This is a genomic window from Actinophytocola sp. KF-1 (assembly GCF_054661535.1).
This window is the reverse complement of sequence record NZ_BAAFVK010000001.1, coordinates 958,008-1,012,434: the sequence shown is the minus strand read 5'-3', so window position 1 is coordinate 1,012,434 and position 54,427 is coordinate 958,008. Positions and strand designations below refer to the sequence as shown.

Here is a 54,427-nt window from a genome sequence, read left to right as displayed (position 1 = left end):
GGGGAGCGCCTCGCCGGTGTAGAAGTCGATGCCGCCGCCGAGGGTGCGCCACACGTCCTCGTGGCGCCACATCACGCCCTTCGGGTAGCCGGTGGTGCCGCCGGTGAAGAGGATGTACAGGTCGTCGGGGCTGCGTTCCCCGAAGTCCCGCGCCGCGGACTGCGCGGAGAGCGCGCTCTCGTACCCCACGCTGTCGCTCGGCAGGTCGGTCCCGTCCTCGACGACGATCGTGTGCCGCACCCCCGGGGTGCCGGGCAGGACCGCGGCCACCTTGTCCGAGTAGCGGCGCTCGTGGACGACGGCGACGAGGTCCGCGTTGTCGAAGAGGTACCGCAACTCGTTCTCGACGTAGCGGTAGTTCACGTTGACCGTGACCGCGCGCAGCTTGTACGCGGCGAGCAGCGTCTCGATCGCCTCGATGGAGTTGCGGCTGTAGAGACCGATGTGGTCGCCGCGCCCGATGCCCTGTTCCGCCAGGTGATGGGCCAGTTGGTTGGCACGCCCCTCCAGTTCGGCGAAGGTCGCCGCGCGGTCGCCGCACGCGATCGCGATCCGGTCGGGAAAGGCGTCGACGGCATGCTCGAAGAGGTCCGCGATGTTGAGGGCCACGGAACCAAACTAGAACGTGTTATCGTTCCTGGCAATGCCCCAGCCGGAGGTGAATTCGATGGCGGACTGCCTCGTCGAACAGGACGAGCACGTGCTGGTCGTGACGATGAACCGCCCGGCCGCCCGGAACGCGCTCTCCGGCGAGATGCTGAAGATCATGCGCGAGGCGTGGGACCGCGTCGACGAGGACCCGACCGTGCGCGCCTGCGTACTGACCGGAGCCGGCGGCGCGTTCTGCGCGGGCGCCGACCTGAAGGCGATGACCACCAACCACCCAGGCGAAACCCAGTTCGACGCGGCGGTCATCGAGCCGTTGCTCAAGGGGCGCCGCCTGACCAAGCCGCTGATCGCGGCGGTCGAGGGCCCAGCCATCGCGGGCGGGACGGAGATCCTGCAGGCCACGGACATCCGCGTCGCCGGCGAGAGCGCACGTTTCGGCGTGTCGGAGCCACGCTGGGGCCTCTACCCCCTGGGCGGTTCGGCGGTCCGGCTCCCGAGGCAACTCCCGTACACGGTGGCGGCGGACCTCCTGCTCACGGGCAGGCACATCCGCGCCGAGGAGGCACTGCGCGTGGGGCTCGTGGGCCACGTCGTCCCGGACGGCCAGGCCCTGGCGAAGGCCATGGAGATCGCCCACGCGATCGCCGCCAACGGCCCGCTAGCCGTGCAGGCAATCCTCCGCACGATCCGCGAGACCGAGGGCATGCACGAGAACGACGCGTTCCGGCTGGATGCCGAGATCGGACTCCGGGTGTTCGCGAGCGCGGACGCCAAGGAGGGCCCCAAGGCGTTCGCCGAGAAACGCCCGCCAAGGTTCGAGGGCCGGTAGCCGGCTCCGCGACGCCGGGCGCCCTCCGGCCCCCGGAATCCAGCGTAGTCACGACCACCGACAATCCCGGCGACCACGCCACCGCCCTGTGGACAACTCGCCATCAGGACCAGAGCAACCCGGGTAGCCCGACCGTCGCGGCCCCCGAAACCACCGGCCCGGCCACTGGCAGCCCAACACAACCACCCGCGAAGAACCGTCCCAGGGATGGCCTCCGGCCCCCGGAATCCAGCCTACCCGCGACCACCGACGATCCCGCCCACCGCGGCAACCGCCTGTGGACAACCACCTTCCAGCGCTCACCGCACCGGAACGAGCCGGTGCGCAGTCCCGGCCAACACAGCGATTGCCGCGCACAGCCACCTCCAGTCGGCTACCGGACCCGGAACGCCCCCAATCTCCCAACACCGCAGCAATTCCTCGCGTACCCCCACCTTCATGCGGCGATCAAACCCCGGCACAAGCGGCCACCGCAGCAACCTCCCAACCACCGCAGCGACCGCCTGCGCACCACCACCCCCAACTGGCGACCCCCAGAGCCAATCGATCCACAGCTACCCGCAATCTCCCAACCACCGCAGCATTGCCCGCGCACCACCACCTCCAAGGAGGCGACCGACCCCCAGAGCCAGCCGGTCCACAACCACCCAACTTCCCAGCCATCGCAGCGACTGCGTGCGCACCACGACCCCCAACGGCGACCGACCCCGGAACGAGCCACAACCGCCCGTAACCTCCCAGCCACCGCAGTAACCACACCAGCGCCCCTCAGGCGGCGACCGACCCCGGGAACCACCCGGTTCACAACCACGAAGAATCCCAGCCACCGGCGCAACAGCCCGCCCCAGGACAGCCTCCGGCCCCCGGAATCCAGCGTAGTGGCCCTCACTGACAAGATCGGGCCGCCACGGGCAGCGGAGGCGTGGTTGTCCACAGCCGCACGGGTTGTCCACAGCCCCGCCCACGCACGGCCGTCACTGTCGGTCCCCTGCCGTAGGCTGGTGATCGGGGGCCGGAGGCCGGCCCCTCAGATCGCCCGTTCGCGATTCGCCCAGTACGGGTCTCGCAGCTTTCGCTTGTACAGCTTGCCGTTCGGGTCGCGCGGCAGCTCCTCCGCGTAGTCGACCGACCTCGGCAGCTTGAACTTCGCCAGCCGTTCCGCTGCGAACGTCAGCAGTTCCTCCGTCAGCTCCGGGCCCGGCGTCACCCCGTCGACCGGCTGCACGACCGCCTTGATCTCCTCGCCCCAGTCGTCGTTCGGGACGCCGAAGACCGCCACGTCCGCCACCTTCGGGTGCACGGCCAGCGTGTTCTCGATCTCCGCCGGGTAGATGTTCACGCCGCCGGAGATGATCATGTCGGCCTTGCGGTCGCAGAGGTACAGGTACCCGTCCTCGTCGAGGTAGCCGATGTCCCCCAGCGTGAACAGGTTGCCGACACGCGCGGCGCGGGTCTTGGCCTCGTCCTTGTGGTACTCGAACGTGGAGTCACCCATTCGCATGTACACGAGGCCGGGGGTCCCGGTCGGCACCGGCTCGCCGTCGTCGTCGAGGACCGCCACCACCGAACCCGGCCACGCCTTCCCGACCGACCCCGGCTTCCGCAGCCACTCCTCCGCCGAGATCGCCGTCCCGCCGCCCTCGGTGGCCGCGTAGTACTCGGTCACCACCGGGCCCCACCAGTCGAGCATCCGCCGCTTGACCTCCGGCGGGCACGGCGCAGCGCCGTGGATCATGCAGCGCAGCGAGGAGACGTCGTAGCGTGACCGGACGTCCTCCGGAAGTTCCAGCAATCGGTGGAACTGGGTCGGGACCATGTGGCTGTGCGTGACGCGGTGCTTCTCGATGAGCCGCAGCATCTCCTCCGGCCGCCAGCGGTCCATCAGCACCGCGGTGTGCCCCAGCTGGATCGAGTTGGCGACGAAGTTCAGCACCGCTGTGTGGTACAGCGGCGAACCGCAGATGTGCACGTGCCCGTCGAACGGGCCGAGCCCGAAGATCCCGAAGAACCACGACGCGGCCGGCGGCACGACGTCCGGGTCGGCGCCCGTCAACGGCCGCCGCACGCCCTTGGGCCTGCCGGTCGTACCCGACGTGTACAGCATCGGCGACCCCGCCGTGCGCACGTCGGGCCGCCCCGTCTCACCCGCGCCGAGCGCCGACAGCGGCGCGAATCCCGGCACGTCACCGACCGCGAACCCGATGACCCCGGTGCGGGACAGCGCATCCGCGGCGGTCTCGGCGAACCGCTCGTGCGCGACGAACGCCTTGGCGCCGCTGTCCTCGACGAGGTACGCCACCTCGGCGCCGACCAGGTGCCAGTTCGCCATCACGACGTACAGCCCGGTCTGGAACGCTCCGAAGTAGACAGACACGAGGTCGATCCCGTTGGGCAGCAACAGAACGACGCTGTCACCCGGCGCGAGCCCCATGGCCTGGAAGCCCCTGCCGTAACGGTCGGCCGCGGCCGCCAGCTCGGCGTAGGTGACCTGACGGCCGTCGGGATCGACGACCGCGGTCAGGTCAGGCTGCTCACGGGCGATGTTCCACAGTCCGGTCGAGGCCACCCCGCCAATCTAGAACGTGTTTCAATTCTCGGCAAGAACCCGCGCCACCGAGCGCACGTGCGCGGCGTCCTGGCAGCCCACCATCAGCATCGTCACGCCACGGTCGGCCCACTTCCCGACCTGCGCGCGGACCTGGTCTGCCGTGCCGATGATCGCCGTCTCGGCCACCAGCTCGTCCGGCACCGCGGCAGCGGCCTCGGCCTTGCGGCCCGCGCGGAACAGCGCCGTGACCTCGTCGACCACCTCGCCGTAGCCCATCCGCCGGAAGAGGTCGGCGTGGAAGTTCTTGCTCTCGGCACCCATGCCACCCGCGTAGAGCGCGATCACCGGCCGGTGCCGGTCGTACGCGGCCGCGGGGTCGTCGGTGACCGTGACGACCGCGTTCGCCGCCACCTCGAAGTCGGCCCGCGACCGCCGCGCGCCGGGCCGGGCGAAGCCCTCGTCCAGCCAGGCGTTGTACTGGTCGGCCAGCTTCTCCGAGAAGTACACGGCCAGCCAGCCGTCGGCGATCTCGGCGGCCAGCGCGACGTTCTTCGGCCCTTCCGCGCCGAGCCAGATGGGCAGGTCCCCGCGCAGCGGGTGGGTGATCGGCCGCAGGGGCTTGCCCAGCCCGTCGGCGCCCGGGCCCGTGTACGGGAGCGGGTAGTGCGGCCCGTCGCTGGTCACGGGCGCCTCCCTGGCGAGGACCTTGCGCACGATGTCGACGTACTCGCGCGTGCGGGCGAGCGGCTTCCCGAACGGCGCGCCGTACCAGCCCTCCACGACCTGCGGCCCGGACACCCCGAGCCCGAGGATGGCCCGCCCGCCCGACAGGTGGTCGAGGGTCAGCGCCGCCATCGCCGCCGCGGTCGGGGTGCGCGCCGACAGCTGCGCGACGGCCGTCCCGAGCCGCACGTGCCGCGTCGCCGACCCCCACCAGGCCAGCGGCGTGAACACGTCCGACCCCCACGACTCGGCCGTGAACACGGCGTCGTACCCGGCCTCGTCCGCGGCGACGACCATCTCCGCCGCGTTCGGCGGCATGCCCGCACCCCAGTACCCGAGCTGCAGTCCAAGTTTCATAGCGTGATCGTAGAACGAGTTCTCACCCGATCAATGTCGCCCATAGATCACCCGTTCGATACGAGGATGATTACACGCCCATCGGCTATCGTTGTGGCATGTCAGCGCAACCTGTCGAGCCACCTCGGGCGACGTCCTTCAAGGACGCCTCGCCCCTGGAGATCAGGGCTGCGCTGATTCCCGAGGAACAGCCGGACTTCGATCGCCAGTGGCGCAAGGCCATGATCGAGGCCGCGGACTCCTTAGACCTGGCCGACGTGCATCGAGTCCTGGACAGCTGGCGACGCCGCGCCATGATCACCACGCACCTCGGCCCACATGGCTATCGCCGCATGCTCGCACGAGCCGAAGACATCCTCCGCACCGGTGAACCACCCGCGGACTCGGTCTCATTGGACGAGATCAAGGAACTCATCGCAGAACGGCTGGCCCGATAGCTTGTACCGCATCCGGACCGATCGGCAGGCCCGGGAACAAATAGCGGCACTACCCGACTACGCGCTGGAGCACTACGCGCCAGTACTCAGCGTGCTCGAACTCGTTCCCTGGCATGGCCATCCCCACAACGACGACAACCCGAAAGGCGCTCTCCGGCAGCTCCTGTTCGGCCCTGACAACCAAGGAATCGTGATCTACCTGATTTTGGAGGACCAACGCTATGTCGATGTACTCGAAGTTATGTGGCTGGGCTGATCGTTCGACCCTTGCCTCGGCAAACTAGAACGTGTTTCACTCATGGTGTGACTCAGGCACCGTTGTCCGCACCGCTCGACATCGGGTTTGACTACACCCGGTCACTGGGACCGACGCTCAGCCGCTTCGTCACCGGGCTCGCCCAGCGGCGGATCCTTGGCGCGCGCGGCGACGACGGCCGTGTGCACGTGCCGCCGCCCGAGTACGACCCCGTGACCGGGAGAGCGCTCTCCGATCTGGTCGAGGTGGCGCACACCGGAACCGTCACGTCGTGGTGCCGTCAGCCGGAACCCCTTGCCGGGCAACCGCTCTCCCACCCGTTCACGTGGGCGTTCATCAAGCTCGACGGAGCCGACACGCCGATGCTCCACGCCGTTGACGCCGACGACGTGCGCACCGGGATGCGGGTCCGAGCGCGGTGGGCGGACACGGGCGGCAACGGCGTGCGGGACATCGTGTGCTTCGGGCCGGAGGACAGCGAGCCCGCGGTCGGGCCGCGGGACGCCGACGAGCTGACCATGCTCGCGACGCCGATCCAGCTGAGCTACCAGCATTCGGCGTCGCCGGAGGAGAGTCGGTACCTGCGCGGGTTGGCCGAGGGCAAGCTGCTGGGACAGCGCTGTCCCGTGTGCCGCAAGGTCTACATCCCGCCGCGCGGGGCCTGCCCGACCGACGGTGTGCCGACCGAGGAGGAGATCGAACTTCCTGACCGCGGGATCGTCACCACGTTCTGCATCGTGAACGTGCCGTTCCTCGGGCAGCGGATCAAGCCGCCGTACGTGGCGGCCTACATCCTGCTCGACGGTGCGGACATCGCGTTCCTGCACCTCGTGCTCGGCTGCGCCGCCGACGAGGTGCGCATGGGGATGCGGGTCGAGGCAGCGTGGAAACCGCGCGAGGAGTGGGGCACCACGCTCGAGAACATCGACCACTTCCGACCCACGGGAGAACCCGACGCGCCGTACGACTCCTTCGCGGGACACCTGTGAGCGGAGCCGGCGGAGCGAACCATCAGGCGCCACGGCGCCTCGAAGCCTGCGAGGAGGCGGCATGAAAGACGCGGTCAGCATCGTCTCGTTCGCGCAGGCGCCGCACGTGCGCGAGACGCACGGCACCACCAACGGCGTCGAGATGCTCGTGCCGATCTTCGCCGAGGCGCTCGGCAAGGTCGGCTTGTCCAAGAAGGACATCGGGTTCTGGTGCTCCGGCTCGTCGGACTACCTCGCGGGCAGGGCGTTCTCCTTCATCGCCGCGGTCGACGCCATCGGGGCGTTCCCGCCGATCAACGAGTCGCACGTGGAGGCCGACGCCGCGTGGGCGCTCTACGAGGCGTGGGTGAAGATCCGCACCGGCGAGGTCGACACCGCGCTGGTGTACGGCTTCGGCAAGTCCTCGGCTGGGCAGCTGCGGCGGGTGCTCGCCATGCAGCTCGACCCGTACACCGTCGGTCCACTGTGGCCGGACGCGGTGAGCATCGCCGGGTTGCAGGCCAGGTTCGGCCTCGACGCCGGGTTGTGGACCGAGCGTGACATGGCCGAGGTCGCGGCCCGCTGCCGCGGCGGCACCGCCGACGAGCTGCTCACGCGGCCGTACTTCGCCGACCCGCTCCGCACACACGACTGCGCTCCCGTCACCGACGGCGCCGCGGTCGTGATCCTCGCCCGCGACGACCGGGCCCGCGACCTGACCGACCGGCCCGCGCGCATCGTGAGCATCCAGCACCGCGTCGAGACCCCGCACCTCGGTGCCCGCGACCTCACCACGTCGCCGTCCACGGTGGCCGCCGCCAAGGCCGCGGGCGCGGACGGGGTCACGCTCGCCGAGCTGCACACGCCGTTCAGCCACCAGGAGATCCTGCTGCGCCAGGCGCTCGGGTTCGGTGACGAGGTCGTGGTCAACCCCTCCGGCGGCCCGCTCGCCGGCAACCCCATGTTCGCGGCCGGCCTCGCCAGGATCGGCGAGGCGGCCACGCGAATCCGGCCGGGCGAGCGCGCGCTCGCGCACGCGACCAGCGGACCCGCGCTCCAGCAGAACCTCGTCTGCGTACTGGAGGCCGACTGATGGGCAAGCGACGCGCCGCGGTCCTGGGCGTCGGCCAGACCCACCACCGCAGCAAGCGCCTCGACGTGACCATGGCCGGGTTGTGCCGCGAGGCCATCGACCGCGCGCTCGCCGACGCGGACCTGACGTTCGCCGACATCGACGCGGTCGTGCTCGGCAAGGCGCCGGACCTGTTCGAGGGCGTCATGATGCCCGAGCTGATGCTCGCCGACGCGCTCGGCGCCACCGGGAAACCGTTGCTGCGCGTGCACACCGCCGGGTCCGTCGGCGGGTCGACGGCGAACGTCGCGGCGAGCCTGGTGCAGGGTGGCGAGCACTCGCGCGTGCTGGCGGTGGCGTTCGAGAAGCAGTCCGAGTCCAACGCGATGTGGGCGCTGTCGATCTCGGTGCCGTTCCACATGCCGGTCGGCGCCGGCGCGGGCGGCTACTTCGCCCCGCACGTGCGCTCCTACATCCGCCGGTCCGGCGCGCCACGGCACATCGGCGCGCTCGTCGCGGTGAAGGACCGGCGCAACGGCGCCAAGAACCAGTACGCGCACCTGCGCCAGTCCGACATCACGCTCGAGTCGGTGCAGGAATCCGCGATGCTGTGGGACCCGATCCGCTACGACGAGACGTGCCCATCGTCGGACGGCGCGTGCGCGATCGTGCTCGGCGACGAGTCCGCCGCGCAGGGCCGCACGGCCGCGTGGATCCACGCCACGGCCATGCGGACCGAGCCGACCACGTTCGCCGGGCGTGACCAGGTCAACCCCCGCGCGGGGCGGGACGCGGCGGCGGCGCTGTGGCGGGAGGCGGGCATCGACGACCCCCTGTCCCAGGTGGACGCCGCGGAGATCTACGTGCCGTTCTCGTGGTTCGAGCCGATGTGGCTCGAGAACCTGGGGTTCACCGAGGAAGGCCAGGGCTGGAAGCTCACCGAAGCGGGCGAGACGGAGCTGACCGGGCGGTTGCCGGTCAACCCGTCCGGTGGCGTGCTGTCGTCGAACCCCATCGGCGCGTCGGGCATGTTGCGGTTCGGCGAGGCGGCGATGCAGGTCATGGGCCGCGCGGGCGAACACCAGGTGGACGGCGCGCGGATCGCGCTCGGTCACGCGTACGGCGGAGGGTCGCAGTACTTCTCGATGTGGGTCGTGGGAGCGGAGAAGCCATGAGCGGAGCTTGCGGAGCGAATCATCGTGTACCAGGAGCGCTCGGAGCCTGCGAGGAGCGGCCGTGAAGTTCACTGTGGGTGTGGCCCTCAGCCCGTTGGACCAGCTGCCCGAGCTGGCGAAGACGGCGGAGGAGTGCGGGTACAGCTCGATCGCGTTGCCGGACTCGCTGTTCTTCTCCGAGGAGGTGTCGGCGTCCTACCCGTACACCCCGGACGGCAGCCGGTTCTGGAACGAGGAGACGCCGTGGGTGGACCCGTTCGTGGCGGCCGCCGCGATGGGTGCGGTGACGTCCCGGATCCGGTTCTACACACAGGTGCTGAAGCTCAACCCGCGCAATCCCGTGTTGCTGGCCAGGCAGATCGGCTCGGTCGCGGTGATGACGGGCAACCGGTTCGGGCTCGGGGTGGGGCTGGGCTGGTCGCCGGAGGAGTCGCAGTGGTGCGGCGGGCACTTCGACCACCGCGGCGCCCGCGCCGACGAGGCCATCGACGTGATCAAGCTGATCCTCGGCGGCGGCATGGTGTCCTACGTGGGCAAGTACTACGAGTTCGGCAAGCTGCGCATGTCCCCGGCGCCGAGCGAGCCGGTGCCGGTGTACGTCGGCGGGCACACCGAGGCCGCGTTGCGCCGCGCGGCCCGCGTGGGTGACGGCTGGACCTCGGCGATGATCAAGTTCGACGACCTGCGGGACGTGATCGCCCGGCTGGGCGCGCTGCGTGCCGAGCACGACCGCACGGGACCGTTCGAGATCCAGGCCGTGTGCGTCGACCGGTTCGGGCTCGACGGCTTCCGCCGGCAGGCGGAGATCGGCGTCACCGACGCGATCGTCGTGCCGTGGGTGTTCTACGGCGTCGGCCTCGACGGTCCGCTGCAGGCCAAGAAGGACGGGATGAAACGGTTCGCCGACGAGATCATGGGGCAGCTATGACAGCGGTCACCTGGAGCGGTCCGGAGACCGCGCACCCGGCCCGCACCGCGTCGCGCCGGTCGATGGACGCGGTGTCTCGCGGCGCCAAGGACGACTGGCTGGCGCTGTTCGCCGACGACGCCGTGGTGGAGGACCCGGTCGGCGTGTCGATGTTCGACCCGACCGGCGACGGGCATCGTGGCCGGGCGGCGATCGCCGCGTTCTGGGACCTGGCGATCGGCAACGCGGAACGCATCGAGTTCGAGATCCGCGACTCGTTCGCCGCGGGTGACGAGGTCGCGAACGTCGGCACGATCTCCTCGTACCTGCCGGGCGGCAGCCGGATCGACGCCGAGGGTGTGTTCGTGTACCGGGTGAACGGCGCGGGGCAGATCGTGTCGCTGCGCGCGTTCTGGGAGGTCGAACGCGCGATGGCTACGCTGCGTCAGGTTTGAGCTCGATCCCGTACTCGGCGCAGGCCTTCACCACGTCGTCCTGCGCGAAGTCGGTGCGCACCAGGAAGTCCGCGAGGCCCTCGTCCTCGCTGAACACGGTCATGGCGAAGTAGGCGGAGTCGAAGGCGCGGCGCAGTTCCTCGTTGGGCGCGCCTGCCCTGACCCTGGTCAGTTCGTCCAATGTGGACTTGGCGACGGCGGTGAAGTCGGCCGGCGCGGCGGCGTAGTTCCCGGCCGCGATGTAGAGCTTGCCGACGGCGGCGCCGTAGTCGTCGCAGAAGTGCTGGGCCGGGTTGGCGCCTGCACACGCCGTCAGCAGCCCGCCCAGCAGGACGGTGACGGTGGCGATGCGACGGAACACGTGCCCAGCGTGCCTGCGCGGGTGTGCTGCCCTCTGCCTCGGCCGGACGGCAGAACGGGCCGGGGCGGGTGCCCGAAGGGGCGGCTCAGCGGGCGACGCCCACGACGGTGTCGTAGGCGCGCTCGTCGGTGAGGAGCGCGAGCATGAGGTGGGCGACGTCGGCTCGGGAGACGAACCGGGCACGCGCAAGGTTGCCGCCGATCGCGATCCGGTACTCGCCGCGGGGCCGGTCGGTGAGCCGCGGCGGGCGCACGACCGTCCACGTGAGACCGCTGGCGGCGATGTCGCGCTCCATGACCTCGAGGTCGGCGTAGTTGGCGGCGAAGACCCGGCTGACGATCGGGTGCAGTACGCGCCGGTCGAGGAACCCCTCCCCGGGCGGGCGGGGCCCGACGGGCGCGGCGGACACGGCCTCGAAGCGCGGCACGCCGGCGCCGGTGAGCGCGGCGAGGATGTGCTTCGTGACGCCGGAGGCGACGGCGCCGTCCGCGCGGGTGCGCGGCCCGACGGTGGAGAGCGCCGCGTCGCACCCGGCGACCGCCTCCTGGAGCCGGTCGACGTCGGCGAAGTCGGGCACGACCGCGACCTGCGCGCCCTCCGCCTCGAAGTCCCGCCGCCCGACCGCGGTGACGGAGTGTCCCTGGTCGACCGCCTGACGGACCAGCTGCCGACCGATCCCGCCGGTCGCGCCGAAGACCGCGAGCTTCACCGCGCACCTCCGCTATATTTCAGTACGCACCACGTACGATATGGAACTCATAATATATGTCGAACGTACCACAGGACTCGCGCACGCGCCGCAGGCTCACGAACTCCGTGAAGGACTCCGTGCGCGGCATGCGCAGTGAACTGGCCATGCTCAACCGCCGGATCAGCGCGCGCCTCGACCTGCGGGATGGTGACCTCGACTGCCTCGAGCTGGTGGCACGGCTGGGACCGCTCGGCCCGTCCGCCCTCGCACGAGCGGCGGGCGTCCACCCGGCGACGATGACCGGCGTGCTGGACCGCCTGGAGAAGGGCGGCTGGCTCGCCAGGGAGCGTGATCCGAACGACCGCCGCAGCGTGGTGCTGCGGGTGCGACCGGAGCGGGTCGGTGAGGTGTTCGCGCTGTACAGCGGCATGAACGCGGCCTTGGACGAGATCTGCGCCGGGTACACGGACGAGGAACTGAAGGTCATCGCGGACTTCCTGGACCGGACAGGCACCGCGGGCCACGCGGCGACCCGCGACCTGGACGAGGGCCAGTAGAGCACCTGACCACCGACAGCACGCGCTCACGTCGGTGGTCGCCGGCACCCGAGGCCGGAGGCCGCAACCTGTGGACAACCAACTCCCGAGCGCCCGCCCTTGTCGGTGGTCGCCGGTACGCTGGTGACCGGGGGCCGGAGGCCACGCTCGCGATCGCCGTTCTGCGGTTGCATCGGTTGCGACCGAACGGTTTCGATGTCGCCCGCGTCCACGGATCGAAGGCCGGAGTCCTGTTCGATGGTGCGCCCGGCCGCCGGTGCCGAGCCCGCCGGGCGGCCACAGCCATACGGTCATCGCGCCGGAGGCCCAGCCCTGTGGATGGGCCCCTTGTCGCCGAGCTGTTCTGTCGGTGGTCGCCGGTACGCTGGTGACCGGGGGCCGAAGGCCACGCTCGCGGATCTGCGCGTGCATCGGTTGCGAGCAAACGGTTTTCGACGTCGCCCACGTCCGGCGACCGCAGCCCGGAGCCCTGTTCGATGGTGCGCCGATCGTCGGGTGCAGCGATGCGTGCGGCCACAGCCACAGGGTCATCGACGCCGGCGGCCCAGCCCTGTGGATGAACCGGACAGTTCTGTCGGTGGTCGCCAGTACGCTGGCAACCGGGGGCCGGAGGCCAGGCTCACGATCCCCGCTCTGCGGGTGCATCGGTTGCGAGCAAACGGTTTTCGACGTTGACCACGTCCGGCGACCGCAGCCCTGTTCGATGGTGCGCCGGAGCCGAGCCCTGTGGATGAACCGGACAGTTCTGTCGGTGGTCGCCGGTACGCTGGTGACCGGGGGCCGGAGGCCGTCCCTACGTGTACGTGACCTGCAGCTCCTTGATGCCGTTCAGCCACCCCGACCGCAGTCGCCTCGGGGGGTTGACCTGCCTGATGTTCGGCATGTGGTCGGCGATCGCGTTGAAGATCAGGTCTATTTCCAGCTTCGCGAGGTTCGCGCCGACGCAGTAATGCGCTCCGGTGCCGCCGAAGCCCAGGTGCGGGTTGGGGTCGCGCAGGATGTCGAAGCGTTCCGGGTGGTCGAAGACGTCGGTGTCGAAGTTGGCGGAGCTGTAGAACATGCCCACCCGGTCGCCCTTCCTGATGGGGACGCCGCCCAGTTCGGTGTCGGCCATCGCCGTGCGCTGGAACGACATGACCGGGGTCGAGTAGCGCACGATCTCGTCCGCGGTGGTGGTGGGGCGGTCGGACTTGTACAGCTCCCACTGGTCGGGGTTGTTCAGGAACGCGTGCATGCCGTGGGAGATGGCGTTCCTGGTGGTCTCGTTGCCTGCCACCGCCAGCAGCAGCACGAAGAACCCGAACTCGTCCGACCCCAGCGCCTCGCCGTCGATGTCGGCGTTCACGAGCGTCGTGGCGATGTCGTCCATCGGGCACTTCTTGCGTTCCTCGGACATCGCCCACGCGTAGCCCAGCAGCTCCGCCGACGCGGCCTCCGGGTTGACCGAGTACTCAGGGTCGTCGTAGGCCACCATCTGGTTGGACCAGTCGAACACCTTGTGCCGGTCGTCCTGCGGGATGCCCAGCAGCTCCGCGATCGCCTGCAGCGGCAGCTCGCACGCCACCTGCGTCACGAAGTCACCGCCGCCGCGGGCGCGGGCCTCGGCGACGATCCGCTCGGCCCGCGCGGCGAGGGCGTCCCGCAGCCGGTTCACGGCCTTCGGCGTGAACCCGCGGGACACGATGCCGCGCACCTTCGAGTGCTGCGGCGGGTCGATGTTCAGCATGATCAGCCGCTGGGCTTCGATCTTCTCGCGGGTCATGTCCGGGTTGAAGCGGATGATCGCCGTGTTCTCGGCGGACGAGAAGACCTCGCTGTTCCGCGAGACCTCCTTGACCTCGGCGTACCGGCTCACCACCCAGAACCCGTCGTCACCGAAGCCCGCGAGGTTGTGCGGCTGCGCGTTCCACCACACGGGTGCGGTGCGGCGCAGCTCGGCGAACTCCTGAACCGGGATCCGATGCTCGTACAGGTCGGGGTCGGTGAAGTCGAAGCCGTCCGGGATCACCATGGCCTCCCGCAGATATGGAACACGTTCTAGCTGATTGAAGCACACAGGAAGAAGACAACCAAGCGCCTGCTTGCTTCGATAGGTAACGCGTTCTAGTTTGGGCTCCATGGGAAACCCGGTGATCGTGGCGGCCGTGCGCACCCCCATCGGCAAGCGCGGCGGCGACCTGTCCGGCAGGCACGCCGCCGACCTGCTCGGCGTCGCCCAGCGTGCGGTGGTCGACCGCGCCGGCATCGACCCCGCGCTGGTCGAGCAGGTGTTCGGCGGCTGCGTCACGCAGGCGGGCGAGCAGTCCAACAACGTCACGCGCACCGCGTGGCTCTACGCCGGACTGCCCTTCCAGACCGGCTGCCTGACGCTCGACTCCCAGTGCGGGTCGGCACAGCAGGCCATGCACCTGGTCGCGGCGCAGATCGCGGCCGGCGCCATCGACGTCGGCATCGCCTGCGGCGTCGAGGCCATGAGCCGGGTGCCGCTGCGGTCGAACGTCGGCGTCGACGTGGGCACGCCGCGACCCGCCGACTGGTCGATCGACCTGCCCAACCAGTTCGGCGCCGCCGAGCGCATCGCGGTCCGGAGGGGGCTCTCCCGCGCGGACCTCGACCGTTTCGGGGCGCTCTCCCAGCAGAAGGCACGCAAGGCGTGGGACGCCGGGCACTTCGACCGCGAGGTCGTGCCGGTCGGCGACGTCACGCGCGACCAGGGCCTGCGCGAGACCAGCATGGAGGCGCTCGCCAAGCTCAAGCCGGTGCTCGACGACGGCCTGCACACCGCGGGCTCGTCCTCGCAGATCTCCGACGGCGCGGCCGCCGTGCTGCTGGTGGACGAAGCGAAGGCCCGCGCCCTCGGGCTCACACCGCGGGCGCGGATCGTCACGCAGTGCCTGGTCGGCACCGACCCGTACTACCACCTGGACGGTCCGGTCGACGCCACCGAACGCCTGCTGGCGCGCAGCGGCATGAAGATCGGCGACCTCGACCTGTTCGAGGTGAACGAAGCGTTCGCGTCGGTCGTGCTGTCGTGGCAGTCCGTGCACGAGCCGGACCCCGACCTGGTGAACGTCAACGGCGGTGCGATCGCGCTCGGTCACCCGGTCGGCAGCACCGGCGCCCGGCTGGTCACGACCGCGCTGCACGAGCTGGAACGCCGGGGCGCCGCCACCGCGCTGATCACGATGTGCGCGGGTGGGGCGCTCTCCACGGGCACGATCATCGAGCGGGTCTGACATGGGTGTCACGGTCTCCACCGCCGAGCCGGGTGTCGTCGTCGTGACGATCGACCACCCGCCGGTCAACGCCCTGCCGGTCGCCGGCTGGTTCGCGCTCGCCGACGCGGTGACCGCGGCAGGCCGCGACCCGGCCACCCACGTCGTCGTGCTGCGGGCCGCCGGGCGCGGGTTCTGCGCGGGCGTGGACATCAAGGAGATCCAGCGCGACGGCCACGAGGCGCTGGTCGGCGCGAACCACGGCTGTCACGCCGCGTTCGGCGCGGTGTACGACTGCGCGGTGCCGGTGATCGCGGCCGTGCAGGGGTTCTGCCTCGGCGGCGGCGTCGGGCTGGCCGGCAACGCGGACGTCGTGGTGGCGGCGGACGACGCGACGTTCGGGCTGCCCGAAGTGGACAGAGGAGCGCTCGGCGCGGCCACCCACCTTGCGCGGCTGGTGCCGCAGCACCTGATGCGTGCCATGTACTACACGGCCACCACGGTCACCGCCGAACAGCTGCACCACTTCGGGTCGGTGTACCGGGTGGTGCCGCCCGGCGAACTGGCGGGCGCCGCGCTCGACGTCGCGAAGCAGATCGCGGCGAAGGACCCGCGCGTGATCCGCGCGGCGAAGCGGGCGATCAACGGGATCGACCCGCAGGACGTGCACCGCAGCTACCGGTACGAGCAGGGGTTCACCTTCGAGCTGAACCTGACCGGCGCCGCGGACGAGGTGCGGGATCGGGGGTGGGCAGGTGGACAAGCGGATGACCGCCGATGAGGTGGTGTCCACGCTGTCGGACGGGATGACCATCGGAATCGGCGGCTGGGGGTCGCGGCGCAAGCCGATGGCGCTGGTGCGGGCGATCCTGCGGTCGCCGCTGAAGGACCTGACGGTCGTCAGCTACGGCGGGCCCGACCTGGGACTGCTGTGCGCGGCGGCCAAGGTGCGGAAAGCCGTGTACGGGTTCGTGTCGCTGGACTCGATCCCCTACGACCCGCACTTCCGGAAGGCCCGCGAGTCCGGCGCCATCGAGGTGCGCGAGTTCGACGAGGGCATGCTGCAGACCGGGCTGCGGGCGGCCGCGCACCGGTTGCCGTTCCTGCCGATCCGCGCCGGGCTGGGGTCGGACGTGCTGGCGCTGGACCCGTCACTGAAGACCGTGCGCTCGCCGTACGAGGACGGTGCGGAGCTGGTCGCGATGCCCGCGCTGCACCTCGACGTGGCGCTCGTGCACCTCAACCGCGCCGACCGCCGGGGGAACGCCCGCTACCTCGGGCCCGACCCGTACTTCGACGACCTGTTCTGCCTGGCGGCGAAGAAGCGGTACGTGTCGTGCGAGTCCGTTGTGGACGACATCGCCGAGGGTGGGCCGCCGCAGACGTTGCTGCTGAACAGGATGATGGTCGACGGTGTGGTGGAGACCCCGCGCGGTGCCCACTTCACCAGCTGCGTGCCGGACTACGGCCGGGACGAGGCGTTCCAGGAGACCTACGCCTCGACGGACTGGGAGTCCTTCGTGGACCGTTACCTGTCCGGCGACGAGGCCGCCTACCAGAAGGCGGTCGCATGAACCGCATGGATGTCTGCGTGGTCGCGTGCGCCGAGCTGTTCCGCGGTGACGGCGAGATCCTCGCGAGCCCCATGGGCCCGGTCCCGTCGCTGGGCGCACGGCTCGCGCGGCGGACGTTCGAACCCGACCTCGTGCTGTCCGATGGCGAGGCCACGCTGCTCACCGCCGACGGGAAACCCGAGGGCTGGTTGCCGTACCGCGCGGTGTTCGACGTGGTCGCGCACGGGCGGCGGCACGTGGTGATGGGCGCGAACCAGATCGACCGGTACGGCAACCAGAACATCTCGTGCATCGGCCCGCACCAGGCGCCCAAGCGTCAGTTGCTGGGGGTGCGCGGCGCGCCGGGCAACACCGTCAACCACCGCACGAGCTACTGGGTGCCGAAGCACTCGCCGCGGGTGTTCGTGCCCGCCGTCGACGTCGTGTCCGGGGTGGGTTACGACCGGGACGGTGGGCCGTTCCACGACGTGTACCGGGTCGTGACGAACCTGTGCGTGCTCGACTTCGGCGGCCCGGACCACGCGATGCGGGTCGTGTCCGTCCACCCCGGGGTGACGGTCGACGAGGTCGTCGAGCAGACCGGGTTCCCGCTGGTGGTCGACGACCCGCCGGTGACGCGGGAGCCGGCGGACGAGGAGCTGGCGATCATCCGCGAACTGAATCCGGCCTGGTGATGGACACCGCGCTGACGACGCTGACCGGCGTCCGGCACCCGGTGGTGCAGACCGGGATGGGCTGGGTCGCGGGCCCCCGGCTCGTGTCGGCGGTCGCGAACGCGGGCGGGCTGGGCATCCTCGCGTCGGCGACGATGACGTTCGACGGGCTGCGGGCGGCGATCGCGGAGGTCAAGGAGCGGACCGGAGAGCCGTTCGGGGTGAACCTGCGCGCGGACGCGGCCGACGCGGCGGACCGGGTGCGCCTGATGATCGAGTCCGGGGTGCGGGTGGCGTCGTTCGCGCTGGCGCCGTCGCGGGAACTGATCGGGACGCTGAAGGACGCGGGCGTCGTGGTGATCCCGTCGGTCGGCGCGGTGCGGCACGCGGAGAAGGTGGCCGCGTGGGGCGCGGACGCCGTGGTGGTGCAGGGCGGCGAGGGTGGCGGGCACACCGGCCAGGTGGCGACGACGATCCTGGTGCCGTCCGTCGTGGACGCGGTGGACATCCCGGTGATCGCGGCGGGCGGCTTCTACGACGGGCGCGGGCTGGCGGCGGCGCTCGCGTACGGCGCGGCGGGCGTCGCGATGGGCACGCGGTTCCTGCTGACCGAGGAGAGCACGGTGCCGCAGGCGGTCAAGGAGGCGTACCTGGCGCGCGGCCTGGCGGACACGGTCGTGACGACGAAGGTGGACGGGATGCCGCACCGGGTGCTGCGCACGGACCTGGTGGCGGGCCTCGAGAAGGCGAACCGGGCGACGGCGCTGCTGCGCGCGGTGCGCAACGCGAGCCGGTTCCGCAGGTTGACGGGGCTGTCGTGGTCGTCGGTGGTGCGCGAGGGCCTGGCGATGCGGCGGAACCGCAGGCTGACGTGGTCGCAGCTGGTGATGGCGGCGAACACGCCGATGCTGCTGCGCGAGGGTCTGGTGAAGGGCAACACGGACGCGGGTGTGCTGGCGTCGGGGCAGGTGGTCGGCGCGCTGAGCGACCTGCCGACGTGCGCGGAGCTGATCACGCGGATCGTCACCGAGGCCGAGGACGTCATCGCCCGCCTGCCACGCTGATCAGGGCAGAGCGCTGTCTCACACCGCCTTCTCCAGCTCCTCCAGCGACTCGTCCAGCAGGCCCAGCAGCCGCTGCAGGTGGGGCACGGTGCGACGGCAACCGGTCAGGCCGAACTCGAGGCTGCCCGCGTAGCTGGTGACCGTGATGTTGAGCGCCTGCCCCTCGTACGGGATGGACAGCGGGTACACGCCCTGCATGCGCGCGCCGTTCCAGTACAGCGGCTTGCGCGGGCCGGGCACGTTGGAGATCAGCACGTTGAACGCGGGCGGCGTGATCTTGATCATGCCGGGGATCGTGCCGATCGCGAGCGGGATCAGCGGCAGCGCCGACAACGCGGTGATCTGCAGGCGGCTCATCCCGTGGTACACCTGCTTGCCCTTGAGCATCGACTCGTGGATGGTCGTCAGGCGGTCGAGCGGCTCCGCCAGGTTCGTCGCGAGGTCGCACAGGATGAGGCCGATCGCGTTGCCGCCCGCGGACGAGTCCGTGCGCAGCGACATCGGGATCGCCGCGACCAGCGGCTTCTCCGGCAGCGCGCCGAGGTCGAGCATGTAGCGCCGCAGCGCGCCGGAGCACATCGCGAGCATGACGTCGTTCATGGTGGCGCCCGCTGCCTTGCCGACCGCCTTGATCCGGTCGAGCGGCCAGCCCTGCGCGGCGAACCGGCGGGCACCGGTGATCGGGACGTTGAACATCGTCCTCGGGGCCTGGAACGACAGCGTCGCCGACTGCTCGCGGAACGCCTCGTTGACGAGCTTCGCCGCCGCCGAGCCGAACCCGCGGATCTCCTTGGCGAACTCGGTGACCGCGCGGACCGGGTCGAACGCCGCGTCCTCGTCACGCCGCGTGGAGGTGAACACGTCCGTCCGCACGCGCGGTGACCACGGCGGGCGGACCGTCATGTCCGACGGGTCCTCCGAGAGCGACTTCTGCAGGAACCGCAGCGCCGACACGCCGTCGAGCAGCGCGTGGTGCACCTTCGTGTACGTCGCGAAACGGTTGCCCTGCAAGCCTTCCATCACCGTGAACTCCCACAGGGGGCGGTGCCGGTCGAGCAGGTAGCCGTGCAGCCGGGACGTCAGCTCGAGCAGCTCGCGCACCCGGCCGGGCCGCGGCAGGCCGGACAGCCGCACGTGGTACTCGAGGTCGAGCTGGTCGTCGCCGGACCACGCGAACTGGCCGACGCTGCCGACCGGGCCGCGCGGGCGGCGGCGGAACAGCGGGCGCACGTCCACAAGTGACAGCAGTTGCCGGTGGAAATCGCTGACGTAGTCGGGGCCCGCGCCGTCCGGCAACTCGAACAGCTGGAGCCCGCCGACGTGCATCGGGTGCTCGCGGGATTCGGCGAGCAGGAACATCGAGTCCGTCACCGGCATTATGGCCATCGGGGAAACCTCCTGCCGAAACCCTAGGGGGAAACGAATGCGTCTTCTACTGGCCACCACCGCCAATGCCGGGCATTTCGGACCGATGGTGCCGTTCGCCGAGGCCTGGCGCGCCGCCGGGCACGAGGTGCTCGTCGCGGCGCCCGTGTCGTTCGCCGCCGCGGTCGAACGCGCCGGCTTCCGGCACTGGCCGTGTCCCGACGTCGATCCGGACGAGCGAGCGGCGTTCATGGCGCGGTTCATGGCCGCGCCGCCGGAGGAGCGGAACGAGGTCACGATGATCGTCGGCGGCGAGATGGCCGCCCGGTCGATCCTGCCGGGCATGCTGTCCGCGATCGACGAGTGGCGGCCGGACGTCGTCCTGCGTGAGATCGGCGAGCTGGGGTCCGCGCTCGCGGCCGAGCTGCGCGGGGTGCCGCAGGTGCAGGTGCTGATCGGGCTGTCGAAGTTCCTCGGCTTCACGGCCGGGCTGGGCGCGCGGGCACTCGCCGGGCTGCGGGCGTCGCTCGGGCTGCCCGCCGACGAGGAGGGCCGGTTCCTCCACGACCTGACCTCGGTCAGCCTGCTGCCGGAGTCGTTCGAGGAGCCGGACGGGCCGCCGGTGCACCGGTTCCGGCCGCCGGTGCCCGCGCCGACGTCGGACTGGAGCGGTTCGCGGCCGCTGGTGTACGCGACGTTCGGGACGGTCGCCGCCCAGGTCCCGTTCGCGGCGACGACGTTCCGGACGGTCGTCGATGCGGTGGCCGACCTGCCGGTGCGGGTGCTCGCGACCGTCGGCGACGCCGGGGACGTCGACGGGTACCCGCCGAACGTGCGGGTCGAGCGGTGGGTGCCGCAACACGACGTGCTGGCCTCGGCGGCGGCGATGGTGTGCCACGGCGGGACGGGGACCGTGCTCGGCGGGTTGACGGCCGGGGTGCCGATGGTGGTCGTGCCGCAGTTCGCGGACCAGCCGGACAACGCGGCCCGCGTGGCGGCGATGGGCGTGGGACTCGCGGTGGGCGGCGGCGAGGACCGGCCCGCGACGGTGGCGGAGGTGCGGGCGGCGGTGTCGGAGGTGCTGGGCACACCGTCGTACCGGGCGGCGGCCTCGAAGGTCCGGGACGAGGTCGCTTCACTGCCACCGGTGGCGGAGGCGGTTTCGTTGATCACCGGGGTCGCGTGAGGGGTTGACGTTCGTGGGGTCTCGGGGCTTGGCCTCCGGCCCCGGTTCCAGCGTCTCATGCGGCACCGACAGATTCGGCTTCGCGGCGGTTGGTTGTCCACAGCTCGCGATGGCGGCTGGCCTCCGGCCCCCGGGTCCAGCCTCTCACGGGGGACCGACAGTTTCTGGCGCACCGCGGCTGGTTGTCCACAACCCGCAGGCCGCGGCGGGCCCGGCTTGGCCTCCGGCCCCCGGTTGCCAGCCTGCCATGGGGCACCGACAGTTTTGGCGCTGGCGGCCGAGGTTGTCCACAGACAGGTGGGCTCCGGCATCCGGGTGAGTGCGCGCATCCGCACGCGGCAGTGACAGGGGCTGGCCTCCGGCCCCCGGATCCAGCCTCTCACGGGGGACCGACGGTTTCTGGCGCACCTCGGCTGGTTGTCCACAATCCGCAGGCCGCGGCGGTCCGGGCTTGGCCTCCGGCCCCCGGTTGCCAGCCTCCCACGGGCCACCGACCGTTTTGGCGCTGCGGGCCGCAGGTTGTCCACAGGCAGGTGTCGGCCTCGGGCGTCGCACAAGGAACCGGCAGGCTCCGGGCTGATTGCCCACCGGCGAGTGGCGGCGACAGGGGGGTCGGCCTCCGGCCCCCGATGCCAGCCTGCCATGGACCACCGACACTCTCGGCGCTGCGGGCCGAGGTTGTCCACACGCCGGTCTCCGGTGTCTCACAAGACCGGGTTGCCCGCATCCCGCGTGCGGGAACGACATGGGGCTGGCCTCCGGCCCCCGGTTGCCAGCCTCCCACGGGCCACCGACACTCTCGGCGCTGCGGGCCGGAGTTGTCCACCGGGTCACGGGTGCTGGCTGCTCACCGAGACGACCTCGCCGGTCATGTAGGACGCGTAGTCGCTTGCCAGGAACACCATCACGTTCGCCACTTCCCACGGTTCCGCCGCTCGGCCGAACGCCTCCTTCGCCGCCAGTTCGGCCAGCAGGTCCTCGCTCGTCACCTTTGCCAGGAACGGGTGTGCGGCCAGGCTCGGCGCCACCGCGTTGACGCGGATCCCGTGTGCCGCGACATCCATCGCCGCGCAGCGGGTCAGTGCCATCACGCCCGCTTTCGCCGCCGCGTAGTGGGCCTGGCCCTCCTGCGCTCGCCACCCCACCACCGACGCGTTGTTCACCACCGCGCCCGCGCCCTGCTCGACCATCTGGCGCAGCGCGGCCCTCGTGCAGCGGAACGTGCCGTTCAACGTCACGTCCAGCACCCTGGTCCACTCCTCGTCGGTCATGTCGACGATCGAGCGCGTGCCGCCCAGGCCCGCGTTGTTGATCATCACGTCCAGGCGGCCGTACTCGGCCACCGTTCCGTTGATCAACGCCTGGACCTGGTCCTCGTTCGTGACATCGCACGGGATCGCGTGCGTGCCCAGTTCGGCCGCCGTCTTCTCCAGGCGCTTCTCGTGCCAGTCGCTGATCACCACCTGTGCGCCCTCTTCCGCGCACCGCCGCGCGACCGCCGAGCCGATGCCCGTGCCCGCGGCCGCGGTGACCACCACGACCTTGTCCTTCAGCAGGTCGTGACCGGTCACGGACGCGCCTCCCTCGGCAGGCCGAGCACCCGCTCGGCGATGATGTTGCGCTGGATCTCGTTCGAACCGCCGTAGATCGTGTCCGCCCTGGTGAACAGGAACAGGCGCTGCCACTCGGACAACTCCCCGTCCGTGGCCATGCCCACCGCGCCCAGCACCTCCATCGCCAGCTCGCCCAGCGCCCGGTGCCACGTCGCCCACACCAGCTTCGTCACCGACGCGCCCTCACCGTCGATCGTTCGCAGTGCGTGCCAGCGCATCACGTCCAGGCCGATGCGCGCCCTCGTCAGCTTGTCCTTCAGCACCGGGTCGTCCAGCGCGCCGGTGTCACGCGCCAGCCCGATCAGCGCGTCCAGTTCGCGCCGGAAGCCGACCTGCTGGCCGAGGGTGGCGGCGCCGCGTTCGAAGCCCAGCGTCGTCATCGCCACCCGCCAGCCGTCACCCGGGGCGCCCACCACCAGGTCCGCCGGCGTGCGGGCCGCGGTGAAGAACACCTCGTTGAACTCCGAGCCGCCGGTCAGTTGCTCGATGGGACGCACCTCCACACCGGGCTGGTCCATCGGCACCAGCAAGTACGACAGGCCCTTGTGCCGCTTCGAGCCCGGTTCCGTCCTGACCACCGCGAAGCACCACTGCGCCAGGTGGGCCAGGGACGTCCACACCTTCTGCCCGGTGATCACCCACTCGTCGCCGTCGCGGGTCGCGGTGGTCGACACCGACGCCAGGTCCGAGCCCGCGCCCGGTTCCGAGTAGCCCTGGCACCACAGCTCCTCGACCCGCTTGATCGGCGGCAGGAAACGTTGCCGCTGCGCGGGTGTGCCCAGCGCGATCAGCGTCGGGCCCAGCAGTTCCTCGCCGAAGTGGCTCACCCGTGCCGGCGCGCCTGCCCGGGCGTACTCCTCGTGGAAGACGACCCGCTCCTCGATCGACGCGCCGCGGCCGCCGTGCTCGGGCGGCCAGCCCAGGCACGTCCAACCCGACGCGGCGAGGTGGCGGTCCCACTCGATGCGCTCGTCGAACGCCTCGTGCTCACGGCCGGGGCCGCCCAGTCCGCGCAGTGCGGCGAAGTCGCCGGACAGGTTGTCGGCCAGCCATGCGCGCACCGTCGCGCGGAACTCCTCCAGCGGCGTCACGGGTGTTAGCCTACCAAGCAATTGCTTTGGTAGGAGGTAGCGTGACCGAGGTCGTCCGTTACGAGGTCGAGGGTCCGATCGCGACCGTCACCATGAACCGCCCCGAGTACCGCAACGCCCAGAACTCCGCGATGACCTACGCGCTGGACGCCGCCTTCAGCCGCGCGGTGGACGACGACGCGGTGAAGGTCGTCGTGCTCGCAGGCGAAGGGAAGCACTTCTCCGCGGGCCACGACATCGGCACGCCGGGCCGCGACGTCGACACCACCTTCGACCGCAAGGCGGTCCTGTGGTGGGACCACGTCGGCAAGCCGGGCGGCGACGGCCGCTACGCCCGCGAGATGGAGGTCTACCTGGGGATGTGCCGCCGCTGGCGGGAGATCCCGAAGCCCACGATCGCGATGGTGCAGGGCGCGTGCATCGCGGGCGGGCTCATGCTCGCCTGGGTCTGCGACCTGATCGTGGCCGCCGACGACGCGTTCTTCTCCGACCCCGTGGTGCGCATGGGCATCCCCGGCGTCGAGTACTTCGCGCACCCGTGGGTGCTCGGCCCCCGCGCGGCCAAGGAGTTCCTGTTCACCGGCGACCGGTTCGGCGCCGCCCGCGCCTACGAGCTGGGCATGGTCAACAAGGTCGTCCCCCGCGACGAGTTGCGCACGGAGACGGAAGCGATCGCCGGGCGGATCGCCGCCATGCCGCGGTTCGGGCTCGCGCTCACCAAGCGCGCGGTGAACCAGGCCGAGGACCAGATGGGCCTGCGGGCCGGCATGGACTCCGTGTTCGGCCTCCACCACTTCGCGCACGCCCACAACGCCGAGACGTCCACGGACTCGCTCGGCGGCATGGACGCCCGGTCGATGAGGAACGCCAGTGGATCTTGACCTGGACGCGACGACCGTCGCCTTCCGCGACGAGGTGCGGGACTGGCTCGCCGCGAACGTCCCGCGCGAACCGCTGCCGCCCATGGACTCCGCCGAGGGCTTCCCCCTGCACCGGCAGTGGGAACGCACGCTCGCCGAGGCCCGCCTGTCCGCCGTGACCTGGCCGCACGAGTACGGCGGCCGCGACGCGTCGCTGCTGGAATGGCTGGTGTTCGAGGACGAGTACTACGCCGCGGGCGCGCCCGCCCGGGTGAGCGCGAACGGCATCGCGCTGCTCGCGTCGACGCTGTTCGCCCACGGCACCGACGAGCAACGCGACCGGATCCTCCCCCGCATGGCCCGCGCCGACGACATCTGGGCGCAGGCGTGGTCGGAGCCGGAGGCGGGCTCCGACCTGGCGGCCGTGCGCAGCAGGGCGGTGCAGACCGACGGCGGCTGGCTGCTCACCGGGCAGAAGACCTGGAGCAGCAGGGCGAGCCACGCCGACCGCGCGTTCGGCCTGTTCCGCACCGACCCCGAGGCGCAGCGCCACCGCGGACTCACGTACTTCATGTTCGACCTGCGGGCCGACGGCGTGACCGTCCGTCCGATACAGCAACTCGACGGCGTCCCCGGGTTCGCGGAGATCTTCCTCGACGACGTGTTCGTGCCGGACGTCGACGTGATCGGCGCCCCCGGCGAGGGCTGGCAGGTCGCCATGACCACCGCCGGCAACGAGCGCGGTCTCACCCTGCGCAGCCCGGGCCGGTTCATGGCGGCCGCCGAACGGCTCGTCGACCTGTGGCACGCCAACCCCGACCCGCGCCTCGCCGACCGGGTCACCGACGCGTGGATCGGCGCGCAGGCCTACCGCCTGTACACGCTCGGCACGATCAGCCGCCTCGCCGAGGGCGGCGCGCTCGGCGCCGAGTCCAGCGTGAACAAGCTCTTCTGGTCCGAACTGGACGTGGCACTGCACGAGACCGCGCTCGACCTGCTCGGCGCGGACGGCGAACTCGAGGGGGCGTGGCGGTCGGGTTACCTGTTCGCGCTGGCCGGCCCGATCTACGCGGGCACCAACGAGATCCAGCGCAACGTCGTCGCCGAGCGGGTGCTCGGCCTGCCGAGGGGTGATCGATGAGGTTCGCGCTGAGCACCGAACAGCGGGAGCTGGCCGCGACCGTGCACGCGTTGCTTTCCGCAACCGACGTGCCCGCTGTCAACACCGCGTGGGCCGGCGGCGACCACGAACCCGGCCTCGACCTGCTGGGCAAGCTCGCCAAGATCGGCGTGGCCGAGCTGGCCGACCTGCCCGTCGAGCAGGTGGTGGTGTTCGAGGAACTGGGCAGGCACGCGGTGCCCGGCCCGCTGGTCGAGTCGTACGCGGTGGCGCCCGCGCTCGGGCTCACCGACGACCTGGCGACCGTCGCACTGCCGCCGCACGTGCCCTACGCGCTGGACGCGGACGTGGCCACCCCGTACGTGGTCGACGGCGACGCGGTGTGCCGGGCCGTGCCCGGGGCCCTGCTGACCTCGGTCGATCCGGCCCGGCGGCTGTTCGAGGTCCGCCCCGGCGAGTGGGTCGGCACCGCCGAGGACGTGCTCGACCGGGGCGTGCTCTGCCAGGCCGCCCAGCTGGTCGGGCTCGGGCGCGGGCTGCTGGACCAGGCGAGCGGGTACGTGACGCAGCGGCGGCAGTTCGGCCGGCCGGTCGGCGAGTTCCAGGCGGTCAAACACCACCTCGCGAACGTGCTGGTGGCGCTCGAGTTCGCCCGGCCACTCGTGCACGCGGCCGCGGTGACCGGCGAGACCAGGGATGTGTCGGCCGCCAGGGTCGCCGCCGCCGACGCCGCCTACCTCGCCGCGCGCGCCGCCCTGCAGGTGCACGGCGCGATCGGGTTCACCCGCGAGCACGCCCTGTCGTGGTGGCTGCTGAAGGTCCGGGCGCTGCGTTCCGCGTGGGGCACCCAGACGTGGCACCGCCGCCGCGTGCTCACTTCGCTTCGGAGTCGATGACCAGCTTCCCGCCGATCCGGGTCACCCGGATCTCCTTGTGCACGGTCTTCTCGCCCGCGTCGGTGAGGTAGGTGACGTCGACCGGCACGGTCACCGAGCCGTCGGCGTTGGGCCGCACGTTCCTGGCGTTCTCCGAGTAGACGTCCTTGAACCCCGCCCAGTACTCGTCGAACGCCTCCCGCCCGCCGAACAGGGCCTGCGCGTGCTGCGACAACAGCGCCCACCGCTTCGCCGAGTTCTGCGGCTCGCCGAAGTAGTCGATCACCATGAGCCCGGCCTGGCTGTAGTCGATCGGCCCTGCCGGGTCGGGCGCGCTCGTCCCGGGGTCGGACGGGTTGGTCGAGGGCGCGTCGTCGGACGGCTCCGTCGACCGGGTCTGGCTGGTCCCGCCGCCGTTCTGGCCGGTGCCACCACCCGCCTGCCGGGTGCCGCCGGGGGTCTCGTCGCCGGTCAGCATGAGGACCGTGAACAGCGTGCCGACCAGCACGACCAGCGCCACCGCGCCCACGATCACGAGGTTCTTCCGCGACGGCCCGGCCTGCCGGGGCGCCTGCGCGGGCTTCGGCAGGGCGGCCGTCGGCTGCGCGGGGACGACGGGGCGCGGCGGGGTCGCGGCGATCACCGGCCGCGGCGGGGTGTGCTGCACCTGCCGGACGGGGACCGCGGGGATCCCCTCCGGCGGTGTCGTCGCCGCGGAGGCCAGCGCGGCCGCCGCCTCCTGCATGCTCGGCCGCTCGGCGGGGTCGACGCGCATGAGGCTCATCAGCGCGGGCGCGAGCGGGCCCGCGTTGCGGGCGGGCGGCACCTTGCCGGACGCGACCGCGTGCAGCAGCGCGAGCGGGTTGGAGTTGGTGCCGAACGGCGGCCTGCCCTCGATGGCGTGGTAGAGCGTGGAGCCGAGGGAGAACACGTCGGAGGCGCGGGTCGGCTCGTCGCCGCGCGCGATCTCCGGCGCGAGGTAGGCGGGGGTGCCCGCGAGCATGCCGGTCTGCGTGGTCACCGTGCCGTCGTCGAGCGCGCGGGAGATGCCGAAGTCGGTGATCTTCACCGTGCCGTTGTCGGCGAGCAGGATGTTGCCCGGCTTGATGTCGCGGTGCGCGATGCCGACGGCGTGTGCGGCCGCGATGGCCTCCGCGACCTGCGCGCCGATCTCCGCGGCCTCGTTCGGGGTCAGCGTGCCGCGCTCCTCCAGCACCGCCGAGAGGCTCTTGGACGGCAGGAACTCCATGACCAGGATCGGGTCGCCGTCGTGTTCCGCGACGTCGAACAGGGCGATCGCGTTGCGGTGCTGGAGCCGGGCGGCGATCCGGGCCTCGCGCATGGCCCGCCGCCGGGTCTCCTCCGTCATGACGTCGCCGATCGCGTACCGGGCGACGAGCCGCTTGATCGCGACGGTACGGCCGAGCCGTTCGTCCTGCGCCTTCCACACGACGCCCATGGCACCGCTGCCGACCTGTTCGATCAGTCGGTAGCGCCCGGCGACAAGTGCACCCTTCTCGATGACCACGACTCCTTGTGTGGATTCGGACAGGCCCCCGACCTGAGCCCCGAGGATATCGAATCCACCTGATCGGGCTACGTCCTAGGCAACCAAGCAACTGTTTGGTTGAATTGGCGGGTGACCGCCGAGCAGGACGCGCTGCGTGACACCCTCCGCCAGCTGCTCACCCGTGAGTCGGACACCCGGTCGGCGATGACGTCACCGTCGGGTCACGACGAGAAGCTGTGGGCACGCATGGCCGCCCTCGGGCTGACGGCGCTGGCCGCCCCGTCGACCTGCGAGGCGACCTTCCTCGACACCCGGGTCGTGTTGTCCGAGCTGGGCCGGACCGTGACACCCGGTCCCTTCCTCGGTTCGGTGGTGGCCGCCGCCGCGGCGTCGTCGGCGGGTGCGGGCGACGTGCTCGCGGACATCGCCGAGGGTGCCCTGACCTCGCTCGTGTGGGGCCCGTACGCGCTGAACGCCCAGGTCGCGGACGTGTTCCTGGTGCCGCGCGACGACGGGCTGTACGCGCTGTCACCGTCGGACGTCGTGGTCACCCCCGCGGGTGGCATGGACCCGACCCGCAGGCTCGCGACCGTCACGGCGACCGGCGCCGGGCGGTTCCTCGGCGCGCCCGACATGGCGTGGGTGCGGGACGTGGCGTGCGCCGCCCTGTGCGCGGAGTCGGCCGGCGCCGCGGCCCGCTGCCTGGAACTCACCGTCGACTACAGCAAGCAGCGGACCCAGTTCGGCCGCCCGATCGGGTCGTTCCAGGCGCTCAAGCACCGGATGGCCGACATGCACGTGCTGGTGGAGACGGCCGAGTCGGCGTCACTCGCGGCCGCGACGGCCGTGGCGACCGGCGAGGACCTCACCCACGCGGCGGCCACCGCGACGGTGTGGTGCACGGAGGCGTTCGCGCAGGTCGCGGCGGAGATGATCCAGCTGCACGGCGGCGTCGCGATCACGTGGGAGCACGACGCGCACCTCTACTTCAAGCGGGCGCACGGCAACACGCACCTGTTCGGCTCGCCCCGCGAGCACGTGTCATGGCTGTCCGCCGAACTCGGCGGCTAGCTTCGCCGGCGCCCGCAGCCGCCACGACTCGGTGAGCAGCTCCCGCAGCTCGTCCTCGTCGACCGCGTCGAGCCGGACGAGCACGCTCGCGTGGCCGTCGTAGTGCGGGGTGGTGGCGAACTTCTCCGGCTCCGAGGAGACCAGCCCGCGCTTCTCCCCCTCGTCGGCGACCCAGACCAGCAGGTCGCCCTCCGGGCGCAGACGCGCGAAGAGCCGGTCCTTCACGCGGAAGCCCGGCGTGCCGTAGGACGGCTTCTCCGTGGTCTCCGGCAGCGACAACGCGACCCCGCGCACATCGTTCTCGGTCACCATGTGCCCCAGTGTTGCAACCTCCGGCGCCCGGGAGGTGTGTGAGAGGTATGAGCAAGCGCGACAGCAGCGACTTCCCCGCGTTCGCGAGCCGGTCGGCGGCGTCGCTGACGCGGCTGGCCTACCTGCTGTGCGGTGACCGGCACCTCGCGCACGACCTCGTGCAGACGTGCCTGATCAGGCTGTACCAGGCGTGGCCGAGGCTGCGGGACCACGACGCGGCCGACGCGTACGCCAGGAAGGCGCTACTGCGGTGCTGGCTGAACGAGCGGCGCCGCCCGTGGCGCCGTGCCGAGTCGCGCGACGGTCTCGTGCCCGACACGCACGCGCCGGAGCGCGACCACGCCGGGGACGTGCACCTGAAGGAGACCATCCGGAGCGCGCTCGCGACGCTGCCGCCCCGGCAGCGCGCCGCGGTGGTGCTCCGCTACTGGGCACAGCACTCCGTCGCCGAGACGGCCGCGATCCTGCGCTGCTCGGAAGGGACCGTCAAGAGCCAGGCCGCGCGGGGTCTCGCGGCCCTGCGCGCCGCGCTGGACGCCGACACGCTCGAGGAGCTGAACTCATGACCGACGACATCACCCGCGGCCTGTCGCTGCTGGCCGACGAGGTCGCGCCGGCACCCGTCGACGGCGTGGCCGAGACGGCACGAGCCCGCACCCGCAACCGGCGGGCGGGTGCCGCGACCGCGCTGGCCGTGGTGGTCGCGGGCACGCTGGCGGTCAGCCTCGGACGGGACGAGGGTGTGCGGGTGAGCGATCCGCCCACCGAGCGCGCGGCCCGGCTCACCGCGGAACTGGCCGAGATCGAGGGCGAGATCGCACTGCCGGGCTGGGAGCGGCTCCCCGCGGGCACCCCCGGTCCGCTGGACGTCTCGCTCGCGGGCGGGAAACCGTTCTCGTTCGCGTGCCGGGACGCCGAGGAGGGCGACGAGCCGCTGCCGATCGTGGCGGTGTGCCAGGCGGTCGCGCAGTACGAGCGTGGCGACGACCGGCTCAGCGTCGCGGTCCAGGTGTTCACCGCGGACGGCCTGGCCGTCAAGGCCGCACCCGGCGAGGTCGTGGCGCTGGCGGGCGGTGGGAAGGCCGTCGTCCGCCCGACGGGCCACATGCTCACGGTCGGCCACAGGGACGTCCTGCGCAGGAACGAGGAGGCGTATCCGGCGGCCGGCACACAGCTGATGACCGCGTGGCGCCCCCGCCACACCGGCATCATCGTCAACGTCGCCTACACCGGGACCGAGCCGCCGTTCACCGACGAGCAGCTGCTCGCGTTCGCGACCGCGTTCACCTGGTGAACCAGTCGAGGACCAGCGCCGCGACCGCGTCCGGCTGCTCGAGGTGCATGAAGTGCCCGGCCCTCGGCAGGATCTCCACCTTCGAGCCCGGCGCGAGACCGTCCTGGACGTCGACGAAGTGACGCGCGTCGATGCACCCGTCCTCCCCGCCGCCCAGCACCAGCAGCGGTTTCGACGCCGCCGCCTCGGTGCGGCCGCCGCGGTCCACGAGCGCCGGGTCGAACCGGGTCGGGTCGAAGTTCGCGCGGTAGATCTTCAACACGTTGTCGAGGTACTTCTCGTCGCCGTACAGCTCGTGCACCCGCGCCTTGTGCACGGGGTCGAGCTCGAGGCGCGGCGACCACGTCGCCCACAGGTAGTCGATCAGCGTGCGGTCGGTGTTGAGCACCGCCTCGGCGAGCCCGTCGACCGCGAACAGGAACATGTAGAACGACCGCTGCAGCTGCGCCGGGTCCTGGAAGACCTTCGCGAGCCCGGCAGGCGGCGGGACGGCGAGCGTGACGCCGCGCCTCAGGTGGTCCGGCCACGCCGCGGCGACCCGGCCCACCATGCCGGCGCCGATGTCGTGACCGATCATGTCGACCGGCTCGCCGAACGACTCGGCGACCGCGGCCGCGTCGGCGGCCAGCGTGATGCCGTCGGAGTAGGTCAGCGCGTCGGCCGTCGACGGGTGGAACCCGCGCAGGAACGGCATGACCACGCGGCGGCCCTCGGTGACGAGGCGCTGCGCCAGCGGCGCGAACGTCATGGGGTGGTCGGGGAAACCGTGCCAGCACACGACGACCGGGCCGTCGCCCGCCGCGAACGCCGGGAAGGCCAACCGGTCCGTCTCGATGACGATCTCCTGGAACTGCACGAACGCCAGGTTAGATCCAGTCGTCGTGCCGGGACCAGGTGATGAGGTTGTCGAGGATGCCCGGCGTCGGCTCGGCGGGCTCGGTGACGGTGTACGCGCCGCGGTGGAACAGCAACGGCCGCTCGTCGCGCTGGTCACCGAGGGTGGTCACGCGGCCGACGACGATGTGGTGGTCGCCGCCGTCGTGGACGTCCTCCACCGCGCAGTCGAGCCAGGTCAGGACGCCCGCGAGGATCGGGGCGCCGGACGGGGCGGGGGCCCACGGCACGCACGAGAACTTGTCGGCGCCCGCTTTCCCGAAGGTGGCGCTCACGTCCTGTTGCGCATGGGCGAGCACGTTCACGCAGAAGTGGCCGTACGCCTCGATGTGCGGCCACGTGCGCGAGGTTCGCCCAGGGCAGAACAGCACGAGCGGCGGATCGAGCGACAGCGCGGCGAACGACTGGCACGCGAAGCCCACCGGTTCGGCGTCGCGCATGGCGGTCACCACCGTGACGCCGGTGCAGAAGTTGCCCAGCGCCTTCCGGAAACGCGCCTGGGAAATCACCGCGGCCGCGCGCCGATCGAGAAGTCGTGACCCCACAACGAGACCGCGGTGCTCTCCCGCGCGATCCACGACTCGTCCTCGACCTGGCGGCCCTCGCAGCCGAACTCCACGTCGAAGCCGCCGGGCGTCTTCATGTAGAAGGACAGCATGAGGTCGTTGACATGCCGCCCGAGCGTGGCGGACATCGGCACCTTGCGGCGCAGCGCGCGGTCGTGGCACAGGCCGACGTCGTCGGTGTTCTCGACCTCGACCATGAGGTGCACGATGCCCGACGGTGTCGGCATCGGCAGGAACGCGAGGCTGTGGTGGCGCGGGTTGCAGCCGAAGAACCGCAGCCACGCGGGTTCGCCGTCGGCGGGGCGGCCGACCAGCTGCGGCGGCAGCCGCATCGAGTCGCGGAGCCGGAACCCGAGGACGTCGCGGTAGAAGGCGAGCGCCTCCGCGTCGTCCCGTGTGGACAGCACGACGTGGCCGAGGCCCTGCTCGCCGGTGACGAACCGGTGCCCGTACGGGCTGACGACCCGCCGGTGTTCCAGCGCCGCGCCGTGGAACACCTCGAGCGTGTTGCCCGACGGGTCGTCGAACGTGATCAGCTGGTCGACGCGCCGGTCCTTGCGCTCCTCCGGCGTGCCTTCCTTGTACGGCACGCCCGCGGCCTCCAGGCGGCCGCACACCTCGCCCAGCTCCCCGACGTTCGCGACCTCCCAGCCGGAGGCCGACAGCCGGTCGGTCTCGCCGGGCAGGATCACCAGGCGCGCGGGGAAGTCGTCCATGCGCAGGTAGAGCGCGTCGTCGCGGGCGCCCTTGCCCTCGACCATGCCGAGGACCTTGAGCCCGAAGGTCCGCCAGGCCTCGACGTCGGTGGCCTCGACGCGCAGGTAGCCGAGGGATCGGATGCCCATCACTCGCTCCCGATGAAGTCCATGGCGATGCGGTTGAACTCGGCGAACTTCTCGAGCTGCGCCCAGTGTCCACATCGGCCGAACACGTGCAGCTGTGCGCGCGGGATCAGTTTCAGCGCGGCGAGCGCGCCGTCGAGCGGGTTCACCCGGTCCTCGCGACCCCACACCAGCAGGACCCGCTGCCGCAGCCGGTGCGCCTCCCGCCAGAGCATGCCCTCCTCCGGGTCGGCCGCGAACGACGCACCCATGGATGCCATGGCACGCAAGGATTCCGGGTCGCTCGCGGCGGCGTAGCGCTCGTCGACCAGCTCGTCGGTGACGAGCTTCTGGTCGTACACCAGCGTCCGCAGGAAGTCGGCGAGCTTCTCCTTCGACGGGCCGGGTGGCGCCGCGAACCGGTACAGCTTCTTGATGCCCTCGGTCGGGTCGGGGGCGAACACGTTCAGCCCCAGCCCGCCGGGCGCCATCAGCACCAGCCTGCCCGCGCGGTCGGGGTAGCGCAGCGCGAACCGGACGGCCGTGCCACCACCGAGCGAGTTGCCGACGAAGTGGGCCTTCTCGATGCCCAGCTCGTCGAGGAACTTCAGCAGCGCGTCGGCGGAGAAGGTGAAGTACTGGCTCGTGATCTCCGGCTTGCCGGAGGCGCCGAACCCGGGCTGGTCCACGACGATCGTGCGGTACTTCTCCGCGAACACGGGCAGGTTGCGCCCGAAGTTGCTCCACCCGGACGCGCCGGGACCACCGCCGTGCAGCATGACGACGGTCTCGCCGCTGCCGTCCTCGTGGTAGTGGATGCCCGCGCGAACGTCCTCTGTCGTCATATCCACGCGTCCTGCACCTTGAGCCCGAGCTGCTCCTGCCCGTACATGACGAGGGCCTTCTCGGGGTCGTTGATGGCGTGCACGCGGCCGGCGTGCGCGTCGCGCCAGAAGCGCTGGATCGGCGTGCCGACCTTCAGCGCACGGCCGCCCGCGCTCTCGAAGAGCCGGTCGACGGCGGCGATCGCGGCACCGGTCGCGTTGACCTGGTCCCTCCGCGTGCGCACCCGCAGCGGGAAGGGGATCTTCTCGCCCGCGGTCACGTACCGCATCTCCTCGTCGAGGTTCCGCTCGATCTGCAGCACGGCGGCGTCGATCCTGCTGGCGGCCTCGGCGATGCGGATCTGGTTGAACGGGTCCTCGGCGGCCTTCCCACCGGTCGACGCGCGCACGCGTTCGCGGGTGTGGGTGACGTAGGCGTCGTACGCGCCGGTCGCCATCCCGATCACCGGCGTGGCGATCGAGCACGAGAACACGGACGCGAACGGCAGCTTGTACAGCGGTGCCGTGTTGACCGCCTGGCCCGGCCCGTAGCACTTGCCGGTGTCCATGAAGCTCAACGTCCGGTACCCGGGCACGAACACCTTGTCGACGATGATGTCGTTGCTGCCCGTGCCACGCAGGCCGATCGTGTCCCAGACGTCCTCGATGGCGTAGTCGGCGCGCGGGAGCAGGAACGTGCGGAAGTCGACCGGGGTGCCGTCCTCGCCGAGCACCAGGCCGCCGAGGAAGACCCAGGTGGCGTGGTCGCAGCCGGAGGAGAAGCTCCAGCGGCCGGTGAACTCGAACCCGCCGTCCACGGGTTTCGCGCGGCCCATCGGCGCGTACGACGAGGAGACACGGGTGTCGTCGTCCTCGCCCCACACCTCCTGCTGCGCGCGGTCGTCGAACAGGCCGAGCTGCCACGGGTGACACCCGAGCACGGCGGCCACCCACCCGGTCGACCCGCACGCGGACGCGACCATCCGCACGGCGCGGTAGAAGTCGTTGGGGTGTGCCTCCATGCCGCCGTAACGGCTGGGCTGCAGCAGCTTGAAGAACCCGGTCTCCTGGAGGGCCTTGATCGACTCCTCGGAGACCCGGCGCGCGTCCTCGGTGGCCTGGGCCCGCTCCCGGAACACGGGGAGCAGCTCCCGCACAGCGTCAAGCACCTGTTCGCTCACCCGACCAAGACTAGAACACGTTCTCGTTTCTGTCGATCCGGGACGCTGAGCCGTCGTCGCGCGGCCGGCCGAACGCACGACCCGGACCACCCACGAGGAGGTGCGGACGGCCATGGCCGAGGTGAGCACGCGGCTCGATCAGCTGACCGCGTTGTTGCCCGCCGCGTGTCGGCCCGCTCTGCGGCCCGAGAAAACGCAGTCCGCCAGCGACAGCCCGCTCACGTAGGAGTTCGAGCAGATCCCGACCGCCGTGCGGCCCGCCGCGTACAACCCCGGCACCCCGGTCACCTGACCGGTCTCCTCGTCCACCACGAGCCCGCCCAGGGTGAGCACCGGACACGGGTAGCCGAGCCGCGGCCCGTACGACACGTCGATCAACGCGAACGGCTCCGTCAACGGCGCCACCAGTTCAGCCGCCTTTCCGAACGCGTCCTCCCCCCGCCCGTACGCGGCCACGGTCGCCGCCAATCCGGCAGGGTCGACGCCCGACCGACGCGCCACCTCCGCCACCGATGGGCCGCGAACCAGTGCGCCTCGCAGGAGGTAGCGCGCGGAAACACCTTGGAACCACAGGGTTTCCCGGCGGATCTGCTGCCGCGCGGCGCGCAGGATCGTCTCGTCCACCAGCAGCCACGCCTTGCCGCCGCGTTCCTTCACCAGCTTCGCCCCGATGGCCGCGCCGTAGGACGACTCGTCGATGAACCGCTCGCCCGCCGCGTCGACCAGCACCCCGCGTTGCAGCGCCGACGGCGGCGTCAGGAAACGCCACGCCGACACCGTCGACATCCGATCGGTGACGCCGCCGACTGACTCACCCAGGCGAATGCCGCTGCCGTCGTCACCCTGCGTGCCCAGCGGCAGGCCGCCGCGGAACTCGGGGGCATGCGACCGGAGCATCTCGCGGTTGTTCACGAACCCGCCCGCCGACAGCACCACCCCGCGCCGCGCCCGGATCCGGACCACCCGGCCGCGCCGGGCCTCGACGGCCTCGATCCGCCGGTGCAGCTTCCGCGCGAAACCCGGGATGTACAGGCCGGGCTTGGTGGCGTACCGGTGCAGCACGCGATGCCACCGCGACCGCAGCGTCCGGCACTCGACGCCGACGACCCGCCCGTCCTCGACCACCAGCGAGGTCACCGTCGTCTGCGGCACGACCCGGACCCCCGCCGCCCGTGCCGCGGAGGCGAGCGCCGCGAAGAACACCCGGCCGGAGGTCCCCCGTCCGTGCGTCCGGTGGCCGCGCGGAGCCGGGGCGGCGGTGGCACGGTACGGCCACGCGTTCTCGCTGCCCGAGTAGTACAGGTAGTAGTCGTTCGACGGGTACGACGTCTTGTACGGGCACAGCGACGGGTCGAACGGCACACCCGCGTCGGCGAGCCAGTCGATCATCTCCGCGCTCTCCGCGCAGAACCGCCGCAGGGTCTCCTCGGAGATCACGTCGCCGGTCTCCTGCCGCAGGTAGGCGACCATCTCGTCGACCGTGTCGACCACGCCCGCCGCCTTCTGCACCGACGTGCCGCCGCCCGCGTAGACGACGCCGCCGGACATCGCGGTCGCGCCGCCGCCTGTGAACCGGTCGACGGCCAGCACGGACGCGCCCGCCCGCGCGGCCTCCAGGGCGGCGCACGCGCCCGCCCCGCCGAAACCCACCACGACCACGTCAGCGTGTTCGTCCCACTCCAAGGGCATGGCAAAAACTATAACCTGTTCTAGTATGAGTCTCATGAACACGTACGACGTGGTCGTTGTCGGCAGCGGAGCGGCCGGCATGACCGCCGCGCTGACCGCGGCACACCGCGGTCTGCGCACCGTGCTCATCGAGAAGGCGCCGACCTTCGGCGGCTCGACGGCACGCTCCGGCGGCGGGGTGTGGATCCCCAACAACGACGTGCTGCTCGCGGCGGGTGTGCCCGACACGCCCGAGCAGGCACGCGCCTACCTCACCCACATCACCGGCGACGTCGTCGACGACGCCATGCGCACCGCGTTCCTCGAGCACGGACCGGAGATGCTGCGGTTCGTCCTCGCCAACACGCCCCTGCGCATGCGCTGGGTGAACGGCTACGCCGACTACTACCCGGAGGCGCCCGGCGGCCTGCCCATGGGCCGGTCGCTGGAGCCGCGCCCGCTCAACGCGGCCGTCCTCGGCGCCGAGGCCGACCGGCTCACCCCGCCGTACCTCAAGGCGCCCACCGGCATCGCCGTCACGCAGGCCGACTACCGGTGGATGAACCTCGTCGCCCGGCACCCGCGCGGCATGCTGCGCACCGCGCGGGTCGCGGGCCGCAGGGCGCTCTCCCTCGTCATGCGCAGGCGTCTCCTCACGATGGGCCAGGCGCTGTCGGCGGGGCTCCGCGCGGGACTCGCCAGGTTCGACGTGCCGGTGCTCCTGTCGACCCCGCTCACCGGGCTGGTCGTCGAGAACGACCGCGTCGTCGGTGTGGAGACCGAGTCCGGCCCGATCCACGCGACCAGGGGCGTGCTGCTGGCGTCCGGCGGGTTCGAGCGCAACGAGCGGATGCGCAAGGAGTACCAGCAGGCGCCCATCGGTACCGAGTGGACGGTGGGCGCGGAGGAGAACACCGGCGACGGCATCGAGGCCGGCATGCGGCTCGGCGCCGCGGTCGCGCTGCTGGACGACGCGTGGTGGGGCCCGTCGATCATGCTGCCGCGCGGGCCGTACTTCTGCCTCGCGGAACGCAGCCTGCCCGGCTGCGTCCTCGTGAACGAGCGCGGCGAGCGGTTCGTCAACGAGGCCGCGCCCTACGTGGACGCCGTGCACGCGATGTACGACACCGGCAGCGTCCCCGCGTGGCTGATCGCCGACCAGAACTACCGCAACCGGTACATCTTCGCCGGTCTCGGGCCGCGCCAGCCCTTTCCCGGCCGCTGGTACAAGGCGGGCACGGTCCGGCGCGCGTCCACCTTGGACGCCCTGGCGAAGGACATCGACGTCCCCGCCGACGCGCTGCGGGCGACCGTCGCCCGGTTCAACGGGTTCGCCGAGTCCGGTGTGGACACCGACTTCCACCGCGGCGAGAGCGCGTACGACCGGTACTACGGCGACCCGCGCAACCGGCCGAACCCCAACCTCGCACCGCTGACCAGGGCGCCGTACTACGCGATCCAGGTCGTGCCCGGCGACCTCGGCACGAAGGGCGGGCTGCGCACCGACACCGCCGCGCGGGTGCTGCGCGAGGACGGCAGCGTGATCGAGGGACTGTACGCGGCGGGCAACGCGAGCGCGCCGGTGATGGGACGCACGTACGCGGGACCGGGCGCGACGCTCGGCCCGGCGATGGTGTTCGGGTACCTGGCGGCACTCGACATGGGAGCGAAGCGATGACACAGGGTTTCCGCACGATCGATGTCGGCGCACCCCGGGCGCGGTTCGCCCGCGGCTGGCACTGCCTCGGGCTCGCGGAACCGTTCCGCGACGGTACTCCGCACGCGATCGAGGCGTTCGGCACCAAGCTGGTCGTCTTCGCGACCGGGGACGGCACGCTGAACGTGCTCGACGCGTACTGCAGGCACATGGGCGGCGACCTGTCGCAGGGGACGGTCAAGGGCGACGCGATCGCGTGCCCGTTCCACGACTGGCGCTGGTCGGGCAGCGGCAAGTGCGTCCAGATCCCTTACGCCAAGCGGATCCCGCTGCGTGCGCGGACCCGGTCGTGGCTGACGCTCGAACGCAACAAGCAGCTGTTCGTGTGGCACGACCCCGAGGGCAACCCGCCGCCCGACGACGTCGTGATCCCCGAGGCACGCGGCGCGTCCGGTCCCGAGTGGAGCGAGTGGACCTGGGACACCGTGCGGATCGACGGCTCCAACTGCCGCGAGATCATCGACAACATGGTCGACATGGCCCACTTCTTCTACATCCATTTCGCGTTCCCGACGTACTTCAAGAACGTGTTCGAGGGCCACGTCGCCACCCAGTACCTCAACTCGCGCGGCCGCCCGGACGTCTCGGCCGGGTCGTACTCGGCCGACGACGTGACGCTCAAGTCGGAGGCCTCGTACTACGGGCCGTCCTACATGATCAACGACCTGTGGCAGGACTACCACGGCACCACCATCGAGACCGTGCTGATCAACTGCCACTACCCGGTCACCGCCGACTCGTTCGTGCTGCAGTGGGGCGTGAGCGTGAAGAAGCTGCCCGGCCTGCCGACGGAGAAGGCGGACAAGGTGGCCGCGAAGCTCGCGAAGAGCTTCGGCGTCGGGTTCCTGCAGGACGTGGAGATCTGGCGGAACAAGACCCGCATCGACAACCCGCTGCTGTGCGAGGAGGACGGCCCGGTCTACCAGCTGCGCCGGTGGTACGAGCAGTTCTACGTCGACGTCGCGGACGTGACCGAGGAGATGACGCGGCGGTTCGAGTTCGAGGTGGACACGACCCGCGCCAACGAGGTGTGGGAGCGGGAGGTCGCGGAGAACCTGGCACGTCAGGAGGCCGCGGGATGACGTCGTGGGCCGCGTCGTCGTGGGCGAAGGCACCGCCGCACACCGACCCGATCGGGACACTCGCCGACGAGCACGAGTTCCTGACCGCGGGCCTGACCCCCGTCAGCTGCGCGGTGTGCACGACGGAAGTGCTGGTGCGCAAGGCGAGCCGGATGCAGACGAGCATCCAGTGGCAGTCGTCACCCGCGGACACGTGCCCCGAGTTCGCCGCGCGGGTGGCGGCGGGCGAGCTGTCCGCGCGGATCGACACGTGCCCGCGACTGCGGGAGGCGATCGAGCACGCCGTCGCGGAGGGCGCGGTGGCGGTGCCGGATGAGTGAGGCGCACCGCCTGCGGGTCCGTGAGGTCGTGCAGGAGACGGCCGACGCCTGCTCGGTCGTGTTCGACGCACCCGGGTTCGGCTACCGGCCCGGCCAGTTCCTCACGCTGCGCATCCCCAGCGACCGCTGCGGCTCGGTCGCCCGCTGCTACTCGCTGTCCTCCTCGCCGCACACCGACGAGTTCCCGCAGGTCACGGTCAAGCGCACGGCCGACGGCTACGGGTCGAACTGGATCTGCGACTCGGTCGCGGCCGGTGACGAGCTGGAGTCGCTCGCGCCTGCGGGGATCTTCACCCCGTCGTCGCTGGACGAGGACCTGCTGCTGTTCGCGGCGGGCAGCGGCATCACCCCGGTGATGTCGATCGTCAAGTCCGCGCTGGCGGCGGGCAGCGGCCGGGTCGTGCTCGTGTACGCCAACCGCGACGAACGGTCGGTGATCTTCGCGCGTGCCCTGACCGAGCTCGCGGCCCGGCACCCGTCGCGGCTGGTGGTCCACCACTGGCTGGAGTCGGTGCAGGGCCTGCCGACCGCGGCGGCGCTGACCGAGCTGGCGCGGCCGTACGCGGCGTACGAGGCGTTCGTCTGCGGCCCGGCCCCGTACATGACGGCCGTCCGGTCTGCCTTGTCCACTGTGGACGTGCCGCGTGGACGGGTGCACGTCGAGCGGTTCACGTCGCTGGGCGCGAACCCGTTCGAGCAGGCGGCGCCCGCGGCGGCGACCTCGGCGCGGACCGCGGCGGTGAAGGTCACACTGGACGGCACCGAACACCGGTTCGACTGGCCCGCCGAGACCAAGCTGCTCGACCTGCTGCTGGCGCGCGGGGTGGACGCGCCGTACTCGTGCCGGGAGGGTGCGTGCAGCGCGTGTGCGTGTCGGTTGGTGTCGGGCGACGTCAAAATGCTGAACAATGATGTCCTCGAGGAGGAGGACCTCGCGGACGGCATCCGGCTGGCGTGCCAGTCCCTGCCGGTGACGGACGAGGTCGAGATCAGCTACGAATGAGGTGCCGATGCCCATCGACCCGGAGGTCGCCGTCGGAGCGGACCTGGGGAAGACCGAGTTCGCGTGGACCAGCAGCGACGTGCTGCTGTACCACCTGGCGGTCGGCGCGGGCGGGCACCCGACGGAGCCGTACGAGCTGAAGTACGTGCTCGAGGACAGACTCCAGGTGCTGCCGACGTTCGGCGTGGTCGCGCCCAACTTCCGCATGTTCGAGCCGCCCGCGGTGACCTTCCCCGGCATCGACATCGACCTGTCGAAGGTCCTGCACGGCACCCAGTCGATCACCGTGCACACCCGCCTCCCCACCGCGGGCCGCGCGACCGCCCGCTCCCGCATCGCCGACGTGTGGGACAAGACGAAGGCGGCGGTCATCGTCCAGGAGTCCGAGGTGGTCGACCCGGCTGGAACTCCACTGTGGACGACCACGACGGGCATCTTCGCCCGCGGCGAGGGCGGTTTCGGCGGTTCCCGAGGGCCCGCGCTGCGCCTCCCCCCGCCGGAGGGCAGCCCCGACGTGGTGATGGAGGTGCCGACGCTCCCGCAGCAGGCACTCCTCTACCGGCTGTGCGGCGACCGGAACCCGTTGCACGCGGACCCGGAGTTCGCGGAGAAGGCCGGCTTCGACCGCCCCATCCTGCACGGCCTGTGCACGTACGGCATGGTCTGCAAGGCGATAGTGGACTCGATGCTCGACGGTGACGTCACCGCCGTCGGCTCGTTCGCGGCCCGCTTCTCCGGGGTGGTCTACCCCGGCGAGACGCTGCGAGTGCGCATCTGGCGCACCCCGAAGGGCTACCAGGCGGTGACCACGTCCATCAACCGCAACGACGAGGTGGTCCTCGACGAGACGATGCTCACCGTCCGATGAGCGTGTCGGTCGAGTACTGCTTCCGGTCGTCGCTGGAGTTGCCCGCCCTCGCCGCCCAGCTGGCACCGCCGCTGGGTTGCGGTCTGCCGTTGGAGGACGCGCTCCTGCTCGGCACGCGCCTGACGCTCGAAAGGTGCGAGGAGGAGAACGACGGGGCGCTCGAGTACGAGGCGTACAACTACGAAATCTCCCTCCTCACGGGCGGGCCCCACTTCCGCACCACCCTCATCCCGACGATGCTGTCCGTCGTCAGGGTGCTGCAGGAACTGTTCGGGTACACGGGCATGCTCGTCTACAACCTGGCAATCCTGCTGGCCCGGTACGACGACGAGTTCGTGGACACCCTGTCCGGCACCAGCCTGTCGGACTACCAGGCGCACCTGGCCGCCGTGATGCACCGCGTGCCGGAGGGCAGCCCGTAACGGTAACTCGTCATCCTCGATTGGCCACAGATGCTTTGCATTCACGATTTCCGTCGTTGTGAACACGCATCCGACCATCCTTTTTCTTTCTCACGGATTGGTCGCAGCATGGGCAACGCATTTGGCTCTTGTTGGCTTCGTACACGGACCAACCTCTGCCGTTCTCCGAGCCAACCGCCGGGCACTCTTGTTGCCCGGCTTTGGCAAGTCAACCTCGAGCCGTCGGCGCTGGGCGAGATGATCTGGCAGGCGTTCCGAGAGACCCCCATCCGCAGGTCACTTGAGTTGCGCGCTTGTCTTCCCCAGCAAACGGCGGGCGATGATCAATTGCTGGATCTGTTGGGTCCCCTCGAAGATGTCCATGATCTTGGCGTCTCGGGACCACTTCTCCAGCAGCTCGTGTTCCGCGTAACCCAGCGACCCGCACAGTTCCACACATCGCAACGTGATCGCCGTCGCTGAGCGGCCTGCCTTGGCCTTCGCGTACGAAGCTTGCAGGGAGTTCGGTTTGCGGTTGTCCGCCATCCACGCGGCCTGCAGAGTCAGCAGGTACATCGACTCGTAGTCGGCTTCCATGTCCAGGAAGGCGGCCGCCGCCGCGTGTTGGAGGTTGGCGGGCTTGTCGTAGTCGATCGAAACGCCCGTGGACGTCAGCAGGCGGCGTGTTTCCTCCAACGCGGCGCGGGCGATGCCCACCGCCATGGCGGCCACCAGCGGCCTGGTGTTGTCGAACGTCTGCATGACGCCCGCGAAACCCTGTTCCGTCTTGATTTCCGGGCTGCCCAGCAGGTTCTCCGCGGGCACGCGGCAGTTGTCGAGCCGGAAGTGGGCGGTGTCCGACGCCCGGATGCCGAGCTTGTGTTCCAGGCGCACCAACTCGAAACCGGGCGTGCCGCGGTCGACCACGAACGACTTGATCGCGGCCTTGCCCAGCGACCGGTCGAGGGTGGCCCACACCACGACGCAGTCCGCTCGCTCGCCGGAGGTCACGAAGATCTTCTCGCCGTTGAGGACGTAGTGGTCGCCGTCGCGGACCGCGGTTGTCCTGATGGCGCCCGAGTCCGAGCCGGTGTCGGGCTCGGTGATGGCCATGGCGGCCCACTTGCCCTTGTAGCGCGCCAGCTGCTCCTCCGACGCCACCGACGCGATGGCCGCGTTGCCGAGACCTTGCCTGGGCATCGACAGCAGCAGGCCCGCGTCGCCCCAGCACATCTCCATCGTGCCCAGGACCAGGGACATGTTGGCCGTGGACGGGCCCTTCCCGCCGGACCGGCGGACGCCGCCCGCGCCCGCGCCGCCGCCCGAGGCGCTCAGGCCGTCGAGCAGTGACGCGAGGGTGTCCAGCTCCTTGGGGTAGGTGTGCTCCGCCTGGTCGTACTTCCTGGAGTTGGGGCGCAGGAAGGCCATCGCCGCCTGGCGGGCCTGGTCGACCAGGGTGGTCAGCTTGCGGGGAACCTCGAGGTTGATCACACCAGCACCGCGCCTTCCATCACGCCGACCGCCCGCAGGTCGCGGTACCACCGCTCCACCGGGTGCTCCTTCACGAAACCGTGGCCGCCCAGCAACTGCACGCCGTCACTGCCGATCGCCATGCCCTTGTCGGTGCACAGCTTCCTGGCCAGCGCCACCTCGCGGGCGAACGGCAGCCCGTTCGCGGCACGCGCCGCCGCCCGGTACGTCACCAGGCGCATCCCGTCGAGCTCGGTGCCGATGTCGGCCACCTTGAACGCCACGCCCTGCCGGTGCGACACCGGCTCCCCGAACGCCTCCCGCTCGTTCACGTACGGGATCACGTAGTCCAGCACCGCCTGCCCGGTGCCCACCGCCAGCGCGCACCAGCCCAGCCGCGCCAGCCGCACGCACTCCGCGTAGTCCGCGTCCAGCAACGCGGACGCCGGCACGTTCACCTGGTCCAGCAGCACCCGGCCGGTGCCCGCGGCCCGCAAGCCCATCGCGGGCTCGGACTCGACCGTCACCGACGACGACTCCACGACGAACAACGCCGGCCCGCGACCGTCCACATCGGCCGCGACGACGAACAGCTCGGCCGCGGCGGCGCGCGGTACCAGGGACTTGACACCGGTCAGGCGGAAGCCGCCCGCGGTGCGGTACGCCTTGGTGCGCAAGGAGAACGGGTCGAACAACGCCGTGGGCTCCTGGATGGCGAGCGCCGCGGCCGGCACGTCGTCACCGGTGAACGCGGGCAGGTACGTCGCCTGCTGCTCCTCGTTCCCCCACAGCACGAGCGCGTTCGACACCGCCGCCGGGGCGAGGCAGGCCAGCGCGAGACCCATGTCCCCGGTCGCGAGGGCCTCCGCCACCAGCACGTTGGTCACGGTCGACCGTTCGGTCGCCACGCCACCCAGTTCCTCCGGCACGCCGAGGAGCGTGATGCCCAGTTCGGCCGACGTCGACAGCAGCTCCTCCGGCGGCGCGCACTTGTCGTCGGCGGCAGCGGCCGCGGGGCGCAGGCGCTCGGCCGCGAACTCCCGGACCGTCTCCTGGATCATCTGCTGGTCGTCGGTGGGCGTCAGGTCGAACACGCCGCTGTCGGCGACCGCGGGCGGACGGGCGGGCGCGCCCAGCTTCTTCGCGGCCGTGAAGGTGCGGGTCGCGGCGCCCGCGGTGCGGAAACCGGTCTTCGTCGCCTGGTACAGCGTCCGGTCCACCGACTTCTTCAGCCCCAGCCGCTCGACGACCGGAGCCCCGGCCACCCGGTTGAGCACGGACATCACGGCGCCCATGGCATTACGCCTGTGGGGCTTGGCGCCAAGACCCTCGCTGGCCGACACCGAACCACCCCTACCTACTCGGGAGTTAAATAACGCTACCTACTCTAGAGTAGGCCACCGCATCGCGCAGGTGAAGCACGTCACGGGAAACCGGCCGTCGTGCGGGCCCCGCGTGCCACGCCCAGAATGTCCGGGTGCGCATCGTCCTCGTGGCCAACCCGAAGTCCGGCAGCGGCAGCACCGACGGGGACCGGATCCGGCGGTTGCTCGCCGACGCCGGCGCCGAGGTCGAGAACCGGGACATCGACGACGTCGACGCCCCGCTGCCCGAGGGCACCGAACGGGTCGTCGTCGCGGGTGGCGACGGGTCGATCGGGCCCGCCGCGCGGGCCGCGCACACGGCGGGCGTCCCGCTCGCCGTCCTCGCGACCGGCACCGCGAACGACTTCGCCAACGCCCTCGACCTGCCGACGGACCTGGCGGCGGCCTGCCGCCTCGCCGCGGACCCCGGTGCGCGCACGGAGCGGCGGGAGATCGGGCTCGTCGGCGGGCACCCGTTCGTCAACGCCGCCGCGGCCGGCCTGTCCGCGGTGGCGAGCAAGCTCGCGAAGCCGCACAAGGCGCGGCTCGGCGCCCTCGCTTACGCGTTCGGCGCGGTGCGGGCCGGGCTGACCGCGCCGCACCTCCCATGCCGCGTGCGCTGCGACGGCGAGGTGGTGTTCGACGGTGACGCGTGGCAGGTCGTCGTGGCGGTGACCGGCGCGTTCGGCGGCGGCGCCAACATCGGCGGCACCCGCCACGACGACGACCACCTCGACGTCGCGGTCGTGCCCGCCGCGTCCCGGCTCGCGCTGGTGCGCCACGGCTACCGCATGCGCCGCGGCATGCTCACGCAGCAGGAGGACGTGCCGCACCACCGTGGCCACGCGATCGAGGTCGACGTGCCGAGGGGCACCGAGTTCAACGTGGACGGCGACCTGCGCACCCCGGACCCGGCCCGCTTCACGGTGCTGCCGGGCGGGGTGCGGGTCGTGCGCACCTGACCGGCGTCAGGGCATCCGCGCACGCCACGGCCGGGCGAGCTCGAACGCGGCACACGCCGCCAGCACCCGCGCGTCCGCGTGCCGGGGCCCCACGACCTGCAGCCCCACCGGCAACCCGGCGGAGGTGAAGCCGCACGGGACGGTCGCGGCGGGCTGCTGCGTCATGTTGAACGGGTAGGTGAACGGCGTCCAGCCGGTCCACCGCGTCGCGTTCGACCCCGGCGGCACCTCCACGCCCGCCTCGAACGCGGGGATCGGCATGGTCGGCGTGATCAGCAGGTCGTAGTGCTCGTGGAACTCGCCCATGGTCCGGCCGACCGCCGCGCGCGTGGCGGTCGCCTCCAGGTACTCCACGGCCGTGTACTTCGCGCCCTGCTCGCACACCTCGCGCAGGCCCGGGTCGAGCCGTTCGCGCTGCTCGTCGGTGAGCGCGGCCGTCGACGCGGCGGCGCCCGAGAACCACAGCACGTGGAACGCCGCCACGGGGTCGGCGAACCCGGGGTCGCTGACCGACACGACCGCGCCGAGCTCGGCGAACACCTTCACTGCGGCCGCGACCAGCGCCGCGACCTCGTTGTCCACCCGCACGTACCCGAGGGTCGGGCTGAACGCGATCCGCATGCCCGCGATGCCCGACGCCGCCCCCGACGCCGCGGCGGCCGCGAACGACCGCTCCGGGCGCGGTCCCGCCGACCAGTCCCGGGCGTCCGCGCCGGTGATCACGTCGAGCGCGAGCGCGGAGTCGGCGACGCTCCACGACAGCGGGCCGACGTGCGCGAGCGTGCCGAACGGGCTGGCGGGCCAGATCGGCACGAGCCCGTACGTCGGCTTGATGCCGAAGACGCCGGAGAACGACGCGGGGATGCGGATCGAGCCGCCGCCGTCGGTGCCGAGCGAGACCGTGCCCATGCCCGAGGCGACCGCGGCGGACGCGCCGCCGCTGGAGCCACCCGCGGTCTTCGTGGTGTCCCACGGGTTGCGCGTGACACCGGTCAGCGGGCTGTCGGTGACGCCCTTCCAGCCCAGCTCGGGCGTGGTGGTCTTGCCGATGATCACCGCGTTGTGCTCGCGCAGCCGGGCGACGGCCGGGGCGTCGACGTCCCAGAGCTGGTCGCGGTCGATGGAGTGGGAGCCGCGCAGGGTCGGCCACCCGCGCGTGAGCAGGATGTCCTTGACCGACACGGGCACGCCGTCGAGCAGGCCCTTCGGCTCGCCCGCCCGCCACCGGGCCTCGGAGGCAGCGGCATCCGCGAGCGCTTTCTCCTTGTCCACCAGGCAGAACGCGTTGACGTCGGCGTTCCGCTCGTCGATCCGGGCGAGGGCGTCGGTGGTGGCTTCCACCGGGGAGATGCGGCCTGCGCGGTATTCGGCGAGCAGCTCGGTCGCGGTCGTCCCAGCGGTCATGGAGTTCCTTTCCCACGGACGTACCCGCGCGCCTTGTCGACCTCGTTGCGCAACGGCTCGCCGTCCAGATACCTCGTGAGGTTGTCGAGGAACAGTGCTACCAGTTCCGCCTGCCATCCCACCACGTCCCCGGACATGTGCGGCGAGACGACCACGTTCGGCATCTCCCACAGCGGCGAGGACGCCGGCAGCGGTTCGTCGACGAACACGTCCAGCGCGGCGCCCGCGAGCGCGCCGCCGCGCAGCGCGTCGACGAGGTCGTCCTGCACCACGAGCGGGCCGCGGCCCACGTTGACCAGCCGCGCGGTCGGCTTCATCGCGGCCAGCGCCTTGGCGTCGACCATGCCCCGCGTCTCGTCCGTCAACGGGGCGGCGAGCACCACCCAGTCCATGTCGGGGAGAACGTCGGACAGCGACGACATCGGGAGCACTTCACCCAGATCAGGGTCCGTGGCACGGGGGGTGCGGCCCAGCCCGGTGACCTTCATGCCCGCGGCGGCGAGCTTGCGGCCGATGGCCCTGCCGATCGGGCCGGTGCCCGCGACGAGCACGCGCTTGCCGCCGAGCCGCTCGGTCTCGCGGTGGTGCCAGCGGCGCTCGCGCTGCCGGTGCAGCGTGGTCGGCAGGTCCTTGGCCAGGGCGAGGGCCATGGCGAGGACGTACTCGGCCATCGGCTCGTCGAAAACGCCCCGCGAGTTGGTGACGACGACATCGCTCGCCACCACGTCGGGTGTCAGCACATGGTTGACGCCCGCGCTGGCGGCGTGCACCCAGCGCAACCTGTCCGCAACCGGCCACGCCTGCGCGAGGGTGCTCGCGCGGAAGTCCCACACGAGCAGGACATCGGCCCCGGGGAGCGCGCCGGCCAGGCCGTCCGCGGTGACGTACCGGACCTCGGCGAGCGCCTCCACCTCGGTCATCCCGGTGGGCCGGGCGGTGTCGCCCGAGTGGGCGTGGAGCACGACGACGGTCGCGGATTTACCAGCTGACATGGGATTGACACGCTAAGTACCGCTCGTATGATTGTCAACAATCGGCGCGGCCGTCGCAGCCCGCGGAGAAAACACCACACCCACCCTCCTACTCGGTGCTGCATTGGGGTGCCCATGTCACGATTCATGACGATCACGCTCGAGCGCCGTGGCGTGTCGTGCGTGGCCCAGCTCCTGGACAAGGACGCGCCGAGGACGTGCGACGCGGTGTGGGAGAACCTGCCGCACGCCGGTCCCGTCCACCACGCGAAGTACGCGCGCAACGAGATCTACACGATGGTCGAGCGGTTCATCGACGAGCCGATCGGCCTCGAGAACCCCACCGTCACGCCGATCCCCGGGGACGTGGTCTTCTTCGACTTCCACGGCGGCATGCTCGACCGCGCCTTCAAGGAGGAGAAGGGCCTGGAGAAGCTGCCGGGCGTCATCGACCTCGCGATCTTCTACGGCCGCAACAACATCCTGCTGAACGGCGACGTCGGCTGGGTCCCCGGGAACGTCTACGCCACGATCGTGACGGGTCTCGACGCGATGGCGGAGGCCTGCAACGACGTCTGGCGGTCAGGCAGCGTCGGTGAGCGGCTGGTGTACCAACGGCACGACGGCTGATGGGGGCCGTCATGGTGTCCGACAGAGCTGACGGCAGAGGCCCCCTGGAGATCATCGGCCCGGAACTCGTCACCCAGCGCGGCGTCGGCGTGGTCGCGCCGTTCGACTTCGCGCTCGACCGCGAGCTGTGGCGGTGGGCGCCGGACGACATCTCGCTGTACATGACGCGCCTGCCGTTCGTGCCGGTCCCGGTGACGATCGAGATGGCGAGCGAGCTGTCGGACTCCGACCGGGTGCGCCGCGCGACCAAGGACGTGCTCGCACCGGAACCCCTGGTGGTGACGTACGCGTGCGCGTCGGGCAGCTTCGTCGGCGGCGCCGACGGGGAGCGTGCGCTGCACGCCAGCATGATGTCCGCGGGCGCGCCCGCGGCGACCACGACGTCCGGCGGGCTCGTCCAGGCGCTGCGTGCGCTGGGCCTGACCAGGATCGCCGTGGTGACCCCGTACATCGACAGCGTCACCGACCGGCTCCTGTCGTTCCTCACCGAGCACGGCGTCGAGGTCGTCTCCAGCGTCGGCCTCGGCCTGCTCGACCACATCTGGAAGGTCGGCTACGCGGAGATCGTCCAGGCGGTCACCGCGGTCGACGTCCCCGAGGCGGACGGACTGTTCATCTCCTGCACGAACGTGCCGACCTACGACATCATCGGCCCGCTCGAGAGCTGGCTGGGCAAGCCGGTGCTCACGGCGAACCAGGTGACGATGTGGTCGGCGCTGCACGCGATCGGCTCGCCGATGATGGCGGCCGGTCAGTGGCTCGCGCAGGTCACCCAGCCGCACGCGGCCTGACGATAGGGTTTTCGCTGATGACCGCCATCGGTTTTCTTTACCCCGGTTACAGCGCGGAGGACGAGTACCCGGCCATGGAACGCCTGCTCGCGGCGTCCGGCCGGGCGGTCGCGCTGCCGGTGGTGCACACGCTGATGCGGGAGGACGCGCACCGCGTCGACGCGCTGCTGGACATCGGCGGCTCCGACGTCCTCGGCGACGGGGCGGCGGCGCTCGCCGCCATGGGTGTGGACGCGGCCGTGTGGGCGTGCACGTCCGGCAGCTTCGTCTTCGGCTGGGACGGCGCGGCGGCGCAGGTCGACGGCGTGCGGGCGGCCGCGGCGGCACCCGCGTCGAGCACGTCTTTCGCGTTCGTCAACGCGGTGCGGCACCTGGGGCTGCGGCGCGTGGCGGTGGCGGCGACGTACCCGCGGGACGTGGCGGACCGGTTCGCGGCGTTCCTGGCGGCGGCCGACATCGACGTGGTCTCGTTGTCGTGCCGGGGCATCGTCACGGCCGCGGAGGTGGGCACGCTCGGGAAGGACGAGGTGCTGGACTTCGTGGCGTCGAACGACCACGCCGACGCCGAGGCGGTGCTCGTGCCGGACACGGCGCTGCACACCGTCGCGTGGCTGACCGACCTCGAGGCGCGGCTGGGCAAGCCGGTGCTGACGGCGAACCAGGTCAGCGTGTGGGAAGGGCTGCGGCTGGTCGGCGAGACGGCGCCGAGAGCCGGGCTGGGGGCGTTGTTTGCCAGGGAGTAGGGGTCATGAGTGAGCTGGGCGAACTCGAACCGGTGGCACGGCAGTCGACGGCGGAACTGATCGCGGCACAGCTGCGCTCGGCGATCATGTACGGGGTCTTCGCGCCGGGCACGCAGCTGGGCGAGGCGGAGCTCGCCGCGCGGTTCGCGGTGAGCCGTGGTCCGCTGCGAGAAGCGATGCAACGACTCGTGCAGGAGGGATTGCTGCGTGGCGAACGGCACCGGGGCCTGTTCGTGATCGACCTGTCGGCGTCGGACGTGCGGGACATCTACCTCGCGCGGCTGGCCATCGAACGCACGTCGTGCCAGCTGATCATGTCGGGCAACCGCGGCGAGGCCGTGGTCCGGCTGTCGGAGGCGCTGGACAACCTGGTCACCGCGGCGGCGAGCAAGGACCGCAACGCCATGAGCGACGCCGACCAGGCGTTCCACCGGACGCTGGTGAGCTGCTCGGGCAACACGCGGCTGGAGCGGATGGCGCAGACGCTGCTCGTGGAGACCAGGATGTGCCTCGCCGCGCTGCAGCAGCACTACCCGGAGCCGGGCGAGCTGGTCGCCGAGCACCGCGCCCTGGTGGACGCCATCTCCGACGGCGACGAGCCGCAGCTGCTCAGCCTGATCGAGGCGCACATGCTCGACTCCATCGACCGCCTGGTGCCACCGGCCTGACGGGCCCCGCGGGTCACCCCACCGCAACGAAGGACCGCCGACGCGCCCGGGCTAGCCGCGCAGCAGGTCCGTGTCGAACGTGCCGTCCACGATGGCCGACGCCAGCTCGCTGACGCGCGTGTTGTGGCTGCGCGCGTAGCCGCGCAGGGCGGCGAACGCCGCGTCCATGCCGAGCCCGAGCCGCTCCGCCAGCACGCCCTTGGCCTGCTCGATGATCACCCGGCTGTCCAGCGCGTGCTGCAGCTGCTCGGCGAGCACCTCCGCCCGCCGCAGCGCCCGCGCCCGCAGGATGGCCACCGCGGCGAGGTCCGCGACGGCCCTGGCCAGCCGCACGTCGGCGACCCCGGTGGCGTCCCGGAACAGCGCCAGCGCGCCGATCGTCTCCTGGCGCCTGCACAGCGGCAGCACGTGCACCGACGCGAACCCCGCGCCGCGGGCGCCGTCGGTGAACTCGGGCCACGTGGAGGCCTCGACGAGGTCCGGCACCGCGACCGCCTCGCCGTCGCGTGAGCAGTCCGCCAGCGGGCTCACCTCGTGCCGCAGGACGGGCATCAGCCGTTCGTGTGAGGCGGCCACTCCGTGATCAACTATGAGTACCCCCGCGGCGGGCACCTCGAGCAGCTGTACGGATCGATTCACCAGCAGCCGGAGAAAGCCGTCGAGGTCGTACTCGCCCGACAAGCTGTCGGCGAGTTCGACGAATGTTTCCGCCAGTTGTTCGGCTGGCCTGCTGGTCACCGGGTAAGACTACGACCGTGTGATCAGTTACGGGGGCAGGTCACCAACACCCTGTCACCATTCGGCAAGAATCCTGTCCGGTCGCCGACAACAACCCGGGGAATTCGCTTTCGCCGGCATTTCAAGATCATTTTCGAGTTTCGGTCACGGTCCGTGATCGCCGTCGCACGGTCCGAACCGCGAACACGCACGGTCGGCCTAGTTGCTCACGCAACGGCGTCGAACAGGGCCCTTGGACTCTGTTGGTTGACCGTTGAAATTTACGAGTATCACTCACGTGCGGGAGCGGAAGTGCGTGGAGGCCTCGTGAGTGCGCAGGTTATGTCATCGGATGCTACTGAGATCTTCGCCCGTCTCAAGAGCGCCGCGTTCCATGAGCTCGTGACGTCGTCGATGCAGGGGGACCAGGAAGCCGTCGCGACGCTCTTCGCCTGGATCAGGCCCGCGATCGTTCGCTACTGTCGGTCACGGATCGGGCGCAGTGGATCGGCCTTCTCGTCGGCGGACGACGTCGCCCAGGAGATCTGCATGGCCGTCCTGGGCGCGATCTCCCGCTACGGCGACGAGCCCGAGTCGTTCCTGCCCTTCGTCTACGGCATCGCCGCGCACAAGGTGGCCGACCACTACCGCCGCGCGGGCCGCGACCGGTCCGACCCCGCGGCCGACGTGCCGGACGGTGTCGACACCGGCGCGAGCCCCGAGCAGCAGATCATGGCGGCGGACCTCCGCGACCGCCTCGACCAGCTCCTCGCGACGCTGCCGCCCCGCCAGCGGGAGATCCTGGTCCTGCGCCTCGTCGTGGGCCTCTCGGCGCAGGAGACGGCGACCGCGGTGGGCCTCACGCCGACGGCCGTCCGCGTGACCCAGCACCGCGCACTGGCCAAGCTCCGCAACGCGCTCAGCCCGGCGGAGTGGGTCTAGACCCCGCGCGCACGCAGGAAAAGCTGGACTTCCAGACGGTTCTTCTCGGCTTCGGCCTTGACCTCGCTCAGCTCGAGGCACTCGAAGCCGGCCCGCTCGACGACGTGGGCCAGGTCGTCGGGCGGGTACGCGGTCACCGCGATCGGCTCCCCCATGAAGACGATCGGGAACTGGTCGAAGTCGCCGAGCACCATCGCGATCTGCAGCAGCTTCGGGCCGCGCAACTGGGTGCGCAGCTGGGACAGCAGCGGCGGGACGTCCGCCTTCGGCAGCATGATCAGCGAGAAGAACGCGACGGCCGCGTCGAACTCGCCGAGGTCGGCGATGTTCCGCAGATCGCGGTGCAGGTACGTGCCGCCAGGGGCCTGTTCTTCGGCCAGCGCGAGCATCTCCGCGGACTCGTCGACCCCGACCACGTCGACGCCCGCGTCGAGCAGTTGCCCGCACGTCGGCAGCCCGCTGCCGCACCCGAGGTCGAGCACCCGCGCCCCCGGCGGCAGCTGGCCGATCAGCCAGTTGCCTTCCGCAACTTGCGCATCCCGCTCGACGAACGACTCGTCGTAACGCTTCCCGATCCGGTCGAACGGCGGGGGGTTGACCATTCCACCAGCATGCCGTTTCGCCGCGGGCCAGTCCAGCGGCCCTACTCGGCCTTGTGCGTGAGCAACAGGCGCACGGTCAGCTCGAGGCGCTCGGCGACGTCCGAAGCGGACGAGCGGCGGGTCACCCAGGCGACCAGGTTCGACAGCCACACGTCGCCGATCACGCGCGCGATCGCGCGGTCCTCGTCGGTCGGCTCACCGGCCGGGTCGTCGTCGTGCAGGGCGCGGGTGAACGTGCGCTCGATCAGCTTCGCGACGGTGTCGACCTCGGCGGCCGCCGACGCGTCGGCGAACATGAACGCCCTGGTCATCGCCTCGGTGAGGTTCGGGTCGCGCTGCATGGCGCGGGTGATGCGGCCCAGCACGAACAGCAGCCGGTCGTAGGCGGTGTCGCCGGGGATCGCCCCGCCGCCACGCTCCTGACCGCGCTCCAGCTCACGCGCGAGACCGGACACGAGCAGGTGGATCTTCGACGGGAAGTACCGGTAGAGCGTGCCGAGCGCGACGTCGGCCTTCTCCGCGACGGCACGCATCTGCACCGCCTCGAAGCCCCCCTTCGACGCCAGCGCGATCGTCGCGTCCAGGATCCTCTTGCGACGGTCGCGCTGGGCCGCTGACCCGAGCTCGTCGTCGGTGAGCACGTTCAGCGCGTTCGCGCCCGCCGTGCGTGGTCGTGCCATCGAACATTCCCCTGTTTCGCGGAGCTTGCGGAGCGGACGTCCGACACAGTCGGAACGCGTTCCTGTCTGCCCGTCACAGCTTACCGAACGTACGTACCGGAGATGTTACGTCCGTCCACAGCCGGAAAACTAGAACGTGTTCTATACTCGGTCGGGTGTCGGTGACCGAGGACCTCATGCACGCGGTGCGGGACATGGCCGAACGCACCGGCACGCTCACCGCCGTGCGGGAGATGGAGACGGCGCCGGACGCGTGGACCCGGGTCTGGCCCGCCGTCACCGACCTGGGCCTGCTCACGATCACCGCCGACGGCGGCACGCTCGCCGAGCAGGCCGCCGCCGTCGAGGAGGCGGCCCGGCACCTCGTGCCCGGCCCGGTGCTCCCCTCGG

Annotated in this window: 58 protein-coding genes (2 of these 58 only partly in view); 34 read left to right on the top strand and 24 right to left on the bottom strand. The window is 71.2% G+C overall.

Features of this window, described 5'->3' with window-relative positions; all coding sequences use genetic code 11:
* Window positions 1–609, bottom strand: the start of a protein-coding gene (locus tag ACYQ77_RS04945) for an acyl-CoA synthetase (RefSeq protein ID WP_459707795.1). Its footprint begins 1,011 nt before the window's first position; the window shows 609 of its 1,620 coding nt (coding positions 1–609); the start codon lies at window positions 607–609; the stop codon falls past the left edge of the window.
* Between the two features lie 58 nt (window positions 610–667).
* On the opposite strand from ACYQ77_RS04945, the gene ACYQ77_RS04940 reads away from it, so the two are divergent.
* On the top strand, window positions 668–1,438 hold the full coding sequence (locus ACYQ77_RS04940) for a crotonase/enoyl-CoA hydratase family protein (RefSeq protein WP_459707794.1): 771 nt from the start codon (window positions 668–670) through the stop codon (window positions 1,436–1,438).
* 1,027 nt (window positions 1,439–2,465) lie between these two features.
* Here the strand turns inward: ACYQ77_RS04940 and ACYQ77_RS04935 are convergent.
* Both ACYQ77_RS04935 and ACYQ77_RS04930 read right to left on the bottom strand, forming a co-directional pair.
* Complete coding sequence (locus tag ACYQ77_RS04935; RefSeq protein WP_459707792.1) at window positions 2,466–4,004, bottom strand: acyl-CoA synthetase; 1,539 nt, start codon at window positions 4,002–4,004, stop codon at window positions 2,466–2,468.
* A gap of 21 nt (window positions 4,005–4,025) precedes the next feature.
* Window positions 4,026–5,066, bottom strand: coding sequence for an LLM class F420-dependent oxidoreductase (locus ACYQ77_RS04930; RefSeq protein WP_459707791.1), 1,041 nt, complete (start codon window positions 5,064–5,066; stop codon window positions 4,026–4,028).
* Window positions 5,067–5,164: 98 nt separating this feature from the next.
* Between ACYQ77_RS04930 and ACYQ77_RS04925 the strand changes: the two genes are divergently transcribed.
* From ACYQ77_RS04925 to ACYQ77_RS04895, 7 genes are all read left to right on the top strand, one after another.
* On the top strand, window positions 5,165–5,503 hold the full coding sequence (locus ACYQ77_RS04925; protein ID WP_459707790.1) for a DUF6247 family protein: 339 nt from the start codon (window positions 5,165–5,167) through the stop codon (window positions 5,501–5,503).
* 1 nt (window position 5,504) lies between these two features.
* Window positions 5,505–5,759, top strand: a complete 255-nt coding sequence (locus ACYQ77_RS04920) for a hypothetical protein (RefSeq protein ID WP_459707788.1) — start codon at window positions 5,505–5,507, stop codon at window positions 5,757–5,759.
* Window positions 5,760–5,806: 47 nt separating this feature from the next.
* Window positions 5,807–6,748 carry a Zn-ribbon domain-containing OB-fold protein gene (locus ACYQ77_RS04915; protein ID WP_459707787.1) on the top strand — a complete coding sequence of 314 codons (942 nt, stop codon included), beginning with the start codon at window positions 5,807–5,809 and terminating at the stop codon, window positions 6,746–6,748.
* A gap of 61 nt (window positions 6,749–6,809) precedes the next feature.
* Window positions 6,810–7,820, top strand: a complete 1,011-nt coding sequence (locus ACYQ77_RS04910; protein WP_459707786.1) for a thiolase domain-containing protein — start codon at window positions 6,810–6,812, stop codon at window positions 7,818–7,820.
* Window positions 7,820–8,974, top strand: coding sequence for a thiolase domain-containing protein (locus ACYQ77_RS04905; RefSeq protein ID WP_459707785.1), 1,155 nt, complete (start codon window positions 7,820–7,822; stop codon window positions 8,972–8,974). Before ACYQ77_RS04910 ends, ACYQ77_RS04905 begins: the two co-directional genes overlap by 1 nt.
* Window positions 8,975–9,035: 61 nt before the next feature.
* The gene (locus tag ACYQ77_RS04900; protein ID WP_459707783.1) at window positions 9,036–9,902 is read left to right on the top strand and encodes a TIGR03619 family F420-dependent LLM class oxidoreductase; all 867 of its coding nucleotides are present in this window, start codon (window positions 9,036–9,038) and stop codon (window positions 9,900–9,902) included.
* Window positions 9,899–10,336: a nuclear transport factor 2 family protein gene (locus ACYQ77_RS04895; RefSeq protein WP_459707782.1), complete on the top strand. Its 438-nt coding sequence runs from the start codon at window positions 9,899–9,901 to the stop codon at window positions 10,334–10,336. The genes ACYQ77_RS04900 and ACYQ77_RS04895 overlap by 4 nt, the downstream gene beginning before the upstream one ends.
* Here ACYQ77_RS04895 and ACYQ77_RS04890 read toward each other — a convergent pair.
* A complete protein-coding gene (locus ACYQ77_RS04890; protein ID WP_459707780.1) occupies window positions 10,317–10,697 on the bottom strand; it encodes a hypothetical protein in 381 nt (126 codons plus the stop codon). The two genes, ACYQ77_RS04895 and ACYQ77_RS04890, sit on opposite strands and share 20 nt — an antisense overlap.
* Window positions 10,698–10,782: 85 nt before the next feature.
* A complete protein-coding gene (locus ACYQ77_RS04885) occupies window positions 10,783–11,406 on the bottom strand; it encodes an NAD(P)-dependent oxidoreductase (protein ID WP_459707778.1) in 624 nt (207 codons plus the stop codon).
* Between the two features lie 56 nt (window positions 11,407–11,462).
* Here ACYQ77_RS04885 and ACYQ77_RS04880 point away from each other — a divergent pair, with 56 nt between their 5' ends.
* Window positions 11,463–11,945, top strand: coding sequence for a MarR family transcriptional regulator (locus ACYQ77_RS04880; protein WP_459707776.1), 483 nt, complete (start codon window positions 11,463–11,465; stop codon window positions 11,943–11,945).
* Window positions 11,946–12,738: 793 nt separating this feature from the next.
* Here ACYQ77_RS04880 and ACYQ77_RS04875 read toward each other — a convergent pair.
* Window positions 12,739–13,956, bottom strand: coding sequence for a cytochrome P450 (locus ACYQ77_RS04875; RefSeq protein WP_459707774.1), 1,218 nt, complete (start codon window positions 13,954–13,956; stop codon window positions 12,739–12,741).
* A gap of 106 nt (window positions 13,957–14,062) precedes the next feature.
* On the opposite strand from ACYQ77_RS04875, the gene ACYQ77_RS04870 reads away from it, so the two are divergent.
* From ACYQ77_RS04870 to ACYQ77_RS04850, 5 genes are read left to right on the top strand one after another with little or no spacing between them, the layout of a single operon-like run.
* A complete protein-coding gene (locus tag ACYQ77_RS04870) occupies window positions 14,063–15,181 on the top strand; it encodes a steroid 3-ketoacyl-CoA thiolase (RefSeq protein WP_459707773.1) in 1,119 nt (372 codons plus the stop codon).
* A 1-nt stretch (window position 15,182) separates the two neighbouring features.
* Window positions 15,183–15,941, top strand: coding sequence for an enoyl-CoA hydratase family protein (locus ACYQ77_RS04865; RefSeq protein WP_459707771.1), 759 nt, complete (start codon window positions 15,183–15,185; stop codon window positions 15,939–15,941).
* Window positions 15,928–16,734 carry a CoA transferase subunit A gene (locus ACYQ77_RS04860; protein ID WP_459707769.1) on the top strand — a complete coding sequence of 269 codons (807 nt, stop codon included), beginning with the start codon at window positions 15,928–15,930 and terminating at the stop codon, window positions 16,732–16,734. Before ACYQ77_RS04865 ends, ACYQ77_RS04860 begins: the two co-directional genes overlap by 14 nt.
* Window positions 16,731–17,408: a CoA-transferase subunit beta gene (locus ACYQ77_RS04855; protein ID WP_459707767.1), complete on the top strand. Its 678-nt coding sequence runs from the start codon at window positions 16,731–16,733 to the stop codon at window positions 17,406–17,408. The genes ACYQ77_RS04860 and ACYQ77_RS04855 overlap by 4 nt, the downstream gene beginning before the upstream one ends.
* Window positions 17,408–18,451, top strand: coding sequence for an NAD(P)H-dependent flavin oxidoreductase (locus tag ACYQ77_RS04850; RefSeq protein ID WP_459708155.1), 1,044 nt, complete (start codon window positions 17,408–17,410; stop codon window positions 18,449–18,451). Before ACYQ77_RS04855 ends, ACYQ77_RS04850 begins: the two co-directional genes overlap by 1 nt.
* A gap of 18 nt (window positions 18,452–18,469) precedes the next feature.
* Here the strand turns inward: ACYQ77_RS04850 and ACYQ77_RS04845 are convergent, their stop codons facing one another.
* Window positions 18,470–19,837 carry a WS/DGAT/MGAT family O-acyltransferase gene (locus ACYQ77_RS04845; RefSeq protein ID WP_459707765.1) on the bottom strand — a complete coding sequence of 456 codons (1,368 nt, stop codon included), beginning with the start codon at window positions 19,835–19,837 and terminating at the stop codon, window positions 18,470–18,472.
* 37 nt (window positions 19,838–19,874) lie between these two features.
* Between ACYQ77_RS04845 and ACYQ77_RS04840 the strand changes: the two genes are divergently transcribed.
* Window positions 19,875–21,002: a glycosyltransferase gene (locus tag ACYQ77_RS04840; RefSeq protein ID WP_459707763.1), complete on the top strand. Its 1,128-nt coding sequence runs from the start codon at window positions 19,875–19,877 to the stop codon at window positions 21,000–21,002.
* Window positions 21,003–21,832: 830 nt separating this feature from the next.
* Here ACYQ77_RS04840 and ACYQ77_RS04835 read toward each other — a convergent pair.
* Window positions 21,833–22,573 (bottom strand): SDR family oxidoreductase, encoded by a 741-nt coding sequence (locus ACYQ77_RS04835; protein ID WP_459707762.1) that lies wholly within the window; start codon window positions 22,571–22,573, stop codon window positions 21,833–21,835.
* On the bottom strand, window positions 22,570–23,706 hold the full coding sequence (locus ACYQ77_RS04830; protein WP_459707760.1) for an acyl-CoA dehydrogenase family protein: 1,137 nt from the start codon (window positions 23,704–23,706) through the stop codon (window positions 22,570–22,572). The genes ACYQ77_RS04835 and ACYQ77_RS04830 overlap by 4 nt, the downstream gene beginning before the upstream one ends.
* Before the next feature lie 41 nt (window positions 23,707–23,747).
* On the opposite strand from ACYQ77_RS04830, the gene ACYQ77_RS04825 reads away from it, so the two are divergent.
* From ACYQ77_RS04825 to ACYQ77_RS04815, 3 genes are read left to right on the top strand one after another with little or no spacing between them, the layout of a single operon-like run.
* Window positions 23,748–24,587 (top strand): enoyl-CoA hydratase, encoded by an 840-nt coding sequence (locus ACYQ77_RS04825; RefSeq protein WP_459707758.1) that lies wholly within the window; start codon window positions 23,748–23,750, stop codon window positions 24,585–24,587.
* Window positions 24,577–25,707, top strand: a complete 1,131-nt coding sequence (locus ACYQ77_RS04820; protein WP_459707757.1) for an acyl-CoA dehydrogenase family protein — start codon at window positions 24,577–24,579, stop codon at window positions 25,705–25,707. The genes ACYQ77_RS04825 and ACYQ77_RS04820 overlap by 11 nt, the downstream gene beginning before the upstream one ends.
* Window positions 25,704–26,582, top strand: coding sequence for an acyl-CoA dehydrogenase family protein (locus tag ACYQ77_RS04815; RefSeq protein WP_459707755.1), 879 nt, complete (start codon window positions 25,704–25,706; stop codon window positions 26,580–26,582). Before ACYQ77_RS04820 ends, ACYQ77_RS04815 begins: the two co-directional genes overlap by 4 nt.
* Here ACYQ77_RS04815 and ACYQ77_RS04810 read toward each other — a convergent pair.
* Window positions 26,560–28,089 (bottom strand): serine/threonine-protein kinase, encoded by a 1,530-nt coding sequence (locus ACYQ77_RS04810; protein WP_459707754.1) that lies wholly within the window; start codon window positions 28,087–28,089, stop codon window positions 26,560–26,562. The two genes, ACYQ77_RS04815 and ACYQ77_RS04810, sit on opposite strands and share 23 nt — an antisense overlap.
* 111 nt (window positions 28,090–28,200) lie before the next feature.
* Here ACYQ77_RS04810 and ACYQ77_RS04805 point away from each other — a divergent pair, with 111 nt between their 5' ends.
* On the top strand, window positions 28,201–29,142 hold the full coding sequence (locus tag ACYQ77_RS04805; protein ID WP_459707752.1) for an acyl-CoA dehydrogenase family protein: 942 nt from the start codon (window positions 28,201–28,203) through the stop codon (window positions 29,140–29,142).
* Here ACYQ77_RS04805 and ACYQ77_RS04800 read toward each other — a convergent pair.
* Window positions 29,113–29,454, bottom strand: a complete 342-nt coding sequence (locus ACYQ77_RS04800; protein WP_459707750.1) for an MmcQ/YjbR family DNA-binding protein — start codon at window positions 29,452–29,454, stop codon at window positions 29,113–29,115. The two genes, ACYQ77_RS04805 and ACYQ77_RS04800, sit on opposite strands and share 30 nt — an antisense overlap.
* Before the next feature lie 47 nt (window positions 29,455–29,501).
* Between ACYQ77_RS04800 and ACYQ77_RS04795 the strand changes: the two genes are divergently transcribed.
* Window positions 29,502–30,020, top strand: coding sequence for a SigE family RNA polymerase sigma factor (locus ACYQ77_RS04795; protein ID WP_459707749.1), 519 nt, complete (start codon window positions 29,502–29,504; stop codon window positions 30,018–30,020).
* Window positions 30,017–30,748, top strand: a complete 732-nt coding sequence (locus ACYQ77_RS04790; RefSeq protein WP_459707747.1) for a hypothetical protein — start codon at window positions 30,017–30,019, stop codon at window positions 30,746–30,748. Before ACYQ77_RS04795 ends, ACYQ77_RS04790 begins: the two co-directional genes overlap by 4 nt.
* On the opposite strand, the gene ACYQ77_RS04785 is transcribed toward ACYQ77_RS04790, so the two are convergent.
* The 6 genes from ACYQ77_RS04785 to ACYQ77_RS04760 form a co-directional block, all read right to left on the bottom strand.
* Entirely contained in the window at window positions 30,738–31,604 is an 867-nt protein-coding gene (locus tag ACYQ77_RS04785) for an alpha/beta fold hydrolase (RefSeq protein ID WP_459707746.1), read from the bottom strand. The genes ACYQ77_RS04790 and ACYQ77_RS04785 overlap by 11 nt on opposite strands.
* A 10-nt stretch (window positions 31,605–31,614) precedes the next feature.
* Entirely contained in the window at window positions 31,615–32,187 is a 573-nt protein-coding gene (gene hsaB, locus ACYQ77_RS04780) for a 3-hydroxy-9,10-secoandrosta-1,3,5(10)-triene-9,17-dione monooxygenase reductase subunit (RefSeq protein ID WP_459707744.1), read from the bottom strand.
* Window positions 32,148–33,053: an iron-dependent extradiol dioxygenase HsaC gene (hsaC, locus tag ACYQ77_RS04775; protein ID WP_459707742.1), complete on the bottom strand. Its 906-nt coding sequence runs from the start codon at window positions 33,051–33,053 to the stop codon at window positions 32,148–32,150. Before hsaC ends, hsaB begins: the two co-directional genes overlap by 40 nt.
* Window positions 33,053–33,874, bottom strand: a complete 822-nt coding sequence (hsaD, locus tag ACYQ77_RS04770) for a 4,5:9,10-diseco-3-hydroxy-5,9,17-trioxoandrosta-1(10),2-diene-4-oate hydrolase (RefSeq protein ID WP_459707740.1) — start codon at window positions 33,872–33,874, stop codon at window positions 33,053–33,055. Before hsaD ends, hsaC begins: the two co-directional genes overlap by 1 nt.
* Window positions 33,871–35,034, bottom strand: a complete 1,164-nt coding sequence (gene hsaA, locus ACYQ77_RS04765) for a 3-hydroxy-9,10-secoandrosta-1,3,5(10)-triene-9,17-dione monooxygenase oxygenase subunit (RefSeq protein WP_459707739.1) — start codon at window positions 35,032–35,034, stop codon at window positions 33,871–33,873. Before hsaA ends, hsaD begins: the two co-directional genes overlap by 4 nt.
* A 138-nt stretch (window positions 35,035–35,172) precedes the next feature.
* The gene (locus tag ACYQ77_RS04760; RefSeq protein ID WP_459707737.1) at window positions 35,173–36,723 is read right to left on the bottom strand and encodes an FAD-binding protein; all 1,551 of its coding nucleotides are present in this window, start codon (window positions 36,721–36,723) and stop codon (window positions 35,173–35,175) included.
* Between the two features lie 25 nt (window positions 36,724–36,748).
* Here ACYQ77_RS04760 and kstD point away from each other — a divergent pair, with 25 nt between their 5' ends.
* The 6 genes from kstD to ACYQ77_RS04730 are packed head-to-tail and all read left to right on the top strand — an operon-like array spanning window position 36,749 to window position 42,114.
* Window positions 36,749–38,380, top strand: coding sequence for a 3-oxosteroid 1-dehydrogenase (gene kstD, locus ACYQ77_RS04755; protein ID WP_459707736.1), 1,632 nt, complete (start codon window positions 36,749–36,751; stop codon window positions 38,378–38,380).
* Window positions 38,377–39,501: a Rieske 2Fe-2S domain-containing protein gene (locus tag ACYQ77_RS04750; RefSeq protein WP_459707734.1), complete on the top strand. Its 1,125-nt coding sequence runs from the start codon at window positions 38,377–38,379 to the stop codon at window positions 39,499–39,501. The genes kstD and ACYQ77_RS04750 overlap by 4 nt, the downstream gene beginning before the upstream one ends.
* The gene (locus ACYQ77_RS04745; RefSeq protein WP_459707733.1) at window positions 39,498–39,821 is read left to right on the top strand and encodes a hypothetical protein; all 324 of its coding nucleotides are present in this window, start codon (window positions 39,498–39,500) and stop codon (window positions 39,819–39,821) included. Before ACYQ77_RS04750 ends, ACYQ77_RS04745 begins: the two co-directional genes overlap by 4 nt.
* On the top strand, window positions 39,814–40,824 hold the full coding sequence (locus tag ACYQ77_RS04740) for a 2Fe-2S iron-sulfur cluster-binding protein (protein WP_459707731.1): 1,011 nt from the start codon (window positions 39,814–39,816) through the stop codon (window positions 40,822–40,824). Before ACYQ77_RS04745 ends, ACYQ77_RS04740 begins: the two co-directional genes overlap by 8 nt.
* Before the next feature lie 7 nt (window positions 40,825–40,831).
* Complete coding sequence (locus tag ACYQ77_RS04735) at window positions 40,832–41,692, top strand: MaoC/PaaZ C-terminal domain-containing protein (RefSeq protein WP_459707730.1); 861 nt, start codon at window positions 40,832–40,834, stop codon at window positions 41,690–41,692.
* Window positions 41,689–42,114 (top strand): hypothetical protein, encoded by a 426-nt coding sequence (locus ACYQ77_RS04730; RefSeq protein WP_459707728.1) that lies wholly within the window; start codon window positions 41,689–41,691, stop codon window positions 42,112–42,114. The genes ACYQ77_RS04735 and ACYQ77_RS04730 overlap by 4 nt, the downstream gene beginning before the upstream one ends.
* 276 nt (window positions 42,115–42,390) lie before the next feature.
* Here ACYQ77_RS04730 and ACYQ77_RS04725 read toward each other — a convergent pair whose 3' ends face one another.
* Window positions 42,391–43,584 carry an acyl-CoA dehydrogenase family protein gene (locus ACYQ77_RS04725; protein WP_459707727.1) on the bottom strand — a complete coding sequence of 398 codons (1,194 nt, stop codon included), beginning with the start codon at window positions 43,582–43,584 and terminating at the stop codon, window positions 42,391–42,393.
* Window positions 43,581–44,858, bottom strand: coding sequence for an acyl-CoA dehydrogenase family protein (locus ACYQ77_RS04720; protein WP_459707725.1), 1,278 nt, complete (start codon window positions 44,856–44,858; stop codon window positions 43,581–43,583). The genes ACYQ77_RS04725 and ACYQ77_RS04720 overlap by 4 nt, the downstream gene beginning before the upstream one ends.
* Before the next feature lie 182 nt (window positions 44,859–45,040).
* Between ACYQ77_RS04720 and ACYQ77_RS04715 the strand changes: the two genes are divergently transcribed.
* On the top strand, window positions 45,041–45,889 hold the full coding sequence (locus tag ACYQ77_RS04715) for a diacylglycerol/lipid kinase family protein (RefSeq protein ID WP_459707724.1): 849 nt from the start codon (window positions 45,041–45,043) through the stop codon (window positions 45,887–45,889).
* A gap of 6 nt (window positions 45,890–45,895) precedes the next feature.
* On the opposite strand, the gene ACYQ77_RS04710 is transcribed toward ACYQ77_RS04715, so the two are convergent.
* The gene (locus ACYQ77_RS04710) at window positions 45,896–47,293 is read right to left on the bottom strand and encodes an amidase (RefSeq protein WP_459707722.1); all 1,398 of its coding nucleotides are present in this window, start codon (window positions 47,291–47,293) and stop codon (window positions 45,896–45,898) included.
* Window positions 47,290–48,285: a D-2-hydroxyacid dehydrogenase gene (locus tag ACYQ77_RS04705; RefSeq protein WP_459707720.1), complete on the bottom strand. Its 996-nt coding sequence runs from the start codon at window positions 48,283–48,285 to the stop codon at window positions 47,290–47,292. Before ACYQ77_RS04705 ends, ACYQ77_RS04710 begins: the two co-directional genes overlap by 4 nt.
* A gap of 114 nt (window positions 48,286–48,399) precedes the next feature.
* On the opposite strand from ACYQ77_RS04705, the gene ACYQ77_RS04700 reads away from it, so the two are divergent.
* The 4 genes from ACYQ77_RS04700 to ACYQ77_RS04685 are packed head-to-tail and all read left to right on the top strand — an operon-like array spanning window position 48,400 to window position 51,096.
* Complete coding sequence (locus ACYQ77_RS04700) at window positions 48,400–48,894, top strand: DUF3830 family protein (protein WP_459707719.1); 495 nt, start codon at window positions 48,400–48,402, stop codon at window positions 48,892–48,894.
* A gap of 11 nt (window positions 48,895–48,905) precedes the next feature.
* Window positions 48,906–49,685: a maleate cis-trans isomerase family protein gene (locus ACYQ77_RS04695; protein WP_459707717.1), complete on the top strand. Its 780-nt coding sequence runs from the start codon at window positions 48,906–48,908 to the stop codon at window positions 49,683–49,685.
* A gap of 17 nt (window positions 49,686–49,702) precedes the next feature.
* Complete coding sequence (locus tag ACYQ77_RS04690) at window positions 49,703–50,428, top strand: maleate cis-trans isomerase family protein (protein ID WP_459707714.1); 726 nt, start codon at window positions 49,703–49,705, stop codon at window positions 50,426–50,428.
* A gap of 5 nt (window positions 50,429–50,433) precedes the next feature.
* On the top strand, window positions 50,434–51,096 hold the full coding sequence (locus ACYQ77_RS04685; protein ID WP_459707712.1) for a GntR family transcriptional regulator: 663 nt from the start codon (window positions 50,434–50,436) through the stop codon (window positions 51,094–51,096).
* 51 nt (window positions 51,097–51,147) lie between these two features.
* Here the strand turns inward: ACYQ77_RS04685 and ACYQ77_RS04680 are convergent, their stop codons facing one another.
* Window positions 51,148–51,834: an ANTAR domain-containing protein gene (locus tag ACYQ77_RS04680; RefSeq protein ID WP_459707710.1), complete on the bottom strand. Its 687-nt coding sequence runs from the start codon at window positions 51,832–51,834 to the stop codon at window positions 51,148–51,150.
* 321 nt (window positions 51,835–52,155) lie between these two features.
* Between ACYQ77_RS04680 and shbA the strand changes: the two genes are divergently transcribed.
* Window positions 52,156–52,755: an RNA polymerase sigma factor ShbA gene (shbA, locus tag ACYQ77_RS04675; RefSeq protein ID WP_459708153.1), complete on the top strand. Its 600-nt coding sequence runs from the start codon at window positions 52,156–52,158 to the stop codon at window positions 52,753–52,755.
* On the opposite strand, the gene ACYQ77_RS04670 is transcribed toward shbA, so the two are convergent.
* Together ACYQ77_RS04670 and kstR are read right to left on the bottom strand one after the other, a co-directional pair.
* A complete protein-coding gene (locus ACYQ77_RS04670) occupies window positions 52,752–53,357 on the bottom strand; it encodes a class I SAM-dependent DNA methyltransferase (protein ID WP_459707708.1) in 606 nt (201 codons plus the stop codon). The genes shbA and ACYQ77_RS04670 overlap by 4 nt on opposite strands.
* 41 nt (window positions 53,358–53,398) lie before the next feature.
* Window positions 53,399–54,037, bottom strand: a complete 639-nt coding sequence (gene kstR / locus ACYQ77_RS04665; protein ID WP_459707706.1) for a cholesterol catabolism transcriptional regulator KstR — start codon at window positions 54,035–54,037, stop codon at window positions 53,399–53,401.
* A 233-nt stretch (window positions 54,038–54,270) separates the two neighbouring features.
* On the opposite strand from kstR, the gene ACYQ77_RS04660 reads away from it, so the two are divergent.
* On the top strand, window positions 54,271–54,427 hold the beginning of the coding sequence (locus ACYQ77_RS04660; protein WP_459708151.1) for an acyl-CoA dehydrogenase family protein. The gene runs 1,772 nt beyond the window's last position; only the first 157 of its 1,929 coding nucleotides appear in the window; the start codon lies at window positions 54,271–54,273; its stop codon lies off the right edge, out of view.

What these genes read in the sequence shown, in the direction of transcription:
- ACYQ77_RS04855 (WP_459707767.1), top strand. Translation starts at nt 16,731, where the DNA reads ATGAACCGCATGGATGTCTGCGTGGTCGCGTGCGCCGAGCTGTTCCGC.
- ACYQ77_RS04865 (WP_459707771.1), top strand. Translation starts at nt 15,183, where the DNA reads ATGGGTGTCACGGTCTCCACCGCCGAGCCGGGTGTCGTCGTCGTGACG.
- ACYQ77_RS04790 (WP_459707747.1), top strand. Translation starts at nt 30,017, where the DNA reads ATGACCGACGACATCACCCGCGGCCTGTCGCTGCTGGCCGACGAGGTC.
- ACYQ77_RS04760 (WP_459707737.1), bottom strand. Translation starts at nt 36,723, where the DNA reads ATGCCCTTGGAGTGGGACGAACACGCTGACGTGGTCGTGGTGGGTTTC.
- ACYQ77_RS04695 (WP_459707717.1), top strand. Translation starts at nt 48,906, where the DNA reads ATGGTGTCCGACAGAGCTGACGGCAGAGGCCCCCTGGAGATCATCGGC.
- kstR (WP_459707706.1), bottom strand. Translation starts at nt 54,037, where the DNA reads ATGGCACGACCACGCACGGCGGGCGCGAACGCGCTGAACGTGCTCACC.
- ACYQ77_RS04710 (WP_459707722.1), bottom strand. Translation starts at nt 47,293, where the DNA reads ATGACCGCTGGGACGACCGCGACCGAGCTGCTCGCCGAATACCGCGCA.
- ACYQ77_RS04880 (WP_459707776.1), top strand. Translation starts at nt 11,463, where the DNA reads ATGTCGAACGTACCACAGGACTCGCGCACGCGCCGCAGGCTCACGAAC.
- ACYQ77_RS04705 (WP_459707720.1), bottom strand. Translation starts at nt 48,285, where the DNA reads ATGTCAGCTGGTAAATCCGCGACCGTCGTCGTGCTCCACGCCCACTCG.
- hsaC (WP_459707742.1), bottom strand. Translation starts at nt 33,053, where the DNA reads ATGGGCATCCGATCCCTCGGCTACCTGCGCGTCGAGGCCACCGACGTC.
- ACYQ77_RS04875 (WP_459707774.1), bottom strand. Translation starts at nt 13,956, where the DNA reads ATGGTGATCCCGGACGGCTTCGACTTCACCGACCCCGACCTGTACGAG.
- ACYQ77_RS04930 (WP_459707791.1), bottom strand. Translation starts at nt 5,066, where the DNA reads ATGAAACTTGGACTGCAGCTCGGGTACTGGGGTGCGGGCATGCCGCCG.
- ACYQ77_RS04685 (WP_459707712.1), top strand. Translation starts at nt 50,434, where the DNA reads ATGAGTGAGCTGGGCGAACTCGAACCGGTGGCACGGCAGTCGACGGCG.
- kstD (WP_459707736.1), top strand. Translation starts at nt 36,749, where the DNA reads ATGAGTCTCATGAACACGTACGACGTGGTCGTTGTCGGCAGCGGAGCG.
- ACYQ77_RS04700 (WP_459707719.1), top strand. Translation starts at nt 48,400, where the DNA reads ATGTCACGATTCATGACGATCACGCTCGAGCGCCGTGGCGTGTCGTGC.
- ACYQ77_RS04895 (WP_459707782.1), top strand. Translation starts at nt 9,899, where the DNA reads ATGACAGCGGTCACCTGGAGCGGTCCGGAGACCGCGCACCCGGCCCGC.
- ACYQ77_RS04815 (WP_459707755.1), top strand. Translation starts at nt 25,704, where the DNA reads ATGAGGTTCGCGCTGAGCACCGAACAGCGGGAGCTGGCCGCGACCGTG.
- ACYQ77_RS04845 (WP_459707765.1), bottom strand. Translation starts at nt 19,837, where the DNA reads ATGGCCATAATGCCGGTGACGGACTCGATGTTCCTGCTCGCCGAATCC.
- ACYQ77_RS04870 (WP_459707773.1), top strand. Translation starts at nt 14,063, where the DNA reads ATGGGAAACCCGGTGATCGTGGCGGCCGTGCGCACCCCCATCGGCAAG.
- ACYQ77_RS04940 (WP_459707794.1), top strand. Translation starts at nt 668, where the DNA reads ATGGCGGACTGCCTCGTCGAACAGGACGAGCACGTGCTGGTCGTGACG.
- ACYQ77_RS04745 (WP_459707733.1), top strand. Translation starts at nt 39,498, where the DNA reads ATGACGTCGTGGGCCGCGTCGTCGTGGGCGAAGGCACCGCCGCACACC.
- ACYQ77_RS04905 (WP_459707785.1), top strand. Translation starts at nt 7,820, where the DNA reads ATGGGCAAGCGACGCGCCGCGGTCCTGGGCGTCGGCCAGACCCACCAC.
- ACYQ77_RS04910 (WP_459707786.1), top strand. Translation starts at nt 6,810, where the DNA reads ATGAAAGACGCGGTCAGCATCGTCTCGTTCGCGCAGGCGCCGCACGTG.
- ACYQ77_RS04840 (WP_459707763.1), top strand. Translation starts at nt 19,875, where the DNA reads ATGCGTCTTCTACTGGCCACCACCGCCAATGCCGGGCATTTCGGACCG.
- ACYQ77_RS04795 (WP_459707749.1), top strand. Translation starts at nt 29,502, where the DNA reads ATGAGCAAGCGCGACAGCAGCGACTTCCCCGCGTTCGCGAGCCGGTCG.
- ACYQ77_RS04925 (WP_459707790.1), top strand. Translation starts at nt 5,165, where the DNA reads ATGTCAGCGCAACCTGTCGAGCCACCTCGGGCGACGTCCTTCAAGGAC.
- shbA (WP_459708153.1), top strand. Translation starts at nt 52,156, where the DNA reads ATGTCATCGGATGCTACTGAGATCTTCGCCCGTCTCAAGAGCGCCGCG.
- ACYQ77_RS04860 (WP_459707769.1), top strand. Translation starts at nt 15,928, where the DNA reads ATGACCGCCGATGAGGTGGTGTCCACGCTGTCGGACGGGATGACCATC.
- ACYQ77_RS04850 (WP_459708155.1), top strand. Translation starts at nt 17,408, where the DNA reads ATGGACACCGCGCTGACGACGCTGACCGGCGTCCGGCACCCGGTGGTG.
- ACYQ77_RS04730 (WP_459707728.1), top strand. Translation starts at nt 41,689, where the DNA reads ATGAGCGTGTCGGTCGAGTACTGCTTCCGGTCGTCGCTGGAGTTGCCC.
- ACYQ77_RS04800 (WP_459707750.1), bottom strand. Translation starts at nt 29,454, where the DNA reads ATGGTGACCGAGAACGATGTGCGCGGGGTCGCGTTGTCGCTGCCGGAG.
- ACYQ77_RS04735 (WP_459707730.1), top strand. Translation starts at nt 40,832, where the DNA reads ATGCCCATCGACCCGGAGGTCGCCGTCGGAGCGGACCTGGGGAAGACC.
- ACYQ77_RS04740 (WP_459707731.1), top strand. Translation starts at nt 39,814, where the DNA reads ATGAGTGAGGCGCACCGCCTGCGGGTCCGTGAGGTCGTGCAGGAGACG.
- ACYQ77_RS04720 (WP_459707725.1), bottom strand. Translation starts at nt 44,858, where the DNA reads ATGGGCGCCGTGATGTCCGTGCTCAACCGGGTGGCCGGGGCTCCGGTC.
- hsaD (WP_459707740.1), bottom strand. Translation starts at nt 33,874, where the DNA reads ATGACGACAGAGGACGTTCGCGCGGGCATCCACTACCACGAGGACGGC.
- ACYQ77_RS04690 (WP_459707714.1), top strand. Translation starts at nt 49,703, where the DNA reads ATGACCGCCATCGGTTTTCTTTACCCCGGTTACAGCGCGGAGGACGAG.
- ACYQ77_RS04670 (WP_459707708.1), bottom strand. Translation starts at nt 53,357, where the DNA reads ATGGTCAACCCCCCGCCGTTCGACCGGATCGGGAAGCGTTACGACGAG.
- ACYQ77_RS04750 (WP_459707734.1), top strand. Translation starts at nt 38,377, where the DNA reads ATGACACAGGGTTTCCGCACGATCGATGTCGGCGCACCCCGGGCGCGG.